The organism is Microbacterium sp. AB, assembly GCF_032878875.1.
Classification (GTDB): Bacteria; Actinomycetota; Actinomycetes; order Actinomycetales; family Microbacteriaceae; genus Microbacterium; species Microbacterium betulae.
Genome location: NZ_CP118157.1, coordinates 2,148,311 through 2,205,529, shown reverse-complemented (window position 1 = coordinate 2,205,529; position 57,219 = coordinate 2,148,311). Strand labels below are relative to the sequence as shown.

General features: G+C 71.9%; 50 protein-coding genes and 1 tRNA gene (2 of these 51 only partly in view). 34 read left to right on the top strand and 17 right to left on the bottom strand.

Annotated elements, in window-relative coordinates:
- Positions 1 to 265: the start of a hypothetical protein gene (locus N8K70_RS10440; RefSeq protein ID WP_317138281.1), read on the bottom strand. The gene continues 305 nt to the left of window position 1, outside the view; 265 of the gene's 570 nt are visible here — the first part of the coding sequence; it begins with the start codon at positions 263 to 265; its stop codon lies off the left edge, out of view.
- On the bottom strand, positions 262 to 1,107 hold the full coding sequence (locus N8K70_RS10435) for an inositol monophosphatase family protein (RefSeq protein WP_317138280.1): 846 nt from the start codon (positions 1,105 to 1,107) through the stop codon (positions 262 to 264). Before N8K70_RS10435 ends, N8K70_RS10440 begins: the two co-directional genes overlap by 4 nt.
- 168 nt (positions 1,108 to 1,275) lie before the next feature.
- Between N8K70_RS10435 and N8K70_RS10430 the strand changes: the two genes are divergently transcribed.
- Positions 1,276 to 1,348, top strand: a tRNA-Lys gene (locus N8K70_RS10430).
- Positions 1,349 to 1,476: 128 nt separating this feature from the next.
- Here the strand turns inward: N8K70_RS10430 and N8K70_RS10425 are convergent.
- Entirely contained in the window at positions 1,477 to 2,628 is a 1,152-nt protein-coding gene (locus tag N8K70_RS10425; RefSeq protein ID WP_317138279.1) for an acyltransferase family protein, read from the bottom strand.
- Positions 2,629 to 2,792: 164 nt separating this feature from the next.
- A complete protein-coding gene (locus tag N8K70_RS10420) occupies positions 2,793 to 4,106 on the bottom strand; it encodes a hemolysin family protein (protein WP_317138278.1) in 1,314 nt (437 codons plus the stop codon).
- Positions 4,107 to 4,439: 333 nt separating this feature from the next.
- Between N8K70_RS10420 and N8K70_RS10415 the strand changes: the two genes are divergently transcribed.
- A complete protein-coding gene (locus N8K70_RS10415) occupies positions 4,440 to 5,477 on the top strand; it encodes a TerC family protein (protein WP_317138277.1) in 1,038 nt (345 codons plus the stop codon).
- Positions 5,478 to 5,508: 31 nt separating this feature from the next.
- Here N8K70_RS10415 and N8K70_RS10410 read toward each other — a convergent pair whose 3' ends face one another.
- From N8K70_RS10410 to N8K70_RS10400, 3 genes are all read right to left on the bottom strand, one after another.
- The gene (locus N8K70_RS10410) at positions 5,509 to 6,855 is read right to left on the bottom strand and encodes a cryptochrome/photolyase family protein (RefSeq protein ID WP_317138276.1); all 1,347 of its coding nucleotides are present in this window, start codon (positions 6,853 to 6,855) and stop codon (positions 5,509 to 5,511) included.
- An 81-nt stretch (positions 6,856 to 6,936) separates the two neighbouring features.
- Positions 6,937 to 7,608 carry an SIMPL domain-containing protein gene (locus N8K70_RS10405; protein ID WP_317138275.1) on the bottom strand — a complete coding sequence of 224 codons (672 nt, stop codon included), beginning with the start codon at positions 7,606 to 7,608 and terminating at the stop codon, positions 6,937 to 6,939.
- A 10-nt stretch (positions 7,609 to 7,618) separates the two neighbouring features.
- Complete coding sequence (locus tag N8K70_RS10400) at positions 7,619 to 8,428, bottom strand: aminotransferase class IV family protein (RefSeq protein ID WP_317138274.1); 810 nt, start codon at positions 8,426 to 8,428, stop codon at positions 7,619 to 7,621.
- A gap of 36 nt (positions 8,429 to 8,464) precedes the next feature.
- Between N8K70_RS10400 and N8K70_RS10395 the strand changes: the two genes are divergently transcribed.
- Both N8K70_RS10395 and N8K70_RS10390 read left to right on the top strand, forming a co-directional pair.
- Positions 8,465 to 9,079 carry an anthranilate synthase component II gene (locus N8K70_RS10395; RefSeq protein WP_317138273.1) on the top strand — a complete coding sequence of 205 codons (615 nt, stop codon included), beginning with the start codon at positions 8,465 to 8,467 and terminating at the stop codon, positions 9,077 to 9,079.
- Positions 9,076 to 10,521 (top strand): anthranilate synthase component I family protein, encoded by a 1,446-nt coding sequence (locus N8K70_RS10390; RefSeq protein ID WP_317138272.1) that lies wholly within the window; start codon positions 9,076 to 9,078, stop codon positions 10,519 to 10,521. The genes N8K70_RS10395 and N8K70_RS10390 overlap by 4 nt, the downstream gene beginning before the upstream one ends.
- Positions 10,522 to 10,630: 109 nt before the next feature.
- Here N8K70_RS10390 and N8K70_RS10385 read toward each other — a convergent pair whose 3' ends face one another.
- The 4 genes from N8K70_RS10385 to N8K70_RS10370 form a co-directional block, all read right to left on the bottom strand.
- On the bottom strand, positions 10,631 to 11,344 hold the full coding sequence (locus N8K70_RS10385; protein ID WP_317138271.1) for a hypothetical protein: 714 nt from the start codon (positions 11,342 to 11,344) through the stop codon (positions 10,631 to 10,633).
- A gap of 63 nt (positions 11,345 to 11,407) precedes the next feature.
- Entirely contained in the window at positions 11,408 to 12,643 is a 1,236-nt protein-coding gene (locus N8K70_RS10380; protein WP_317138270.1) for an MFS transporter, read from the bottom strand.
- A complete protein-coding gene (locus N8K70_RS10375; RefSeq protein WP_317138269.1) occupies positions 12,640 to 13,101 on the bottom strand; it encodes a MarR family winged helix-turn-helix transcriptional regulator in 462 nt (153 codons plus the stop codon). The genes N8K70_RS10380 and N8K70_RS10375 overlap by 4 nt, the downstream gene beginning before the upstream one ends.
- A 76-nt stretch (positions 13,102 to 13,177) precedes the next feature.
- Positions 13,178 to 13,462, bottom strand: coding sequence for a hypothetical protein (locus tag N8K70_RS10370; protein WP_317138268.1), 285 nt, complete (start codon positions 13,460 to 13,462; stop codon positions 13,178 to 13,180).
- Positions 13,463 to 13,658: 196 nt separating this feature from the next.
- On the opposite strand from N8K70_RS10370, the gene otsA reads away from it, so the two are divergent.
- The 6 genes from otsA (at position 13,659) to ilvC (ending at position 21,110) form a co-directional block, all read left to right on the top strand.
- Entirely contained in the window at positions 13,659 to 15,095 is a 1,437-nt protein-coding gene (gene otsA, locus N8K70_RS10365; protein WP_317138267.1) for an alpha,alpha-trehalose-phosphate synthase (UDP-forming), read from the top strand.
- Positions 15,092 to 15,886: a trehalose-phosphatase gene (gene otsB / locus N8K70_RS10360; RefSeq protein ID WP_317138266.1), complete on the top strand. Its 795-nt coding sequence runs from the start codon at positions 15,092 to 15,094 to the stop codon at positions 15,884 to 15,886. The genes otsA and otsB overlap by 4 nt, the downstream gene beginning before the upstream one ends.
- A 75-nt stretch (positions 15,887 to 15,961) precedes the next feature.
- On the top strand, positions 15,962 to 17,671 hold the full coding sequence (ilvD, locus tag N8K70_RS10355) for a dihydroxy-acid dehydratase (protein WP_317138265.1): 1,710 nt from the start codon (positions 15,962 to 15,964) through the stop codon (positions 17,669 to 17,671).
- Positions 17,672 to 17,737: 66 nt separating this feature from the next.
- Positions 17,738 to 19,543 (top strand): acetolactate synthase large subunit, encoded by a 1,806-nt coding sequence (locus tag N8K70_RS10350; protein WP_317138264.1) that lies wholly within the window; start codon positions 17,738 to 17,740, stop codon positions 19,541 to 19,543.
- A gap of 1 nt (position 19,544) precedes the next feature.
- Positions 19,545 to 20,054: an acetolactate synthase small subunit gene (gene ilvN, locus N8K70_RS10345; RefSeq protein WP_317138263.1), complete on the top strand. Its 510-nt coding sequence runs from the start codon at positions 19,545 to 19,547 to the stop codon at positions 20,052 to 20,054.
- A gap of 30 nt (positions 20,055 to 20,084) precedes the next feature.
- A complete protein-coding gene (gene ilvC, locus N8K70_RS10340) occupies positions 20,085 to 21,110 on the top strand; it encodes a ketol-acid reductoisomerase (protein ID WP_317138262.1) in 1,026 nt (341 codons plus the stop codon).
- Positions 21,111 to 21,165: 55 nt separating this feature from the next.
- Here ilvC and N8K70_RS10335 read toward each other — a convergent pair whose 3' ends face one another.
- The 3 genes from N8K70_RS10335 to N8K70_RS10325 form a co-directional block, all read right to left on the bottom strand.
- Positions 21,166 to 22,092 carry a carbohydrate kinase family protein gene (locus N8K70_RS10335; protein ID WP_317138261.1) on the bottom strand — a complete coding sequence of 309 codons (927 nt, stop codon included), beginning with the start codon at positions 22,090 to 22,092 and terminating at the stop codon, positions 21,166 to 21,168.
- Positions 22,089 to 22,475, bottom strand: coding sequence for a DoxX family protein (locus tag N8K70_RS10330; protein ID WP_317138260.1), 387 nt, complete (start codon positions 22,473 to 22,475; stop codon positions 22,089 to 22,091). The genes N8K70_RS10335 and N8K70_RS10330 overlap by 4 nt, the downstream gene beginning before the upstream one ends.
- 103 nt (positions 22,476 to 22,578) lie before the next feature.
- Positions 22,579 to 24,375: a pyruvate kinase gene (locus N8K70_RS10325; RefSeq protein ID WP_317138259.1), complete on the bottom strand. Its 1,797-nt coding sequence runs from the start codon at positions 24,373 to 24,375 to the stop codon at positions 22,579 to 22,581.
- Positions 24,376 to 24,486: 111 nt separating this feature from the next.
- Between N8K70_RS10325 and N8K70_RS10320 the strand changes: the two genes are divergently transcribed.
- The 19 genes from N8K70_RS10320 to N8K70_RS10230 all read left to right on the top strand — a co-directional run bounded on the left by N8K70_RS10320 (position 24,487) and on the right by N8K70_RS10230 (position 45,845).
- On the top strand, positions 24,487 to 24,843 hold the full coding sequence (locus N8K70_RS10320; RefSeq protein ID WP_317138258.1) for a TraR/DksA family transcriptional regulator: 357 nt from the start codon (positions 24,487 to 24,489) through the stop codon (positions 24,841 to 24,843).
- 602 nt (positions 24,844 to 25,445) lie between these two features.
- A complete protein-coding gene (gene rpsA / locus N8K70_RS10315; RefSeq protein ID WP_317138257.1) occupies positions 25,446 to 26,894 on the top strand; it encodes a 30S ribosomal protein S1 in 1,449 nt (482 codons plus the stop codon).
- 225 nt (positions 26,895 to 27,119) lie between these two features.
- Positions 27,120 to 27,965, top strand: a complete 846-nt coding sequence (locus N8K70_RS10310; RefSeq protein ID WP_317138256.1) for an ABC transporter ATP-binding protein — start codon at positions 27,120 to 27,122, stop codon at positions 27,963 to 27,965.
- Entirely contained in the window at positions 27,962 to 29,002 is a 1,041-nt protein-coding gene (locus N8K70_RS10305; protein WP_317138255.1) for an aliphatic sulfonate ABC transporter substrate-binding protein, read from the top strand. Before N8K70_RS10310 ends, N8K70_RS10305 begins: the two co-directional genes overlap by 4 nt.
- Positions 28,999 to 29,859 (top strand): ABC transporter permease, encoded by an 861-nt coding sequence (locus N8K70_RS10300; protein WP_317138254.1) that lies wholly within the window; start codon positions 28,999 to 29,001, stop codon positions 29,857 to 29,859. The genes N8K70_RS10305 and N8K70_RS10300 overlap by 4 nt, the downstream gene beginning before the upstream one ends.
- 2 nt (positions 29,860 to 29,861) lie before the next feature.
- On the top strand, positions 29,862 to 31,874 hold the full coding sequence (gene acs, locus N8K70_RS10295; RefSeq protein WP_317141215.1) for an acetate--CoA ligase: 2,013 nt from the start codon (positions 29,862 to 29,864) through the stop codon (positions 31,872 to 31,874).
- A gap of 51 nt (positions 31,875 to 31,925) precedes the next feature.
- Positions 31,926 to 33,263, top strand: a complete 1,338-nt coding sequence (locus N8K70_RS10290) for an O-acetylhomoserine aminocarboxypropyltransferase/cysteine synthase family protein (RefSeq protein ID WP_317138253.1) — start codon at positions 31,926 to 31,928, stop codon at positions 33,261 to 33,263.
- Positions 33,260 to 33,817: a CoA-binding protein gene (locus N8K70_RS10285; protein WP_317138252.1), complete on the top strand. Its 558-nt coding sequence runs from the start codon at positions 33,260 to 33,262 to the stop codon at positions 33,815 to 33,817. The genes N8K70_RS10290 and N8K70_RS10285 overlap by 4 nt, the downstream gene beginning before the upstream one ends.
- Positions 33,818 to 33,826: 9 nt before the next feature.
- Entirely contained in the window at positions 33,827 to 35,329 is a 1,503-nt protein-coding gene (locus tag N8K70_RS10280; RefSeq protein WP_317138251.1) for a sensor histidine kinase, read from the top strand.
- The gene (locus N8K70_RS10275) at positions 35,329 to 35,988 is read left to right on the top strand and encodes a response regulator transcription factor (protein WP_317138250.1); all 660 of its coding nucleotides are present in this window, start codon (positions 35,329 to 35,331) and stop codon (positions 35,986 to 35,988) included. The genes N8K70_RS10280 and N8K70_RS10275 overlap by 1 nt, the downstream gene beginning before the upstream one ends.
- Before the next feature lie 141 nt (positions 35,989 to 36,129).
- Positions 36,130 to 37,308, top strand: coding sequence for a glycosyltransferase family protein (locus N8K70_RS10270; protein ID WP_317138249.1), 1,179 nt, complete (start codon positions 36,130 to 36,132; stop codon positions 37,306 to 37,308).
- The gene (locus N8K70_RS10265; RefSeq protein WP_317138248.1) at positions 37,289 to 38,560 is read left to right on the top strand and encodes a glycosyltransferase family 4 protein; all 1,272 of its coding nucleotides are present in this window, start codon (positions 37,289 to 37,291) and stop codon (positions 38,558 to 38,560) included. The genes N8K70_RS10270 and N8K70_RS10265 overlap by 20 nt, the downstream gene beginning before the upstream one ends.
- The gene (locus tag N8K70_RS10260; protein WP_317141214.1) at positions 38,560 to 39,696 is read left to right on the top strand and encodes a glycosyltransferase family 4 protein; all 1,137 of its coding nucleotides are present in this window, start codon (positions 38,560 to 38,562) and stop codon (positions 39,694 to 39,696) included. The genes N8K70_RS10265 and N8K70_RS10260 overlap by 1 nt, the downstream gene beginning before the upstream one ends.
- Positions 39,693 to 41,510 carry an ABC transporter ATP-binding protein gene (locus N8K70_RS10255; protein ID WP_317138247.1) on the top strand — a complete coding sequence of 606 codons (1,818 nt, stop codon included), beginning with the start codon at positions 39,693 to 39,695 and terminating at the stop codon, positions 41,508 to 41,510. The genes N8K70_RS10260 and N8K70_RS10255 overlap by 4 nt, the downstream gene beginning before the upstream one ends.
- Positions 41,507 to 42,610 (top strand): phosphotransferase family protein, encoded by a 1,104-nt coding sequence (locus tag N8K70_RS10250; RefSeq protein ID WP_317138246.1) that lies wholly within the window; start codon positions 41,507 to 41,509, stop codon positions 42,608 to 42,610. The genes N8K70_RS10255 and N8K70_RS10250 overlap by 4 nt, the downstream gene beginning before the upstream one ends.
- Positions 42,607 to 43,680 (top strand): phosphotransferase, encoded by a 1,074-nt coding sequence (locus N8K70_RS10245; protein ID WP_317138245.1) that lies wholly within the window; start codon positions 42,607 to 42,609, stop codon positions 43,678 to 43,680. Before N8K70_RS10250 ends, N8K70_RS10245 begins: the two co-directional genes overlap by 4 nt.
- 35 nt (positions 43,681 to 43,715) lie before the next feature.
- Positions 43,716 to 44,108 carry a hypothetical protein gene (locus tag N8K70_RS10240; protein WP_317138244.1) on the top strand — a complete coding sequence of 131 codons (393 nt, stop codon included), beginning with the start codon at positions 43,716 to 43,718 and terminating at the stop codon, positions 44,106 to 44,108.
- 194 nt (positions 44,109 to 44,302) lie between these two features.
- On the top strand, positions 44,303 to 45,034 hold the full coding sequence (locus N8K70_RS10235) for a hypothetical protein (protein ID WP_317138243.1): 732 nt from the start codon (positions 44,303 to 44,305) through the stop codon (positions 45,032 to 45,034).
- Between the two features lie 253 nt (positions 45,035 to 45,287).
- On the top strand, positions 45,288 to 45,845 hold the full coding sequence (locus N8K70_RS10230) for a CGNR zinc finger domain-containing protein (protein WP_317138242.1): 558 nt from the start codon (positions 45,288 to 45,290) through the stop codon (positions 45,843 to 45,845).
- Here the strand turns inward: N8K70_RS10230 and N8K70_RS10225 are convergent.
- Genes N8K70_RS10225 through N8K70_RS10215 form a run of 3 tightly spaced genes read right to left on the bottom strand, consistent with a single transcriptional unit; the run spans position 45,821 to position 49,025 of the window.
- Positions 45,821 to 46,300, bottom strand: coding sequence for a tetratricopeptide repeat protein (locus tag N8K70_RS10225; RefSeq protein ID WP_317138241.1), 480 nt, complete (start codon positions 46,298 to 46,300; stop codon positions 45,821 to 45,823). The genes N8K70_RS10230 and N8K70_RS10225 overlap by 25 nt on opposite strands.
- A gap of 23 nt (positions 46,301 to 46,323) precedes the next feature.
- Positions 46,324 to 47,019, bottom strand: coding sequence for an SDR family oxidoreductase (locus N8K70_RS10220; protein WP_317138240.1), 696 nt, complete (start codon positions 47,017 to 47,019; stop codon positions 46,324 to 46,326).
- Positions 47,016 to 49,025, bottom strand: coding sequence for an FAD/NAD(P)-binding protein (locus N8K70_RS10215; protein WP_317138239.1), 2,010 nt, complete (start codon positions 49,023 to 49,025; stop codon positions 47,016 to 47,018). Before N8K70_RS10215 ends, N8K70_RS10220 begins: the two co-directional genes overlap by 4 nt.
- Positions 49,026 to 49,108: 83 nt before the next feature.
- Between N8K70_RS10215 and coaE the strand changes: the two genes are divergently transcribed.
- The 5 genes from coaE to uvrA form a co-directional block, all read left to right on the top strand.
- Positions 49,109 to 49,711 carry a dephospho-CoA kinase gene (coaE, locus tag N8K70_RS10210; RefSeq protein ID WP_317138238.1) on the top strand — a complete coding sequence of 201 codons (603 nt, stop codon included), beginning with the start codon at positions 49,109 to 49,111 and terminating at the stop codon, positions 49,709 to 49,711.
- Positions 49,712 to 49,735: 24 nt separating this feature from the next.
- Positions 49,736 to 50,488: a LamB/YcsF family protein gene (locus N8K70_RS10205; RefSeq protein WP_317138237.1), complete on the top strand. Its 753-nt coding sequence runs from the start codon at positions 49,736 to 49,738 to the stop codon at positions 50,486 to 50,488.
- A gap of 58 nt (positions 50,489 to 50,546) precedes the next feature.
- Positions 50,547 to 52,226: a 5-oxoprolinase subunit B/C family protein gene (locus N8K70_RS10200; protein ID WP_317138236.1), complete on the top strand. Its 1,680-nt coding sequence runs from the start codon at positions 50,547 to 50,549 to the stop codon at positions 52,224 to 52,226.
- A gap of 9 nt (positions 52,227 to 52,235) precedes the next feature.
- The gene (uvrB, locus tag N8K70_RS10195) at positions 52,236 to 54,323 is read left to right on the top strand and encodes an excinuclease ABC subunit UvrB (RefSeq protein ID WP_317138235.1); all 2,088 of its coding nucleotides are present in this window, start codon (positions 52,236 to 52,238) and stop codon (positions 54,321 to 54,323) included.
- 109 nt (positions 54,324 to 54,432) lie between these two features.
- Positions 54,433 to 57,219, top strand: partial view of an excinuclease ABC subunit UvrA gene (gene uvrA, locus N8K70_RS10190; RefSeq protein WP_317138234.1) — the 5' portion only. It continues 102 nt past the right edge of the window; the window shows 2,787 of its 2,889 coding nt (coding positions 1–2,787); the start codon lies at positions 54,433 to 54,435; its stop codon lies off the right edge, out of view.

Here is a 57,219-nt window from a genome sequence, read left to right as displayed (position 1 = left end):
TCGGCCCGACGTAGAACGGGTCGGCCCGTGACGTCCATCCCAGCTCCTCGAAGTTCTCGAGAAGGGCGGGCGAGATGATCGTCTCGCACGTCGGCGCCGCGCCGGTGCCGGATCCCGTCGTTCCGCCTCCGTCGTCGACCGCGGGATCGGTCGTGCCCGCCTGCGGGAAGACGGAGGTGCACGCGCTGAGCGCGATGACCGTCAGGAGGATGCCGGTGCCGGCGAGGGCCCGGAAGGGGGACGTGCGTCGGAGGCGGTGCCTCACACTCCCGCCTCGGGAGGCGCCGACGCGAGCAGCTCGAGGAACGCGTCGTGCAGGATGCCGTTGGTGGCGAGGGCCGAGCCGTCGGCGATCGTCGGCGCCCCCTCGACCGAGGTCATCCGGCCGCCGGCCTCCGTGACGATGGCCGCTGCCGCGGCGAGGTCGTACTCCTTGACCCCGAACTCCGCGACGAGCTCGAGGCGTCCCTCGGCGAGAAGCATGTACGACCACACGTCGCCGTACGCGCGGTCGCGCCAGACACGACGGCTGAGCGCGATGAGCTGCCCGAGCCGGCCGGCGCCGTCCCACTGAGAGATGCTCTGGAAGCTGACGCTCGCGTCGTCGAGGTCGTCGACTCCCGAGACGCGGATGGCGCGAGCGTTCTCGCCGTCCGCGCTCGTCCAGGCGCCGAGCCCCTCCGCCGCCCACCAGCGTCGGCCGAGGGCGGGCGAGCTCACGACGCCGAGCCGAGGATATCCGTCGAAGTCGAGCGCGATCATCGTGCCCCACACCGGCACCCCTCGGAGGAAGTTGGCCGTGCCGTCGATCGGATCGATGATCCAGCGCCGTTCCGTCGGCTCGGACGACCCGTACTCCTCTCCGAAGACGCCGTCCTCGGGACGCTCCGCCGCGATGAGCTCTCGGATGGCGCGCTCGGCGGCGAGATCGGCGTCGGTGACGTGCGTGCGGTCGGCCTTGCGCGACACGTGCAGATCGGCTGCATCGAAGCGATGCCGCGTCTGCGCGTCGGCAGCATCCGCGAGGCGCAGCGCGAACGCGAGATCGGCGTCGAGCCCCGGGTGGGCGGAGGCGGACGAGGAGGGCGTGGACGCGGGAGAGGTCACCCGCTCAGGATATCGACGCGTCCCGTGCGTTCCCCGACGCGCGACGGAGGCCACCCCTCCGTACAGGAGATGCACAGGCGCGCCCGACCCCGCCCCGATTAGCGTGACCCTCTCGATCCTGGTAGTGTCGTCTCTCGGTTCGCACGGCGTCGTCCGGCGGATCGGAACGCACCTCTAGCTCAATCGGCAGAGCAACTGACTCTTAATCAGTGGGTTCAGGGTTCAAGTCCCTGGGGGTGCACGGATCAGCCTCGGTCACTCTCGCCAGTGACCGGGGCTTTTTCGCGTGCACGGCGAGCCTGGGCGTGACGAGATCGAACGCCGACCGTGTCCGACGCGAAGACATCGCGCTCGCCAGGGCATCGTCGTTCATCGCGTGCCGGATGACGATTCTGCGGGTTCTTGCTTCATGCCGAGCTCTCGTTTCTGATGGCTGGTCGTGAAGTGGCGTTCGACGAGGAGAAAGAAACCGTAGGACGCCACGAGAGCGAGCGGGAGCGCGACGAACACCATCGACAGCCAGTGCGCCAGCGTGGGAAGCGCAAGAGGGATCAGGAGCAGATTCGCGAGCGCGAGCAGCGGCGAGTGGATGAGGTAGATGCTGTACGACCACAGGCCGGTGTTTACGAGCGGACGCCATTCGAACACTCGACGGCCCGGATTCATCCGGGAGCGCATCGAAGCCGTCCCCATCGCGATGAGGGCGAGAGCAACCCCGACGCCAACCATCGTGTCTGCGATCATCCGCTCAGGAAGGGCGTCGGGACGGTTCACGGTCGTCCACGCGAGCGTCGTGACGAGCACGATCACGCTGAGCCACCCCGTGCGCAGCCGTGGAGGGCGGATCGTGAGGGAGGCCGCGAGCATTCCCAGCGCGAACAAGCCGATCAGCCAGTACCTGCCGGATGTCGTCGTGGGCAGGAAGTAGGTGATGGCTGGGCCGAGCATCAGTGCGACAGCGATTGTCCCCCAGACGCCGATCAGCCGGCGCAGAGGGAGCAACGCGAGGGGCAGAAGGAAGTAGATGTGCCACTCGGTGGCGACGGACCAGGCGGGCCCGTTGATCTGGTAGGCCCACTCGGGGTTCCAGATGTGGATGAGCAGGAGATGCGTCAGTACGCCTTCGAGCGTGACGGGGATCTTGTTGTCCCAGGCGGTGCCTTGCCGTGTCTGCAGCACCGGGATCAGCGCGATGAGAACGATGAACAGCACCAGGGAGGCGTAGTAGGGCGGGAGGATCCGCCGAGCACGCCGACGGACGTAATCCCAGAATCCGCCCCGGAGCGTGCGGCCGTCGCCACGGAACACGGGCAGCGTGAGCACGTACCCGGACAGGACGATGAACACGGGAACCGCGTAGTCGCCGATCCTGGCGATGCTCCCGAGAATCGGGAGCTCATCGTCCACCGCTCCGACCCGACCGGTGAATGTCGTCGCGTGCAGGACGGCGACGGCGAGAGCGGCGAGTCCACGCAACCCGTCGGCGAACTCGAACTTCGGGCGCGTGTGCTGCTCGGTCATCAGAGCATCCTATGAGGTCGCTGAGATGCTCCCTGCATATGCTCTCCCGGGCACACGGGGACCCGCGGAGGATCGGCGAGAGACCGCCGGAAACGCATCAGCCATACGCGAGGTCCGGCGAGGATCGATCCTCCTCGGGCCTCGCCAGCGATGGGGCGGATCCGTCAGGGCGCGATGTCGGAGCGGGAGTCGTCGGGAGCGCTCGCGCGACGCACGACCTCCACCTCCGACACCCGGCGGCGGTCCATGCTCGCCACCCGCAGCGTCACGTCTCCGACGGACACCGCGTCGCCCACGGCGGCGATGCGGCCGAGGCGGTCGACGACATAGCCGGCCACGGTGTCGTAGGTGCCGCGCTCGAGCTCCACGCCCGTGGCCTCGGCGAAGTCCTGCAGGTTCAGCCGTCCGTCGACCGTGCCGCCGAGATCGCCGATCTCGGGAACCGACGACTCCGCGTCGTACTCGTCGAAGATCTCGCCCACGACCTCCTCGATGAGGTCCTCGAGGGTCACGATCCCGTCGGTCCCGCCGTACTCGTCGACGATCACGGCGATGTGGTGGCCGTTCGCGCGCATCGTCGTCAGCGTGGGCAGCACCCGTGCGGAGGCGGGGAAGTAGGAGATGTCCCGCATGATCGTCGTGAGAGGACGGGTGTCGTCGGCTCCCGCGGAGTCGAACAGGTCGCGGACGTGCACGAACCCGACGATGTCGTCGATGGAGCTGTCGGTCACGGGGAAGCGGGAGAAGGGCTGTTCGTGCACCCGCGCGATGGCGTCGGCGATGGATCCGGCCCCGTCGAGGGCGACGACCTCCGGTCGCGGTCGCATCACCTCGCTGACCTCCCTGTCCCTGAGGGAGAGCACGTCGTCGAGGATGCGGCGCTCGTCCTCGGGGAGACCCTCGTGCGTGGAGACGATGTCGCGCAGCTCCTCGTCCGTCATCTCCTCCGCCGCCTTGTCGGGGTCGCCGCCGAAGAGCCGCACCAGCGCGTTGGTGGAGACCGACAGGAGCCAGATGACCGGTCGCATGAGCTTCGCGAAGCCGTTCAGGACGGGGGCCACCGCGTACGCGAAGGAGGCGTTGCGCTGGATCGCGAGCCGCTTGGGGGCGAGCTCGCCGAGCACGAGCGAGAGGTAGGCGATCAGCAGCGTGAGGACGATCGTCGCCACGCTGCCGGCGACGGCGGGCGCGAGCCCCGCCGCGACCAGCACGGGGGCCACCGCGGGGGCGATCGAGGATGCGCCGTAGGCCGCGGAGAAGAACCCCGCGACGGTGACCCCAATCTGCACGGCGGACAGGAACGTGTTCGGGTTCCGTGCCAGGCTGGCGACCTTCTCGCCGCGCTTGCCCCGTTGGGAGATCGCGTTGATCTGACTCTCGCGGAGGGTCACGAGCGCCATCTCCGTGGCGGCGAACACGCCGCCGACGAGGACGAACGCGATGACGAGTGCGATGTTGAGGATGAGCTCGCCGCTCATCGGAGGAGCCCCTCACGCAGGGGGCTGTGACGGTGCGCCGCACCGCCGGGACTGTGGCAGTCGGAGTCGGGATCGCTATGTCGGCTCATGGCACAAGGGTACGGGGCATGCGGGGGAGCGGCCAGGCCGCGCACGACACGGGATGGGCGAATCCCCGTCAGCCCGCGTCCGTCTGTCGTATGCTGGTCTCCGCAAAGGGAGTACTTCCGACCGCGGTCGGCTCGTCATTACGGATCCAGCGCCGGGTCCCGGGCCGCCGGTTCCGACTTATGTCGGAGCGAAGGAGACTTTGACGTCCGTCATCCGTTCCTCGCCCCTCTTGGGAGACTCTCCGTGCAGATCACGCCCCTCGTCTGGATCATCACCATCGCGGTGACGATCGCGTTCTTCGTCTACGAGTTCTTCGCGCACGTCCGCAAGCCGCATGAGCCGACGATCGGCGAGTCGGCCCGGTGGTCGGCCTTCTACATCGGCCTCGCGCTGCTGTTCGGCGTCGGCATCGGCGTCGTGTCGGGGTGGACGTACGGCGGCGAGTACTTCGCCGGATACCTGACGGAGAAGGCGCTGTCGATCGACAACCTCTTCGTCTTCCTCATCGTCATGACGGGCTTCGCCGTGCCGAGGATGTATCAGCAGAAGGTGCTGATGATCGGCATCGTGATCGCCCTGATCCTCCGCGGCGGGTTCATCGCCGTCGGCGCGGCGCTCATCGAGAACCTTTCATGGATCTTCTACATCTTCGGCGCTCTGCTGCTCTTCCTGGCCTACAGGCAGGCGTTCTCGGACCACGAGTCCGACCCGGCGAACGGCCGTTTCATGAAGCTCGTCCGCCGTGTCCTCCCGGTCACCGACGAGTATCACGGCGACCGCCTGACGGTGAAGAAGGACGGCACGCGCTTCATCACGCCGATGATGCTCACGATCATCGCCATCGGGTTCATCGACCTCATCTTCGCGGTGGACTCCATCCCGGCCATCTACGGCCTGACGAACGAGGCGTACATCGTCTTCACGGCGAACGCGTTCGCGCTCATGGGGCTGCGTCAGCTGTTCTTCCTCATCGGCGGTCTGCTCTCGCGGCTCGTGTACCTCGCGCAGGGGCTCGCGGTCATCCTCGCGTTCATCGGCGTGAAGCTCGTGTTCCACGCCCTGCACGTGAACGAGCTCCCGTTCATCAACGGCGGCGAGCCCGTCGAGTGGATCCCGGAGATCCCGATCTGGTTCTCCCTGCTGTTCATCGCCGCGACCATCACCGTCGCCACCGTCGCAAGTCTCCTCAAGACGCGCGGCGACCGTGTGCGTGCGGAGCAGGCCGCGGACGCCGGGCAGGACGCGCCGTCCGACGACTCGGCCCGCCCCACGGACCGCTGACCCTCGGTACGGGATCCCGCTCGCGGATCCGTCATCCCCGTCGTCTGACCGCGTCGTAGGCGTCGAGCGCCCGCCGTCGCGACGACAGGAGGTCGACGATCGGGGCGGGCCCCTCGCCGTCGGCGTGGTCCGGAGCCCATCGGCGGACGTACTCGCCGTGCGGGTCGAACTTCTTCGCCTGCAGCTCCGGGTTGAAGACGCGGAAGTACGGTGCGGCGTCGGCGCCCGAGCCGGCCACCCACTGCCAGTTGAAGGGGTTGCTCGCGGCATCGGCGTCCACGAGCGTGTCCCAGAACCACTGCTCGCCCTGCCGCCAGTCGATGAGCAGGTTCTTCACGAGGAACGACGCCACGACCATCCTCACGCGGTTGTGCATGGCGCCCGTGCGCCACAGCTCCCGCATCCCGGCGTCGACGAGCGGGATGCCCGTGCGCCCGCCCTCCCAGGCGTGGAGAGCGTCGGTGTCGAGGGGCGGCCAGGGGAAGGCGTCGTATCGACGGTCGAGGTTCATGGTGTGCAGGTCGGGATGATGGAACAGCGTGTGCCACGCGAACTCGCGCCAGCCGATCTCGGAGAGGAACCCGCCGACGTCCGCGCCCGAGTCGATCGCCGCGTGCCACACAGTGAAAGGGCTCACCTCGCCCCAGCGGAGCCGCGGCGACAGCGCCGAGGTCACGCCTGATGCGGGCTCGTCGCGCGCGCGTCCGTAGTCGGCGACGTCCTCGGAGAGGAACTCCTGCAGCCGCCGCCGGGCGGCGGGCTCGCCGGGCTCCCAGGTCTCCCGCAGGCCATCGGCCCAGTCCGGGCCGGCGGGGAGGAGCCCCCAGTCGTCGAGCGCGTCCGAGGCGGGCCGTCGCGACGGCCCCGGGAGCGAGCGCGGCTCGGGCAGCGGGTCGCGTGGCTCCGGCATGGCGAGGCAGGCGCGCCAGAAGGGCGTGTAGACGCCGTAAGGACGGCCTGCTCCGGTGCGGATGGTCCACGGTTCGAACAGCAGCGAACCCGCGAAGGACCGTGCCTCGACGCCGTCGTCGCGCAGGGCGCTCTTGACGGCCGTGTCGATCTCCCGCTCGGGTCCGCCGTAGCGCCGGCTCCACAGCACCGCCGAGGCGCCGGCCTCCGCGACGAGCCGGGGGACCACCTCCGCCGCGCGTCCGCGGCGCAGCACGAGCGTCGAGCCGCGGTCCGTCATCCGCTCGCCCAGCGAGGCGAGGGAGTGGTGCAGCCACCAGCGGGCCGCCCCGCCGAGCGGGCGCACGCCGTCCGACTCCTCATCGAGCACGTACACGCCCACCACCGGCTCGTCCCGCTCGAGCGCGGCGCGGAGCGCGGGATGATCGGCGAGGCGCAGGTCGTCGCGGAACCAGACGAGCGTGGTCATCCCGCCACGCTACGTCGGATCGTCGCCTGCTTCACCGGCTTGACACGGACGGGGTGCGCTGACGGTGGGCGTCGGGACGGCTCAGCGCGCCGTGAACCGGGCCTCGACGGTCGCGGAGACGACGATGTCGTCCGGCTGGTAGTCCATGGCGGGGGAGGAATCCGAGCCGTTGACGGAGAACGCCGCCGCGCGCGCGGTCTTCGGGACGATGGGGGAGCCGCCGTCTCCGCGCGAGAGGAGCCCGACGTCGGCGATCTCGAGCGGCACGACCGTGCTCAGCCCCAGCGCCTCCGCGTACGCCGTGGCACGCGCCACGGCGACGCCGACGGCGCGCGCCGCGACGTCGCGCTCGACGCTCGCCCGCGTCCCGGGAGTCAGGATCCAGCGGACGTCTCCGATCTCGACGCCGTCCCATGACGAGACCTCCGAGACCCAGACGGAGAGCTCCGCGGCGTCGGCGAAGGTCGCGGTGAAGTCGACGCTCGCGGAGAAGACCGGGGCGGACCGCCTGCCCTCCTTGCCCCAGGAGCGTTGCGCGTGCACGGCGAGCCGCTTGCTCGACCACTCGACCACGGTCCCCGACACCTCGCGGGCGACGATGCCGTCGCGCACGGGCTCGGCGAGGGCGAGCGTCCGTTCGACGACCTCCGCGCGGGCGGGGCCCTCCGTGCGCACGGAGAGATGAAGGGAGGCCTGCTCGGGCGCGATGCGCGCCTCGTCGTCGCCGCGGACCGTGATGATGACGTCGCTCATATGCGCGACTCTACGCGGGGAGGATGCGAGGGGCCTCGATCAGGGGCTCCCCCGCGATCGATGCGTAGGCGTCGCGGAGCAGGCCGATGGCCGGATGCGCGGGATCCCACGTCACGTCGTCGATCGCCGCCACCGCGCGGACGCCGCCACCCGCGTTCGTCGCGAACGCCGCCTCCATCCCCGGCAGATCGGACGCCGACACCGGACGCCTCGTCACGAGCCCGTCGTGCGCCTCCGACAGCAGCGACATCGTCACGCCGGGGAGCGCATCCGCCTCCGGCCACACGAGTCGTCCCCCGTCGACAAAGCCGAGGTTCCACGTGGGGCCCTCGCTCAGCCGGCCCGTCGCGTCGACGAACACGGCGTCGTCGAAGCCGGCCCGCTGCGCCCGGCGTCGTTCGTGCAGCGCGCCGAAAAGCCCCGTGTGCTTCACGGCGGGAAGGTCGCGCTGGTATCTGGTCGTGCGCAGCCGCAAGGGCGCGTCCGCAGAGGGCGCGACCCCACGCGGCGAGACGAGGACGCGAGGCGCCGCGTCGCCGCCCGGTCGCTGGAGCCCGAGCGCCGGGTCGAACACCGTCACGCGCACGACGACGCTCTCGTCCTCGTCGGCGATCGCCGCGCGGACGAACCCGCGCACGGCATCGACGTCGAGCTCGGCGTCGAACACCGTGCGACAGTCGCGCACCAGCCTCTCGAGGTGCCGCGACAGCCCGCGCACCCGGCCGCCGTCGACGCGCATGGTCGTGAAATGGCCGTGGTTCACGAGAGCGAGGGCCTGCAGCCGGTCGATGCCGACCGCGGCGCCGTCGAGCTGCTGCATGCGCCTCAGTCTCCCACGTGCCGCACAATAGTGACGATGACGAAGGGACACGCGAGACGCCGTCGAGTGCTCCTCGTCGACAACTACGACTCGTACACGGGAAACCTGCTGCAGCTGATCTGGGGCGCGACGGGCGACGCCCCCGATCTCGTCGAGAACGACCGCGTCGACCTCGACGCGCTGGGCGACTACACCCACATCGTTCTGAGCCCCGGCCCCGGGACCCCGTATCGCGCCGCGGACGTCGGCCTCGGGATCGAGGTGCTGCGCAGGACGACCGCGCCCGTCCTGGGGGTGTGCTTCGGATTCCAGACGATGGCCGTGGCGCTCGGCGGGCGGATCGTCTCCGCCCCGCACCCCGCCCACGGTCGTGTCGACGAGGTCTCCCACGGGCCCTCCGGCCTCTTCGACGGCGTCCCGGAGAGGTTCGACGCCGTCCGCTACCACTCGCTCGTGCTCGGCGAGCCGGTTCCCGAGGGGCTGCGGGTCACGGCGCGCTCGGGGGACGGCCTCGTCATGGCGGGGGAGATCCCCGAACGAGGCTGGTACGGCGTGCAGTTCCATCCCGAGTCCGTCGCCACGGAGCACGGCGCGCGCCTCGTCGAGAACTTCCTCGCGACGACGGACGGCGACGGGAGGCGGCGGCCGTGATCGCCGACGAGCGACCGGGCACCTGGCTGGTCTGGACCGAGGAGCATCCGCTCGAGGCGGAGCCCGACGCGCTTTTCGCACACCTCTACGGCGCGGACGGGGCGCCGGCCGTCTGGCTCGACAGCGCGTCGCAGGCGTACGGCTCCGGCCGATACTCCCTCATGGGCGCGCCCGAAGGCCCGCGCGACCACGTCCTCGCCTTCTGGGCGGCGGACGGCCGGCTCGCGGTGGACGGGCAGCCCGCGGGAACGGGGCACGACCTCTGGCGGCTCGTCGGCGAGCGTCTCGACCGCAATCCGTCGGAGGCCCCCGCGGGGCTGCCCTTCGCCGGCGGCTACGTGGGAGCCGTCGGCTACGGCGTCAAGAGCGTCGGAGCGCGACCGCGCTCCGACGCTCCCGACGCGCAGCTCGCGCACCTCAGCCGGTTCCTCGTCCTCGACCACCTCGTCTCGCGACTGCACGTCGTGGCGACCGGTCCGGCCTCCGACGAGGCGGAGGCGCGCGCATGGATCGAACGCACCGTGGACCGGATCGCGCACGTCCGTCCGCTGCCGCGTCCGGCCGCCCCGGTGCGGGCGGGCGCGGCGGCGACGAGCGTGACCCGCGATCGATATCTCGACGACCTCGCGGCCGTCCGCGCCTGGCTCCGTGCCGGCGACTCGTACGAGGCCTGCTACACGTACAGCCTGCGGTTCGCGTCCGACGAGGCGCCGTTCGACGTCTATCGCCGCCTGCGTCGCACCAACCCCGCCCCGTATGCGTCGTACCTCCGGCTCGACGGGCGCGACGTCCTCTCGTGCTCGCCGGAGAGGTATCTCGCCGTGACGAGCAGCGGATGGGCCGAGACGAAGCCGATCAAGGGGACGGCGCGACGCGAGGCGGATCCCGCCTCCGATCGCGAGGCCGCTCGCGCGCTCGCGGCGGACCCCAAGACGCGCAGCGAGAACCTCATGATCGTCGATCTCCTCCGCAACGACCTGGGGCGGGTCTGCGCGCCGGGCACCGTCACGGTGCCCCGGCTCATGGCCGTGGAGAGCTACGCGACCGTGCACCAGCTCGTGACGTCGGTGCGCGGCCGCCTGCTGCCGCGGCGGGCCGCCGCCGTGCACGCGGCGGAGGCGCTCTTCCCGCCGGGATCGATGACCGGCGCGCCCAAACGCCGCACGGTGGAGCTGCTCGACGGCCTGGAGGCGGCGGCGCGGGGCCTCTACTCGGGCGTGATCGGGGCGTTCTCCCGCTGCGGCGCCGTCGACCTCGCCGTCGTCATCCGCACCGCCGTGGTCTCCGACGGGCTCGTCGAGATCGGCACCGGCGGCGCGATCACGATCGAGAGCGACCCGGAGTCCGAGGCGGACGAGACGGTCGCGAAGGCGACCCCCCTCCTGCAGGCGTTCGGGCGAACCCACCCGTTCGAGGCCCGCCGCGGGAGAGCGGGAGCATGACGCGCGGCGGCGGAACCCGCGCGGTCCGCCTCGCCGTCGCCCTCCGGCCGACGTCGCGGCTCCGAGGCCTTCTCGCCCGAGTCCGCGCAGCGGAGGAGAGGCGAGGCGCTCATGATCCGGTGCTCCCGTGTCCCCAGACACCCAGCCCGAGGAACACCAGGCCCGCGATCAGGGAGCCGGCCGCGAACGCCGGACGGAGATCGCGAGCCGCCAACCAGGTGTATCCCCGGGTGACTCGTCCGGCCAGCGCCGGGAATCGTCTCCACGCCCACGACGCCGCGAGGTAGGGTCCTGTGAGCGTGACGAGGAAGACCCCGTAGAGCAGGGCGCGGACGAGGAGATCATCACTGGCGCCCGTGACGACCCGGCCCGTGACATACATCGTGGCCACCCCGCTGACGCCGATCACCGTATTGGCGAGTCCCAGCAGGAGCATGCGACGGGGATGTCCGCCCGGGGCCTCCCGGATGCCGGGCGTCGACCGCCGCGGGGTCCGTGCGCGAGAGAAGACGACGACGGCGAGCAGGACGAAGACCGACCCGGCGGCGAGATCGACGCCGCGCCTGATCAGAAGCTCCTCGACATGACCGCGCAACGCCGCGGCGAGGGTGTCGGGATCGAACACCCGGAAGACGAAGAACAGGATCGAGGCCCCCGCCGCGATGCCGGCCGTGAGCCACCGTATCTCCCGTCCCGGGCTGCGGGAGCGGGTGAGGAGATGCAGCGCCACACCGTAGAGCGTCGGACTGAAGCCCATCACCAGTCCGAGGCCGAGCAGGCTGAGACTCGCGCTGACGACCCGCACGAACTCGCCCTCCGCCACGGGCCACAGTCTTTCACAGCCCCGGAGGTCGCCGACCGCGCCGATGCGGGGTGACGGGTGCGATCAGTCGGCGTCGCCGATGGCGACGGCCTCCGCCTGCTCCGCGGCGCTCTCCTGCCGGCCGTCCGCTCGCCGGAGCAGCCGGCGGCCGGAGAAGACGACGAGGGCCGCGACGAGAGCCGCCGCCGTGCCGAACGCGTACGGGGCGGTGTGCCCCCATTCCTCCGCGAGGAGGGCGGCGATCGGCGGGGCGGCGGCGCCGCCCAGGAAGCGCACGCCCGAATAGGCGGACGACGCGATGGGCCGCGGTATCTCGGTCGCCTCCATGACCGTCTCGGTCAGGATGGTGTTCATGAAGCCGTAGAGCAGGCCGCCCACGACGATGCAGGCCACGAGGGCCGGCTTGCTGTCGACGAGCAGTCCCGCGATGAGCAGATCGATCGCGATGAGCGGCAGGACGATGACGATCGCGGTGGTGCGCTTCACGAAGCGCAGCAGCAGGGGCGCTCCCCAGATCGAGGTGATCGCGAGGCCCAGGCCCCAGCCGAAGAAGGTGAAGCCGATGCCGAGCGCGGAGAAGCCCAGGGGGAACGGCGAGTAGGCCAGCAGAACGAAGAACGAGATGTTGTAGAAGACGGCGGCGACGGCGAGGAGCCCCAGCGCCGGATCGCCGAGTGCGCGGAAGGCGGCGGTGAGCCGCACGGGCGCCGGCTGGGGAGAGCCGGCGGGAACCCGGAGGAGCACGGCGATGGCGATGAAGGCGACCGCCATGAGCGTCGTGACGCCGAAGAACGGCGCACGCCAGGTGACCGAGCCGAGCAGGCCGCCCACGAGCGGGCCGATCGCGAGGCCGAGGCCGAGGGCCGCCTCGTAGAGCATGATCGCGTTGGCGCTGCCGCCCGCCGCCGCGCCGACGATCGTCGCGAGCGCGGTCGAGATGAACAGTGCGTTGCCGAGACCCCATCCGGCCCGGAAGCCGATGACGGCGTCGACCGATCCGCTCATCGCGCAGAGGAACGCGAAGACGAGGATGAGCGCCAGCCCGATCAGGAGCGTCCGCTTCGCCCCGATGCGGCTGGAGATGAAGCTCGTGAAGAGCATCATGATGCCCGTGATGACGAGATAGCTCGTGAACAGCAGCTCGCTCTCCGCGGGAGTGGCGTGCAGCTGGTCGGCGATGGCGGGGAGGATGGGATCCACGAGCCCGATGCCCATGAACGCCACCACGCTCGCGAACGCCACGGCCCACACCGGCATCGGCTGATGCCACACGGACCCCGTCTTCTCTCCTGCGCTCATCGTGCCGATGACCCCTCTCGTCGTGTGTCGTGCGTCGTGTCGGGTCCGTTCGTCCGCGCGTCGAGCAGTGCGGCGGTCGTGCGGATGGCGTCCCAGTCGGCCGTCCCGAGGTCGGAGAAGCGGGGGAGGAGGGCGTCGACGAGCTGCACGCGCCACGCCGCGTATGCGTCGTTCCCCCGCGAGGTCGCGAGCACGCGCACGGCGCGCGAGTCGTCCGGGTCCGGCTCGCGGCCGACGAGACCCGCTCGTTCCATCCCGCCGATCAGCCTCGTCATCCCCGGCTGCGTGACGCGGCTGAGGCGGGCGAGCTCGCCGATCCGCAGGGGACCGTGGTCGCGGAGGATGGCGAGCGTGCGCCACTGCGCGGCGGGGGCCTCGTTGCGCGTCTCGAGCGCGGCGACGCGGGTCAGCGCGTGCGCCGCGATGATGATGCTCTCGAGGTCGCGGGCGTGATCCATACGAAGATCATACCTCGGTTATATAACTAAGGCATGCATTGGGGACGACGACAGCTGCGGGAGAAGCGGCTTCCGCCTACTTCCGCTTCTTCTCGTGCGCCTTCTTCGCGTCGGCCTTCGAGGTCCCCGCGGCGTACTTGTACTCCTTGCCCGCGATGGGGGAGTCGTCCGACACGGTCCCGCCGCGGGAGGCGGTCCTGATGTCGCGGATCTCGCCGAGGGCCAGGGCGAAGGTGATGCCCCACCCGATCCACGCGAGCGCCACGCGCCAGGTGAACCGGCGATCATCCGATCCCCTGAGCAGGGAGTACCCGCTCGTGATCGCGCCGACGAGTCCGGTTCCCAGGAGGTACTTGCGCATGATCCCACGGTAGCGCGAGGGCCGTGCGCGCGCACGGAGCCGACGCGTGGCCGAGGTCGCAGGCGGACGCGGGCCTGCCCGACCGGCGTTCATCACGCGCGCGGATAACGGAGACGGCATGAGCCGTCAAGGGCCGTGGCCCCACGATGACAGCGAGAAGCCCCTGGATAGACTGGGCGCGACACGGAGGAGCGTCATGCCCAAAGCGGATCTCGTCGTAGTAGCCAACCGACTGCCCGTCGACCGGATCGAGGACGAGCGCGGAGAGCCCGCCTGGCGCCGTTCTCCCGGCGGTCTCGTCACCGCTCTCGAGCAGGTCATGAAGACCGTCGACGGCGCGTGGGTCGGCTGGGCGGGCAAGGCGGGCCTCACGGTGGAGCCCTTCGAGTTCGACGGAACGCAGCTCGTCCCCGTCTCGCTCGACGAGGAGGAGCTCGAGAGCTACTACGAGGGGTTCTCGAACGGGACGATCTGGCCGCTCTACCACGACGTCATCGCGACGCCGGTGTACAAGCGCTCGTGGTGGGACTCCTACGTCCGGGTGAACAGGCGCTTCGCGGAGGCGGCCGCGGAGGCGGTCGGCGAGGGCGGCGTCGTGTGGGTCCAGGACTACCAGCTTCAGCTCGTCCCGCAGATGCTCCGCGAGCTGCGGCCCGACGTGACGATCGGCTACTTCCACCACATTCCCTTTCCTGCATACGGCCTGTACTCGCAGCTGCCCTGGCGGCGCCAGGTGCTGGAGGGGCTGCTCGGAGCCGACGTCATCGGCTTCCAGCGCGTGGCCGACGCCGGGAACTTCCAGCGTTCGATCCGTCGCGTGCTGAAGTTCACCACCAAGAGCGACAGCATCACGATCCCTCAGCCGGACGGCACCTCGCGCACCGCCGTGGCGAAGGCGTACCCGATCTCCATCGACGCGCATTCCTTCATCGAGCTGGCGAAGGACCCGGCGATCCGTGACAGGGCGCGCGAGATCCGCGAGCAGCTCGGGAGCCCGTCGAAGGTGCTGCTCGGCGTCGACCGGCTCGACTACACGAAGGGGATCCGCCATCGGCTCAAGGCCTTCGGCGAACTGCTCGTGGACGGCAAGGTCAAGGTCGGCGACGTGACGCTCGTGCAGGTCGCGAGCCCGAGTCGACCCGGCGTCGAGGCCTACCAGGATCTGCGCGACGAGATCGAGCTCACGGTGGGGCGCATCAACGGCGACTACGACACCATCAACCACACGGCCATCCGATACCTGCACCAGGGCTTCCCCCGCGAGGAGATGGTCGCGCTCTACCTCGCGGCCGACGTGATGCTCGTCACCGCGCTGCGCGACGGGATGAACCTCGTCGCGAAGGAGTACGTCGCCGTGCACACCGACAATCGCGGCGTGCTCATGCTCAGCGAGTTCGCCGGAGCCGCGGACGAGCTGGGGAGCGCGCTGCTCGTGAACCCCCACGACATCGACGGGATGAAGGACACGATCATGCGGGCCATCGAGATGCCCGAGAGCGAGCAGTCGCGGCGGATGCGGAGCATGCGCAGGCGCGTGCTCGAGAACGACGTCGAGCGCTGGGGACAGAAGTTCCTCGCGGACGTGGAGGCGTTCCGCGCGGCCCGGACGAGACGGGGAGAGGACGCCGGATGACCCGGGCCCACGACGACCGGGGAGCCGACTCGCTGGAACCGATCGCGAAGGCCGATCGCCTCCTCGTCGCCCTCGACTTCGACGGCGTTCTCGCCCCCCTCGTCGACGAGCCGATGAGCGCGCGCGCGACCGCGCGCGGCGGAGCGGCGGTGGATCGCCTCGCCGCCCTGCCCCGCACGACGGTGGCGCTCGTGTCGGGTCGATCGCTCGCGGACCTCCGGATCATCGCCGAGCACGACGACGCCTCGCGCATCTGGCTGGCCGGCTCGCACGGCGCCGAGCACTGGCGGCCCGAGGGCACGCCGGCCCACGTCGACCCGGTCGCCGCCGACACCGCATCGGCGTCGCTCGCGGAGGCCGTGACGGCCGATGCCCGTCGCCTCGTCGCCGACGTGCCCGGCGTGAGGATCGAGCCCAAGGCCTACGGGTTCGCCCTGCACACGCGACTCGCCGGCCCGGACGAGACGGCGTCCGCCCAGGCCGCGATCGAATCCCTCGTCGCGCAGGCCGCCCCCGGATGGCGCCGCCGGACGGGGAAGGACGTCGTGGAGTTCGCCTGGCGGCACGAGGGCAAGGACACGGCCGTCGCCGAGCTGCGGAAGGCGACCGGAGCGTCGGCCGTGCTGTTCGCGGGCGACGACGTGACGGACGAGGACGCACTGCGTTCGCTGTGCCCGGGGGACCTCGGCGTGCACGTGGGCGAGGGGGAGACCGCCGCGTCGCTCCTCGTCCCCGATCCCGACGCGTTCGCCGAGTTGCTCAGCGCACTCGCCGATCTGCGCGCATCGTGACGACAACCGGCCGTCTCCGTTGACCCTCCTGCCATGCGCGCCGGGGCCGCTCCGCGCGAGGAATAGACTTCCCACGTGACAGACGCAGTTTCTCCCGAGATCGACATCAAGCCCCGCAGCCGAGTGGTGACGGACGGCATCGAAGCCACGACGTCGCGTGGGATGCTCCGTGCCGTCGGCATGGGCGACGCCGACTGGGACAAGCCGCAGATCGGCATCGCCTCCAGCTGGAACGAGATCACGCCCTGCAACCTGTCGCTCGACCGTCTCGCGCAGGGGGCGAAGGAGGGCGTGCACTCCGGCGGTGGCTACCCGCTGCAGTTCGGCACGATCTCGGTGTCGGACGGCATCTCGATGGGCCACGAGGGGATGCACTTCTCCCTCGTGAGCCGTGAGGTCATCGCCGACAGCGTCGAGACGGTCATCATGGCCGAGCGTCTCGACGGCACGGTGCTGCTCGCCGGTTGCGACAAGTCGATCCCGGGCATGCTCATGGCCAGCGCCCGGCTCGGCCTCTCCAGCGTGTTCCTCTACGCCGGCTCGATCGCCCCCGGCTGGGTCAAGCTCTCGGACGGCACCGAGAAGGACATCACGATCATCGACTCGTTCGAGGCGGTGGGCGCGTGTCGCGCCGGGCTCATGTCCGAGCAGGATCTCAAGCGCATCGAGTGCGCGTTCGCCCCCGGCGAGGGCGCGTGCGGCGGCATGTACACGGCCAACACGATGGCGTCGGTCGCCGAGGCCCTCGGCCTCAGCCTCCCCGGCTCGGCCGCACCCCCCTCGGCGGACAGGCGCCGCGACTACTTCGCCCACCGCTCGGGGGAGGCCGTCGTCGAGCTGCTGCGCCAGGGGATCACGACGAAGGACATCCTCACGAAGGAGGCGTTCGAGAACGCGATCGCCCTCGCGATGGCGCTCGGCGGCTCGACGAACGTCGTGCTGCACCTCCTCGCGATCGCCCGCGAGGCACAGGTGGACCTGAGCCTGCACGACTTCAACCGCATCGGGGACAGGGTCCCGCACGTCGCGGACATGAAGCCCTTCGGCCAGTACGTCATGAACGACGTCGATCGTCACGGCGGCATCCCCGTCGTGATGAAGGCGCTGCTCGACGAGGGCCTGCTGCACGGCGACGCGCTGACCGTGACGGGCAAGACGGTCGCCGAGAACCTCCGGGAGCTCGACCCCGACCCGGTCGACGGCGAGGTCATCCACACGTTCGACGACCCGATCCACGCCACGGGCGGCCTGACGATCCTGCACGGCTCGCTCGCACCCGAGGGCGCCGTGGTGAAGACCGCGGGCTTCGACGCGTCGGTCTTCGAAGGACCTGCGCGGGTGTTCGAGCGCGAGCGCGCCGCGATGGATGCCCTCGCGGCCGGCGAGGTAGAGGCCGGAGACGTCCTGGTCATCCGGTACGAGGGCCCCAAGGGCGGCCCCGGCATGCGCGAGATGCTCGCCATCACGGCGGCCATCAAGGGCGCTGGCCTCGGCAAGGATGTACTACTCTTGACGGACGGACGATTCTCAGGCGGCACAACCGGGCTGTGCATCGGCCATATCGCACCAGAGGCAGTGGACGCCGGTCCCATCGCCTTCGTGCGCGATGGTGATCTGATCAGGGTCGATATCGCGGCTCGCACTCTCGACCTACTCGTCGACGAGGCAGAGCTCGGCTCCCGCCGTCTCGGCTGGGAGCCCCTGCCCCCGCGCTACACCCGAGGCGTTCTGGCCAAGTACTCCCAGCTCGTGCGCTCCGCGGCCGAAGGCGCGACGACCGGCTGAGCCGGTCCGGCGCGCCGGCCGCATCCGCGGAGCGCACACTCGACCATCTAGCGAGGAATCATCATCATGCCCGCCGAATCTGCAACGGCCGTTCCCCGGCCGCCCGCCCGCACCCCCGCGCAAGCGCCCGTGCTCACGGGCGCCCAGGCGGTCGTCCGCTCGCTCGAGCTGCTCGGCGTGGCAGACGTCTTCGGCCTGCCGGGCGGCGCGGTCCTTCCGCTCTACGACACGCTGACGTCGGCGAACACCCTGCGTCACATCCTCGTCCGGCACGAGCAGGGCGCGGGGCACGCCGCCGAGGGGTACGCCGCCGCGAGCGGCAAGGTCGGCGTCGCGATCGCGACGAGCGGCCCCGGCGCCACGAACCTCGTCACGGCCATCGCCGATGCGTACATGGACTCGGTGCCGCTGCTGGCGATCACCGGCCAGGTCTTCTCGAACCTCATGGGGACCGACGCCTTCCAGGAGGCCGACATCGTGGGCATCACGATGCCGATCACGAAGCACTCCTTCCTCGTGAAGGACGCGGCCGAGATCCCGGGAGCCATCGCCGCGGCGTACGAGATCGCCTCGACGGGCCGCCCCGGCCCGGTGCTCGTGGACATCACGAAGGACGCCCAGCAGGCCGAGGCGCCGTTCGTGTGGCCGCCCCGTTACGACCTGCCCGGCTACCGTCCCGTGACCAAGGCGCACGGCAAGCAGATCCAGGCCGCGGTCTCGATGCTGGCCGAGGCGCGCAGGCCCGTGCTGTACGTCGGCGGCGGGATCATCCGCGCGCGTGCGTCCGAGGAGCTGAAGGCGTTCGCCGAGACGACCGGCGTCCCCGTCGTCACGACCCTCATGGCTCGCGGGGCCTTCCCCGACTCGCACGAGCAGCACCTCGGCATGCCCGGAATGCACGGATCGGTGCCCGCCGTGCTCGCGCTGCAGGAGAGCGACCTCCTCATCGCGCTCGGCGCGCGCTTCGACGACCGGGTGACGGGCAAGGCCGCATTGTTCGCTCCCGAGGCGAAGGTCGTGCACGTCGACATCGATCCGGCCGAGATCTCGAAGATCCGCATCGCCGACGTGCCGATCGTGGGCGACCTCAAGGACGTTCTCGTCGACCTCGAGACCGCGTTCCGTCCGGCGGCGGCGACCGCGTCGCCCGACTACGACGAGTGGTGGGCGTACCTGCGCGGGCTGCAGGACCAGTACCCCCTCGGGTACACCCCGACGACGGACGGTCTGCTCTCTCCGCAGCACGTCATCCAGCGGATCGGCGAGCTGACCGGCCCCGAGGGCGTCTTCGTCGCCGGAGTCGGCCAGCACCAGATGTGGGCCGCCCAGTTCATCAGGTACGAACGCCCCAACGCGTGGCTCAACTCCGGCGGAGCCGGCACCATGGGGTACGCCGTCCCCGCGGCCATGGGAGCGAAGGTCTCGCAGCCCGATCGCCCGGTGTGGGCGATCGACGGAGACGGCTGCTTCCAGATGACCAATCAGGAGCTCGCGACCTGCGCGCTCAACGGCATCCCCATCAAGGTCGCCATCATCAACAACTCCTCGCTCGGCATGGTGAGGCAGTGGCAGACGCTCTTCTACGACGGCCGCTACTCCAACACCGACCTGCAGACGGGGCACGACACCGTGCGCATCCCCGACTTCGTCAAGCTCGCCGACGCCTACGGATGCCTCGCCATCCGCGTGGAGAAGGAGGAGGAGATCGACGCCGCCATCGCGCTCGCGCTCGAGACGAACGACCGCCCCGTGGTGATCGACTTCGTCGTGAGCGCCGACGCCATGGTCTGGCCGATGGTGCCGCAGGGCGTGAGCAACAGCTATGTCCAGTACGCGCGCGATCACTCGCCCGCCTTCTCGGAGGAGGACTGACATGTCGTCGCACGTTCTGAGCCTGCTCGTCGAGGACCGGCCGGGTCTCCTCACCCGCGTCGCGGGCCTCTTCGCCCGCCGCGGCTTCAACATCCACTCCCTCGCGGTGGGCGTGACCGAGATCCCCGGGCTCTCGCGCATCACCGTGGTCGTCGACGTCGACGAGCTGCCGCTCGAGCAGGTCACGAAGCAGCTCAACAAGCTCATCAACGTCGTCAAGATCGTCGAGCTCGAGCAGTCGGCGTCCGTGCAGCGCGAGCACATGCTCGTGAAGGTGCGTGCCGACAACGCGTCGCGATCGAACGTGCTCGAGGTCGTGAACCTCTTCCGCGGCAGCGTCGTCGACTACGCCTCGGACGCCCTCGTGATCGAGATCACGGGCGATCAGGGCAAGGTCGCCGCCTTCCTCAAGGCGATCGAGCCGTTCGGCATCAAGGAGCTCGCCCAGTCGGGCCTGCTCGCCCTGGGCCGCGGCGGCAAGTCCATCACCGAGCGCGTCCTGCGCGGCTGACACTCCCATCCCCATCAGAAGGAGAAACAAGTGACCGAGATCCTCTACGACGCAGACGCCGACCTGTCGCTCATCCAGAACAAGAAGGTCGCGATCGTCGGCTACGGCTCGCAGGGCCACGCCCACGCGCAGAACCTCCGCGACTCGGGCGTCGAGGTCGCCATCGCGCTGAAGGAGGGCTCGAAGTCGACGCAGAAGGCCCAGGACGAGGGCTTCGAGGTGAAGAGCGTCGCCGACGCCACCGCGTGGGCCGACCTCATCATGGTCCTCGCGCCCGACCAGCACCAGCGCTCGATCTACGCCGAGTCGATCGCGCCGAGCCTGTCGGCGGGCAAGACGCTCGCCTTCGCGCACGGCTTCAACATCCGCTTCGGCTACGTCGACGCCCCCGAGGGCGTCGACGTCATCCTCGTCGCCCCGAAGGCCCCCGGCCACACGGTCCGTCGCGAGTTCGTCGCCGGCCGCGGCATCCCCGACATCATCGCCGTCGAGCGCGACGCCTCGGGCCAGGCCTGGGACGTCGCGCTCTCGTACGCCAAGGCCATCGGCGGCACCCGCGCCGGCGTCATCAGGACGACCTTCACGGAGGAGACCGAGACCGATCTCTTCGGCGAGCAGGCGGTCCTCTGCGGTGGCGTGAGCCACCTCGTGCAGACGGGCTTCGAGGTGCTCACCGAGGCGGGCTACCAGCCGCAGATCGCCTACTTCGAGGTGCTGCACGAGCTCAAGCTCATCGTGGACCTCATGTGGGAGGGCGGCATCGCCAAGCAGCGCTGGTCGATCTCCGACACCGCCGAGTTCGGCGACTACGTGTCGGGCCCGCGGGTCGTGGACGCCCAGGTCAAGGAGAACATGAAGGCCGTCCTCGCCGACATCCAGTCGGGCGCGTTCGCGAAGCGCTTCATCGACGACCAGGACGCCGGCGCGCCGGAGTTCCTCGCGCTGCGCGAGAAGGAGCAGCAGCACCCCATCGAGGTCACGGGCAGGGAGCTCCGCTCCCTCTTCGCCTGGAAGCAGCAGGACTCGGACTACGTGGAGGGCTCGGCCGCGCGCTGACCATCCCGAGCGGAACGACCCGGCCGCCGTCCCCGCAAGGGGGCGGCGGCCGTCTTCATCCGACGAGGCGTGCGTCCAGCTCGGCGCGCGTCGGCGGGTCGGCGCCGGGACGCGAGACGGTGATCGCCGCGGCACGGGCGCTTCGCGTGATGAGCGCGGCCAGCTCGTCGTCGCCGAGCGCGCCGACGGCATCGCGTGCACCGGGTCCGACGGCTCCCGCGGAGACGAGCCCGTCGATGAGCGTCCCCATGAACGTGTCTCCGGCGCCGACGGTGTCGACGACGTCGACGGGCTCCGCCTCGACGCGGACGAAGCGCCCGGCGCCGGCGGCGAACGCGCCGTCCGCGCCCTGCGTGACGACGACGAGCACGGGCCCCGACTGCGTCCACTGCGCGGCGACGGCCACCGGGTCCTCGCCGGGATGGAGCCAGGCGATGTCCTCGTCGCTCGCCTTCACGACATCGGCGCGCGCGATGAACGAGCGCACGCGCCGGCGCGCGTCGTCCGGGTCGTCGATGAGCGAGGGACGGATGTTCGGGTCGTACGTCACGAGCGCGCGCGGGCCGACCTCGTCGACGAGTGCGGAGACGGCGTCGGCGCCCGGGGCGAGAAGCGCGGCGATGGAGCCCGTGTGCAGGACGTCGGCGCTCGTCCCGGTGCCGGGGACGACGTCCCATTCGATCGCGAAGTCGTATCGTGCGGCGCCTTCGGCGTCGAGGTGCGCCGTCGCCGTGGACGTCCGTTCCGCCGCCGTGGCGTCGATCGAGACGCCGGAGTCCTCGAGCCACGCGCGCACGGCCCTGCCGCGTTCGTCGTCCGCGAGCCGGGCGATGAAGCCGGGGGAGCGCCCGAGCCGGCCGAGCGTGATCGCCACGTTGGCGGGACTCCCTCCGGGCGACTCGCTGATCGTGCCGTCGGCCCGGTGGACGATGTCGACGAGCGCCTCGCCGACGACGAGGACCGCGGGGCGAGCCCCGCTCACCGCTTCGCGCTCGTCGACCACAGTGCGACGAGCACCAGGACGGGCTGGAAGAACAGCCGGGCGAACCGCTTGCCGTCGGTGTCGAGGCCGAACGCGCTGCGGCGGTGCAGCCACTGGGCGATGTTGCCGGGGAGCACCGCGACGAAGAAGAGCGCAGCGACGACGCCCGCGAGCCGGCGCCGTCGCCGCGCGAGCAGCAGGGCGGAGCCGAGACCGATCTCGACGAGCCCCGAGGCCACGACGGTGGTGTCGGGATCGAGCGGGACGGCGTCGGGGACCTGGGCCTGGAACTCGTCACGGGCGACCGTGAGGTGAGTGGCGCCGGCGAAGACGAGCGCCGATCCGAGGAGGAGTCGGCCGACGGTGCGTGCGCGGGAGGTCATGGTGAGAGTGTAGGGCCGAACAGCCGGTGGCACGCCGCTCGCGAGGCTCCTGCGCGCTCTGGCGGAGAGGGACCGGGCCCGGCGAGGCGAAGGTGGAAGGCGCTCAGGCGTCCGGCAGCCATGCGTGCAGACGCCGCAGGAGCGGGCGCTTCTTGTCCATGTGCCCCTCCATGCGGCGGAGGATGTCGTCCAGCGCCCGGATCGCGTCGTCGATGCGCGGTCCCTTGTTGAGCATGACGCACTCGGCGCGATTGGCCGTCGCCGCGTCGGTGATCTCGGCGCGCGTGGGCACACCGCGCTTCGCGAGGTCGTCGAGCACCTGCGTGGCCCACACCACGGGGAGGCGGGCGGCCTCGCAGAGCCAGAGCATCTCCTCCTGCACCTCGGCGAGCCGCTCGAAGCCGGCCTCGACCGCCAGGTCTCCGCGCGCGATCATGATGCCTGCGCGCGGACGACGCATGAGCTCGAGGATGATCTCCGGCAGCGCGCGGAAGCCCTGCGTCGTCTCGAGCTTCACGACGACGCCGAGATGCTCGGCTCCGCGGGCGTCGAGCTCGTCGAGCAGACGACGCACGTCCTGCGCCGAGCGCGCGAACGAGAGCTCGACGATGTCGGCGACCTCGACGACGACGTCGAGCGCGGCGACGTCGTCGTCCGTGAGGGCCGAGACGGGGAGGTCCGTGTCGGGCAGGTTGATGCCCTTCTCCGCTTTGAGCTTGGTGCCGCCCTCGGGCGCGCCCGTGACCTCGACGATCGCCGCGCCGTCCTCGACCGAGCGGACGACGCCTTCGATCTTGCCGTCGTCGAACGCGATCCGGTGTCCCGGCCGCACGGCGCGGAGGGCCTCCGGCAGCGTGCATCCGATGCGATGGCGTCCGTCCTCGCTCGTCGCCGGATCGAGGGAGGAGGTGAGGACGATCGTGTCGCCCTTCGCCAGACGGAGCGCGCCCTCCACGGCATCGAGGCGGTCGACGACGGTCTCGCGCTCGCCGCAGCGCAGCACGGCGCCCTCCTCGAGGTACGCCGTGCGTCCGCCCTCGAGCAGCACGCCGCGGGCGTCCGCCCGTGCGACGCGCATCTTCCGTCGCCGTCCGCGTGCGTCGGCGAAGCGGACGGTCTCTCCCGTCGTCCGCTCGGCGAGCCAGCCGGCGTCGCGGACGGGTGCGGAGCGCACGTCGCCGGACGCCTCGGCATCCGAGGCGATGAGGAGGAGGCGGGCCGGCGCCGTCACGCCGCCGGCGTCGTCGCGCTTCGGCTTGACCTTGACGACGCGGGGGCCCTCGGCGAGGGGACCCGTGCGCAGCTTGGGGCCGCCGAGGTCCATCGCCACGCGGATGGCGTCGTCCGCGGCGCGGACGTGACCGGCCATCCGCCGCCACGCGTCGTCGTCGTCGTGCGCGCAGTTGACGCGGGCGAGGTCCATGCCCGCCCCGGCGAACCGCTGCACGATGGAGGCGTCGTCCGCCGCCTCGCTCGGAAGGGTCACCATGATGCGCGTGCTGCGGTCCTCCGCCTCGCCGCCGAGGAGCGCCGCGGCGTTGACGTGGAGGTCGTGGGGGTCGGGGGCGCCCGCGGCGGGCGACCCGGGCGGATCGTCGTCCAGTGCCGCCCCGAGGATGTGCAGGACGGCGTCGAGGTTGCGCAGGACGTCGCCCTCCATGCGGCCGAGCGACGAGAGCCCGGCGCCGCTGAGCCGCTCCTGGAGCGGCCGCAGGTCCCGTGAGCGCAGGGCGAGGTAATGGTGCAGGTTGCGGGCGCCGTGTCGGTGGTCCGGATGGACGGCGGCGATCCGCTCACGCGCGAGATCCGCGGCGGAGACGGCATCCGCGCGGAGCTCGCGCAGCTCGTCGCGGAGGGCGGCGAGCTCGCGCCGGTACCCGTCCGGTTCTGTGTCGGTCATCGGCTCACCTCGCAGCAACCATAGCGAGGGAAGGTGAACGTCTCGCGCGAGCCAGGAGACGAGGCGCCGGAGCCCTGGCGTTGAGACGTACCCTGGATCCGAGGAGGCAGGATGCCCGTCGAGGGAGGGTTCGCCGAGGCGCTGCGCGCGGAGCGCCTCGCGGTCGAGGAGCGCGTACGGCGCCGGGAGAGCGAGCTGGGCGAGCTGGCGGGAGCGCGCGGCGATGCGAACTCGGACGACGAGCACGACCCCGAGGGCGCGACGCTGTCCGACGAGTGGTCGCGGCTCACGGGGCTGCGAGCCCAGGAGCGACGCGAGCTCGAGCGGATCGACGCGGCGGCGGCCCGTCTCCGCGACGGAACGTTCGGTGTGTGCGAGGGGTGCGGCTCGAAGATCCCGCGAGAGCGTCTGCGCGTGAGGCCGACGGCGACCCGCTGCGTCTCGTGCGCCTCGTCGTCGAGGCGGTAGAAGGAGACGATCGTCCGTGAGGACGTGGAGAGCGGCTCCCGCTTCCCGCTCCCACGGCGTCGCCATCTCGTGTCGGCCGCATCGCGGAATCGGATAAGGGCGATCCTCCGCTTCTTCGATTTGGTCACGGGCCGCATCTCGCCGTCGAATTCGGAGACGGAAGCGGCGAAATCCCCTCCGTGCGGCTCTGGGCGACTCTGCCGCGTTCGGACTCGAGGGAGAAGAGCCGTTCCGCCTGCCATGCGGAGATCACGGCCGCGACCAGGGCGCCGACGGACGCAACTGCGGCGACGACCTCCGCGATCGAACCCCACTCTGCGCGCAGGGAGGAGACCTTGCAAAGAGGGGGGTCGGCGCTCGGGTCTCGTGTTTCCGATCACGAACGCCGGCGTGGAATTCCAGGCCTCGTGGGGCGTTTCACCTGCTATTCTTGACTGTCACTCGTGTGCGAGAGGCTTGGCGTGTCGCCGAGACTCCGACAGGGTGACGCCAACACAATCCAATCAACCGCCTCGGCTCATCCGGGGTGACGCGCGCTGGCTCGCAGGCGCGCGGCATCCGAGCCGCAGGCCCGACCATCCCCAACAAGGACAACCCACTACATGACTAACGCAACGACCGCCCCGGCCACCAAGCAGGTCGCGATCAACGACATCGGCTCTGCTGAGGACTTCCTGGCCGCGGTCGAGAAGACGCTCAAGTTCTTCAACGACGGCGACATCATCGACGGCACGATCGTCAAGATCGACCGCGACGAGGTCCTCCTCGATGTCGGCTACAAGACCGAGGGCGTCATCCCCTCGCGTGAGCTTTCCATCAAGCACGACGTCGACCCGAACGAGGTCGTCACGGTCGGCGATCACGTCGAGGCCCTCGTCCTCCAGAAGGAGGACAAGGAAGGCCGTCTCATCCTGTCGAAGAAGCGTGCTCAGTACGAGCGCGCCTGGGGCGACGTGGAGAAGATCAAGGAGAACGACGGCGTCGTCACCGGTACCGTCATCGAGGTCGTCAAGGGCGGCCTCATCGTCGACATCGGACTCCGCGGCTTCCTCCCCGCCTCGCTCATCGAGCTCCGCCGCGTGCGCGACCTGACGCCGTACCTCGGCCAGGAGATCGAGGCGAAGATCCTCGAGCTCGACAAGAACCGCAACAACGTCGTGCTCTCGCGCCGCGCCCTCCTCGAGGAGACGCAGTCGGCCACCCGCACGCAGTTCCTCAACAACCTGCACAAGGGCCAGGTCCGCAAGGGCGTCGTGTCCTCGATCGTCAACTTCGGCGCGTTCGTCGACCTCGGCGGCGTGGACGGCCTCGTGCACGTCTCGGAGCTGTCCTGGAAGCACATCGAGCACGCCTCCGAGGTCGTCGAGGTGGGCCAGGAGGTCACCGTCGAGATCCTCGAGGTCGACCTCGACCGCGAGCGCGTCTCGCTGTCGCTCAAGGCGACGCAGGAGGACCCGTGGCAGGTCTTCGCCCGCACCCACGCGATCGGCCAGATCACGCCGGGCAAGGTCACGAAGCTCGTCCCGTTCGGTGCGTTCGTCCGCGTCGCGGACGGCATCGAGGGTCTCGTCCACATCTCGGAGCTCTCGAACAAGCACGTCGAGCTCGCCGAGCAGGTCGTGTCCGTCGGCGAAGAGGTGTTCGTCCGCGTCATCGACATCGATCTCGACCGTCGTCGCATCTCGCTGTCGCTCAAGCAGGCCAACGACCTCGTCGACCCCAACGGCACCGAGTTCGACCCGGCGCTGTACGGCATGGCGACCGAGTACGACGAGAACGGCGAGTACAAGTACCCCGAGGGCTTCGACCCCGAGAGCGGTCAGTGGCTCGAGGGCTTCGACACGGCCCGCGAGGAGTGGGAGCAGGACTACGCCGCGGCCCAGGCCCGCTGGGAGTCGCACAAGGCCCAGGTCGCCAAGGCCCTCGAGGCCGAGGCGGAGGCCGGCGAGGAGTTCGCCGCGCCGACCTTCGCGAGCGATGCGAACGGCGCCGGCACGCTCGCCGACGACGAGGCGCTCGCCGCTCTGCGCGAGAAGCTCGCGGGTCGCTGAGACCCGTCACGGCCGGCGGATCCGATCCGCCGACACCGTGATCACACGACCTCGGGGTCGGCTCCTTCGGGAGCCGACCCCGAGGTCGTTCTGCGGGCGGAGCAGCCGGCACGGAAAAACGAGCAGCCTTCCTGTCAACCACAGATCGCCGTGCTCCCCGTGTCATGTGACGGCCCGTTACGGGCGATTTCGATCCGGACAGCGCCCTCCGGAACGATGGTGGGCATGCCCTCCTCGCTCGCTCCGTCTCGCCGTGCCGGCGTACCCGAGCGCGCCGCGAACGCCGTGCGGCTCGAGGGCATCGCCCGCACGTTCGCGATGGCCGGAGGGGACCGAGAGGTGCTCCGCGGCGTCGACGTGGAGCTCGCCTCGGGCGAGATCGTGGCCATCGTCGGGCCGTCCGGATGCGGCAAGTCGACCCTGCTCCGACTCGTCGGCGGCCTCGACGCGCCGACGAGCGGCGCCATCAGCCTCGGCGACGCCGGCATCGCCGACACCGACGAGCGCACCGCGATCGCCTTCCAGGAGCCGCGGCTCCTTCCCTGGCGGACGCTCGCGCAGAACGTCGAGCTCGGGCTGCCGCGGCAGGCGGACAGGCGCGAGGGCCGGGAGCGCGTCCGCGAGCTGCTCCACCTCGTCGGCCTCGACCACGCCGCCGACCAGCGTCCGCGCGAGGTCTCGGGCGGGATGGCGCAGCGCGCCTCCCTGGCGCGGGCCCTCGCACGCGATCCCCGCGTCCTGCTGCTCGATGAGCCGTTCGGCGCCCTCGACGCGCTGACGCGTCTCCGGATGCAGGACCTCCTGCTCGACATCCACGCGGCGCAGCCCACGACCGTCCTCTTCGTCACCCACGACGTCGAAGAGGCCCTCTATCTCGCCGACCGGGTGCTGCTGCTGCGGTCTCTCGCCGACGCCGGCACGGATCACGATGCGCCGTCCGTCGCGCGCACGATCGCCGTGCCGGGCATCCGTCCCCGCGACCGCGCCGACCGCGCGCTCGCGGACCTCCGCGCCGAGCTGCTGAAAGGCCTCGGCGTCGAAACCCACCACACTCTCCAGGAGAACCGATGAGCACCGCCATCCGTCGTACAGCCCCCGCGATCGCGATCGCCGGAGCGATGCTGCTCACCGCCACGGGCTGCGTCGCGGGCGAGAACGCCGACGCCTCGTCGGACAGCGCGAGCGCCGACTCCGGCGAGTGGTCGGCCGACACCCTGACGATCGACTACGCCACCTACAACCCGCTGAGCCTCGTCGTCCGCGACCAGGGTCTCATCGAGGACGCCGTCGGCGACGACGTCGCCGTCGAATGGGTGCAGTCGGCGGGGTCGAACAAGGCCAACGAGCTGCTGCGCTCGGGCTCGATCGACGTCGGCTCGACCGCGGGCTCCGCGGCGCTCCTCGCCCGCGCGAACGGATCTCCCATCCAGGTCATCGACATCTACTCGCAGCCGGAGTGGGCGGCGCTGGTCGTCACCCCCGACAGCGACATCACGTCCGTCGAGGACCTCGCGGGCGCGTCGATCGCGGCGACGAAGGGCACCGACCCCTACTTCTTCCTCCTGCAGGCGCTCGAGGAGGTCGGCCTGTCGGCCGACGACGTCGAGGTGCAGAACCTGCAGCACGCCGACGGCCGCGCCGCTCTCGACGGCGGCTCCGTCGACGCGTGGGCGGGTCTCGACCCGATCATGGCGGCCGCCGAGGTCGAGTCGGGCGACGAGCTCCTCTACCGCAACGTCGACTTCAACACCTACGGCTTCCTCAACGCCACCGAGGACTTCGTCGAGAACCACCCCGACCTCGCGCAGGTCGTCGTCGACGCCTACGAGGAGGCGCGGGTCTGGGCGCTCGACAACCCCGAGGAGACGGCCCAGCTGCTCGCCGACGTCGCCGGCATCGACATCGCGGTGGCGACGACCGTCATCGACGAGCGCTCCAACCTCGACGTGAGCGGCGTCCCCGGCGACGACCAGATCGCCGTGCTCGAGAAGATCGCCCCCGTCCTCGCCGAGTCGGGCGACGTGTCGGGCGGCCAGGAGGCCGTCGACGCCGCCCTCGACACGATCGTCAACGCGGAGTTCGCGGAGCGGGCGGTGAACGGCGAGTGACCGTCCCCGACCAGCGCGTCGTCGTTCCGGCCGACACGCGGGAGACGCTCGACGTCGCGAAGGGCGCGCGTCGGCGGACGGACGTCCCCACGCGCTCGCTCTGGGATCGCACCGCCGTGCGCGTGGCCGGCGGGCTCGTCCTCCCCGTCGTCCTCCTCGTCGCCTGGCAGCTCGTCACGACGTCCGGCCTCGTCCCGCCGTACCGGCTGCCGGCTCCGTCCGCGGTCGTCACGGCGGGGATCGAGCTCGCCGAGACCGGCCAGCTGTGGACGCACATCGCGATCTCGGTGCAGCGTGTGCTCATCGGCTTCGCGATCGGCGCCGTCCTCGGGCTCGCGGTCGCGGCCGTCGTGGGCCTCTCGAAGCTCGGCGACGTGCTTCTGAGCCCGACTCTGTCGGCCGTGCGCGCCGTGCCGTCCCTCGCGTGGGTGCCGCTCCTCATCCTCTGGATGCAGATCGGCGAGGAGTCGAAGATCACCCTCATCGCGATCGGCGCGTTCTTCCCCGTCTTCACGACCGTGGCCGCGGCCCTGCGCCACGTCGACCCGCAGCTCATCGAGGCGGGACGCTCGTTCAGCCTGCGCGGATGGTCGCTCTTCCGCACCGTGCAGCTGCCCGCGGTCGTGCCGTCGGTCGTCTCGGGCCTGCGCCTCGCCCTCGCGCAGTCGTGGCTCTTCCTCGTCGCAGCCGAGCTCATCGCCTCGTCGATGGGCCTCGGGTTCCTGCTGACGGACTCGCAAAGCACCGGGCGCGTCGACCGCATCCTCCTCGCCATCGTGCTCCTCGCCCTGCTCGGCACGATCACGAACGCGCTCCTCGGACTCGTCGAGAAGCACCTCCTCAAGAAGTGGGCGTGAGCATGACCACCGTCGACGCCGAGGCGCGTCTCGTCGAGAGCCGCGTCTACCCGCCGTCCGAGGCTTTCGCGGCGCAGGCCAACGTCACGGCAGAGGTCTACGCCCGCGCCGCCGCCGATCCCGTCGCGTTCTGGGAGGACGCGGCCCGGCGTCTCGCCTGGGCCGAGCCCTGGCACACCGCGCACGAGTGGGAGCCGCCCGTGCGCCGCGCCGACGGCGAGCTGACGGTCCCCGCCGCACGGTGGTTCGTCGGCGGGCGGCTCAACGTCGCCTACAACTGCGTCGACCGGCATGTGGACGCCGGACGCGGCGAGAAGGTCGCGCTGCACTTCGAGGGCGAGCCGGGCGACCGGGACACCGTCACCTACGCCGATCTCCGGCGCCGCGTGTCGCAGGCGGCGAACGGCCTGCTCTCCCTCGGCATCGGCCCCGGCGACCGGGTCGTCGTGTACCTGCCGGTTCTCGTCGAGACGGTCGTCATCGCGCTGGCCTGCGCCCGCATCGGCGCCGTGCACTCCCTCGTCTTCGGGGGATTCTCGGCGGAGGCCGTGCGCTTCCGCCTCGAGGACACGGGCGCCAAGCTGCTCGTCACGACCGACGGCCAGTTCCGCCGGGGCAAGGCCGTCGAGGTCAAGTCGGCCGCCGATCGGGCCGCAGCCGGCCTGCCGCACGTCGAGCACGTCCTCGTGCTGCGCCGCACGGGACAGGACGTGCCGTGGACGGAGGGCCGTGACGTGTGGTGGCACGACGTCGTCGACACGGCCTCCGACGTGCACGAGCCGCAGCCGTTCGACGCCGAGCATCCGCTCTTCGTCATCTACACCTCGGGCACGACGGGGAAGCCGAAGGGCCTCGTCCACACCTCCGGCGGATACCTCGCGCACGCGAGCTGGGCGCACTGGGCGCACTTCGACGCCAAGCCCGACGACGTCCACTGGTGCACGGCCGACCTCGCGTGGGTGACGGCGCACACGTACGAGATCTACGGGCCGCTCTCCAACGGCCTCACGCAGGTCATCTACGAGGGCACGCCCGACACCCCGCATCGCGAGCGCCACCTCGAGATCATCGAGCGCTACGGCGTGACCGTCTACTACACGGCGCCCACGCTCATCCGCACGTTCATGACGTGGTTCGGGGACGATCTCCCTTCCGGGCACGACCTGTCGACCCTCCGCCTGCTCGGAACGGTCGGCGAGGCCATCAACCCCGAGGCGTGGGTGTGGTTCCGGCGCAACTACGGCCGCGACGAGACCCCGGTCGTCGACACGTGGTGGCAGTCGGAGACGGGCGCGGCGATGATCGTGCCGCTCCCGGGCGTCACGCCGCTCAAGCCAGGATCGGCCACCGTCGCCCTGCCGGGGATCGATGCGGCCGTCGTCGACGAGAACGGCGACGAGGTCGCCCCCGGTCGTTCCGGGACGCTCGTCGTGCGTCGTCCGTGGCCCGGGATGGCGCGGACGGTGTGGGGCGACCCCGAGCGCTACCGCGACTCGTACTGGGCCGCCTACGCGGGGCGCGGCGCGCACGGCGGCTTCTACGTCGCGGGCGACGGCGCCACGCGCGACGTCGACGGCTACGTCTGGATCCTCGGCCGGCTCGACGACGTCGTCAACGTGTCGGGCCACCGCCTCTCCACGATCGAGATCGAGTCGGCGCTCGTCGCCCACCCGTCGGTCGGCGAGGCCGGGTCGGCCGGTGTGCCGGACGCCCTCACGGGACAGGCGGTGGCGGCCTTCGTCGTGCCGTCGGGCGCCGCGGAGGCGACGGCGGACGACCTGCGCGCCCAGGTGGCACGCGAGATCGGACCCGTCGCGAAGCCGCGGCACGTCTACGTCGTCCCCGAGCTCCCCAAGACCCGCTCGGGCAAGATCCTGCGCCGGCTGCTCGCCCAGCTGTGGGAGGCTGAGCAGGACAGACGAGCGGGACGCGAGCCTCGGCCCCTCGGCGACACGACGTCGCTGCAGAACCCCTGGGCCGTCGACGGCATCGCGCAGGTCCTCGCCTCGGCGTGAGCCCGGTGCCTCGCGCCGGCCCGGGAGCGCCGACACAGCAGTAAGGAAGACATGACGGAAGAACACCGCTTCGGGTTCCGCACCCGCGCCCTGCACGCCGGAGGGACCCCCGACGCCGCCACGGGAGCGCGGGCGGTGCCCATCTACCAGACCACGTCGTTCGTCTTCGACGACGCGGCGGATGCGGCCAACCTGTTCGCGCTGCAGAAGTACGGCAACATCTACTCGCGCATCGGCAACCCGACCGTGGCCGCACTCGAGGAGCGCCTCGCCTCGCTCGAGGGCGGCATCGGCGCCGTCGCGACGGCGTCGGGAATGAGCGCCGAGTTCATCACCTTCGCCGCTCTCGTCGGATCGGGCGACCACGTCGTCGCATCGGCGCAGCTCTACGGCGGCACCGTCACCCAGCTCGACGTGACGCTGCGGCGCTTCGGCGTCGAGACGACGTTCGTGCCGTCGACCGACCCCGCCGACTACGCCGCGGCGATCCGGCCCGAGACGAAGGTCGTCTACGTCGAGATGATCGGCAACCCCTCCGGCGAGATCGCCGACATCGAGGGCCTCGCCGCCGTCGCCCACGACGCCGGCGTGCCCCTCGTCGTCGACGCGACGCTCGCGACGCCGTATCTCGCCCGTCCGCTCGAGCACGGGGCCGACATCGTCATCCACTCCGTGACCAAGTTCCTGGGCGGACACGGCACGACCCTCGGCGGCGTCGTCGTCGAGAAGGGCGCGTTCGACTGGGGGAACGGCAAGTTCCCGCAGATGACCGAGCCCGTGCCGTCGTACGGCGGCATCCGCTGGTGGGACAACTTCGGCGAGTACGGCTTCCTCACCAAGCTCCGCTCCGAGCAGCTGCGCGACATCGGCCCGGCGCTCAGCCCGCAGGCGGCGTTCGCCCTCCTGCAGGGCGTCGAGACGCTGCCGCAGCGGATCGACGCGCACCTCGCCAACGCGCGCGTCGTCGCGGAATGGCTCGACGGCGACCCGAGGGTCTCCTTCGTCACGTGGGCGGGCCTCGACGGTCACCCGCACCGCGAGCGCGCCGCGAAGTACCTGCCGCTCGGACCGGGATCGGTCTTCGCGTTCGGCGTGAGGCCGTCCGGCGAGTTCGCGACCGAGGGCGAGCGCCTCATCGCCGCTCGCCGCACGGGCGAGTCCGTCATCGAGAGCCTGCAGCTCGCCTCGCACCTCGCGAACATCGGCGACGCGCGGACGCTCGTCATCCATCCCGCCTCCACGACGCACCAGCAGCTCGCACCCGCGCAGCTCGTGGCTGCGGGCGTGCCGGCGGACCTCATCCGCATCTCCGTGGGCATCGAGGACGCCGAGGACATCATCTGGGATCTCGACCAGGCCCTCACGCAGGCGACGGGAGCGACACGATGAGCGACGCCTGCGAGATCCCCGCGGCGCCGGCGGACGCCTGCGCCGTGCCGGGGACGCCCGTCGCGCCCGGCAGGACGTGGACCGGCCCGGACCAGCAGGAGAGGTTCGCCATCCTGCGCCGCACGAGGTCGATCGCCATCGTCGGCGCCTCGAGCAATCCCGCGCGCGCGAGCTACTTCGTCGCCACGTACCTCCTGTCGAGCTCGCCCTACGACGTCTACTTCGTGAACCCCCGTGCCGACGAGATCCTCGGGCGACCGGTGTACGCGTCGTTGGCCGACCTGCCCGTCGTGCCCGACCTCGTCGACGTCTTCCGCAAGCACGACGACCTGCCCGGCGTCGCGCAGGAGGCCGTGGACGCGGGCGCGAAGACGCTGTGGCTCCAGCTCGGCTCGTGGAACGAGGAGGCAGCGCGGCTCGCCGAGGGCGCCGGCCTGTCGGTCGTCATGGACCGCTGCGTCAAGATCGAGCACGCCCGGTTCCACGGCGGCCTGCACCTCGCGGGCTTCGACACGGGCGTCATCAGCTCGAAGCGCCAGCTGCTCAGCCGCTAGGGTCGTCGGATGGCCCTGGTCCGACGGCGACGCACCCCGGTCCGGGTCCGGATCCTCGCCGCGATCCTCCTGGTCACCGCGCTCGGGCTCATCGTCGCGGGCGGGAGCGCGTTCCTCCTCCAGCGCACCAGGGTGATCGTCGCGATCGACGACGAGCTCCGGCAGGAGTACACGAGCGTGCAGGCGCTCATCACGGGGACGGGCCCGGATGCCTCGCAGGAGGGGGCGGGCGAGAGCGAGCAGGCTCCGGTTGCCACCCCCAGCTTCGCGGACACGGAGCAGCTCGTCTACGAGGTCGTGCGGGTCATCCCTCCGCCCCTGGACGGGGGGACCCTCGGGATCGTCGACGGGGAGGCGCGCTACCGGCCCGGCGTCGCGACGTACCTCGACCTCGACGAGGTGGCCTTCACGGCGGACGTGATGGCCACCGGCGGCGGCACGGAGATCGGCACGGCGACGCTCGGCGGGGAGACGGTCCGCTACCTCGCCATCACGCTCTCGACGGAGGAGTCCGCGTCGGCGGGTCTCTTCGTCTCGGCGATCGCGGTGGACGCGCGACTGGCCGATCTCGAATCCGTCATGGCCCTCTACGCGTGGGTCGCGAGCGGCGTCGTCGTCGTCGTCGCGCTCGTCGGCTGGTTCGTCGCCGGCCGGCTCCTGCAGCCCGTCCGCGAGCTGAGGACCACCGCGGCGCGTATCACGGCGGGAGCGCTCGACGAGCGCATCCCCGTCACGGGCAACGACGACCTGTCCGAGCTCACCGAGACGATCAACGCGATGATCGCGCGCCTGGAGGAGGCGTTCCGCAGCCAGCGGCGCATCGTCAACGACGTGCGCCATGAGCTCGCCACTCCCGTGACGATCGTGCGGGGTCACCTCGAGCTCGTGGACGCGGACGATCCGGCGGACGTGGAGCAGACGCGCGCCCTCGTCATCGACGAGCTGGACCGGATGTCGGATCTCATCGCCCAGATCGCGCACCTCGCCGAGGCGGAGCGCGCGGCCGCGCACCGGCCGCAGCGTGTCGACGTCGGAGGCCTCACGCGGCACGTGTTCGAGAAGGTGCGCGTCATCCCCGGCCGCGAGTGGGCGCTCGGCTCGGTCGCCGCGGGCGAGGCCGTGCTGGATCCCACCCGTGTCACCCAGGCCTGGCTCCAGCTGGCGGACAACGCCGCCAAGCACTCCGCGCCCGGCGACCGGATCGAGATCGGCAGCGCCGTGCGCAGCGACGAGGTGAGCCTCTGGGTCGCCGACGAGGGGCCCGGCATCCCCGAGGCGGCGCGAGCGAGGATCTTCGAGCGCTTCGGTCGTGCCGAGGCGAGCCGGGGGGTCGCGGGCTCCGGCCTGGGACTGGCGATCGTGCAGGCGCTCGTTCGCGCGCACGGAGGGCATGTGGACCTCGACACCGAGGTGGGACGCGGATCGACGTTCACGATGGTCCTCCCGCGCGACGGCGTGCCCGCGGGCGACGAGCGCGCGCATGACGGAGCCACGGAGGAGAGGGGAAGCTGATGGGCAGGATTCTCATCGTCGAGGACGAGGAGCGGATCGCGACGTTCGTCGACAAGGGGCTGCGGGCCGCGGGCTACACGACCGATCGCTCCGAGCGCGGCGACGAGGCGCTGGAGCTCGTGCGCACCGTGGACTTCGACCTCGTGCTGCTGGACGTCGGGCTCCCCGGGATGGACGGCTTCGAGGTGCTGCGCACGATGCGGGGGAGCGGGATCGCCGTCCCCGTCATCATGCTCACGGCGCACAGCTCGCTCGACGACACGATCCGGGGGCTCGACGGGGGAGCGGACGACTACGTCGTGAAGCCGTTCCGGTTCGACGAGCTCCTCGCGCGCGTCCGGGCGCGGATGCGCGAGCGCACGTCGGACGAGCCGAACACGCTGGCCTTCGGCGGGGTGAGCCTCGACCTGCGCGCGCGGCGGGCGGCCGTGGACGGCGTCACGGTGGAGCTCTCCGCCCGCGAGTTCGCCCTCGCGGAGAGCTTCCTCCGTCATCCCGACCAGGTGCTCAGCCGCGAGCAGCTCCTCAGCCGCGTCTGGGGCTACGACTTCGACCCCGGCTCGAACGTCGTGGACGTCTACGTCCGCTACCTGCGCGCGAAGCTCGGCGCCGAGCGCATCCAGACCGTGCGCGGCATGGGGTACCGGCTCGTCGGCTGAGTCGCGGCGCCCGCTCCGTCCTCCCGGGCGAAGATGAGAGTCCTCTCATCCTGGCCTCACCTGCCTCTCCTCCCCGCTCGCGAGCGTGGGACACGAGCATCCGCCGGCAACGGGCCGCGGACGCGGAGAGGAACGCGCATCGTGACCATCCGGATCGTCCTGTACTCGCACGACTCGGCGGGGCTCGGGCACATCCGTCGCAACCTCGCCCTCGCCCACGCCCTGTCGGCGGGGCTGAACGGCGAGGCGGTCACCGGGCTGCTCGTGGCGGGGCGTCCGGAGGCCACGCGCTTCCGTCCTCCTCACGGATGGGACTGGCTCATCCTCCCGGGCGTCACGCACGGGGAGGACGGCTACCGCTCGCGCGAGCTCCGCGTCGACGTGAGCACCGCGACGCGCCTGCGCGGCGCGGCCTTCCGCTCGGCGGTGCGCGCGTTCCGCCCCGACATGGTCGTCATCGACCGTCATCCGCTGGGGGTGGGACGCGAGCTCGAGGGCGCGCTGCGGACGCTGCGCGTCGAGCAGCCGGACTGCCGCATCGTGCTCGGCCTGCGCGACGTGCTCGACGCCCCGGCTCCTGCGGGAGCCGAATGGCATGCGCTGGGCGGGGCGAGGACGCTGCGCCCGCTCCTCGACGCCGTCTGGGTGTACGGCGATCCGCGCATCCACGACCTCACCGCTACGGGAGAGCTCCCGGAGGACCTGAACGACCTCGTCACGCACACGGGATACCTCGCCGAGGGCCGCATCGACGGCGTCGCCCACGAGGTCGGCGAGCCGTACGTGCTCACCACGGTCGGCGGCGGCGCCGACGGCACGGAGCTCGCGATCGCCGCCGCCGCGGCCCCCGTGCCGGACGGCCACGAGCATCTCGTGGTCACGGGCCCGCAGATGTCGGCGGGGGACCGTCGTCGCGTGCGCGCCGCGGCGACCCCGCGCACGCAGGTCGTCCGGCGCGTCCCGGATGCGCTGCCCCTCATGCGCCGCGCCTCGGCCGTCGTCTGCATGGGCGGCTACAACACGATCTGCGAGCTGATGACCACCCGTACGCCCGCGCTCGTCGCACCGCGGACGCAGCGCCGCGACGAGCAGCGCATCCGGGCCTCCGCCCTCGCCCGAGCGGGCGCCGTGGACACGCTCGCGCCCTGGCAGATCGACGCCGGCGCGATCGGCGAGTGGTTCGCGTCGAACATCGGCCGTGCCGTCGCCCGCGACGCGATCGCGCGCGACGGGCTCGAGCGGGTGCCCCTCCTGGCGGAGACGCTGCTGGCGGGCGATGCGCGGATGTCGGAGGAGGGAGGTGAGCGCGTTGCGAGCTGAGCGCAGCCGGACGCCGCGGATCGGCTACGTCGTCAAGGTGTACCCCCGGTTCTCCGAGACCTTCGTCGTGACCGAGCTGCTCGCGCGAGAGGCGGCGGGGGAGACCATCACGGTGTTCGCGCTGCGACCGAGCGACGACCCCCGGTTCCACCCCGAGCTGGCCCGCGTCGCCGCGCCGGTGCGCTACCTCCCGCGCCCGACGCGTCCGCACGGGCTGTGGGAGCTGCTGCGGTCGTCGGCGGGCGACCCGTTCCTCGCCGACGCGATCGCCCGCCACCTGCCGGAGCTCCTCGACGCCGAGGCCGACGACGCCGCGCAGGCCGTCGCCCTCGCCCAGCAGGCCCGTGCCGAGGGCATCACGCACCTGCACGCGCACTTCGCGAGCGCGGCGACCACCGTCGCACGGCTCGCGAGCCTGCTCACGGGCGTCCCGTACTCGTTCACGGCGCACGCGAAGGACCTCTTCCACGAATCCGTCGATCCGGTCCAGCTGCAGCGCAAGATCGCCGGAGCCGCGTACATCGCGACCGTGAGCGCCTACAACGTCGGCTTCCTGCAGCGCATCGCCCCCGAGCACGCCGACCGCATCCATCTCGTGCCCAATGCGATCGAGATCGAGCGGTTCCCGTTCCGCGACCCGGTGCGGCGCGACGGCGCCCTGCACGTCGTCGCCATCGGGCGCCTCGTCGAGAAGAAGGGGTTCGGCGTGCTGCTCGACGCGGTCGCGGCCGTCCACGCAGCCGGCACCGACGTCCGGGTGACGCTCGCGGGCGCCGGGGAGCTCCACGACGAGCTCGCCGGGCGCGCGAGCTCTCTCGGCCTCGACGACGTCGTGAGGATGCCCGGACCGGTGTCGCAGGACGAGGTCTCCGCGCTGCTCGAGGAGGCGGACGTCTTCGCCGCTCCCTGCGTCGTCGGCGCGGACGGCAACGCCGACGGGCTGCCGACGGTCCTGCTCGAGGCGATGGCCGTCGGCGTCCCCTGCGTCTCGACGTCCGTGACGGGCATCCCCGAGGTCGTCGTCGACGGACGCACCGGCATCCTGTGCCCGCCGGGCGATGCCGGCGCGCTCGCCGCCGCCCTCCGCCGGATGGCCGAGGGCGAGGTCGACGCGGCGCCGCTCGCACGCGCTGCCAGGGCGCTCGTCGAGAGCCGGCACGACTCCCGTTCCCTCGCCGCGCGGCACGCCGTCCTCACGGCGAGCGCCACGGGGGCCACGACACGCACCACGACCCGAGAGGAGGCCGCGTGATGCGCGTCGCCTACATCTGCGCCGACCCCGGGATCCCCGTCCTCGGGACCAAGGGGGCGTCCATCCACGTGCAGCAGATCGTCGCCGCGTTCCGCCGCCGCGGCGACGACGTGACGGTCTACTGCACGCGCGTCGGCGACGCGGCCCCGACCGCGCTCGGCGATGCGCCGATCGTCTCCCTCCCCGTGGCCCGGGGCGAGGCGCGCCGGCGCGAGGAGGCCGTGCGCGCGGCCGCCGCGGGCCTGGCGGCCCGGGCATCGGACGACGGCTGCGATCTCGTCTACGAGCGGTACTCGCTCTTCTCCGAGGCCGCGGTGTCGGCGGACGCACCCTCCGTCGTCGAGGTGAACGCCCCGCTCATCGACGAGCAGCGCACGTATCGCACCCTCGTCGACGACCGCGCCGCCACGGCCGCGACCCGGTGCCTCCTGACGGGCGCCGACGTCGTCGCCTGCGTGTCGGAGCCCGTGGCCGCCTGGGCGCGCGGTCACGGCGCAGGCGTCTCGTCGCGCGTCGTCGTCGCGCCCAACGGCGTGAACACGCGCAGCTTCTCACCCGCGCGCATCGCGGACGGCCCGCTGCGGGCGGTCTTCGTCGGGTCGCTCAAGCCGTGGCACGGCGTCGATGCCGCGATCGACGCGGTCGCCGGCCTCGACGGCGTGGAGCTCGCCGTCGTCGGCGACGGCCCCGAGCGCGACGCGCTCGAGCAGCGCGCACGACGGCAGGGCGTCCGGGTCCGCTGGCACGGTGCCGTCCCTCATGACGACATCCCGCGGATCCTCCGGCGCATGCACGTGGGACTGGCGCCCTATCCCGCCGAGGCGGGCGACTACTTCTCCCCGCTGAAGGCCTACGAGTACCTCGCCGCGGGACTGCCCGTCGTGGGATCGGCGACGGGGCAGCTGCCGTCCGTCGTCGGCCACGGCCGCACGGGGCTGCTCGTGCCGCCCGGGGACATCACGGCGCTGGTCCGGGCGCTCGTCGAGCTGCGCGACGACCGGGAGCTCGCCCGGACGCTCGGAGCGGCAGCCCGCGAGCAGGCCGTGGCGCGACACGACTGGGACGGCACGCTCGACGCCATCCTGTCGGCCGTCCCCGACCGGGTGCGGGCCGAGCGGGCGGAGGCGCGCGCATGAGCCGCCGGCGGACGGACCGCCCGCGCAGCGGCGTGCGGCGGACCCTCGCGATCGCCAGACCGTACCTGCGCGGTCAGTACGGGCTGCTCGCCGTCGGTCTGCTGACGATGTTCGTCGAGGTCGGGCTGCGCATCCTCGAGCCGTGGCCGATCAAGTTCGTCATCGACGCGGTGAGCGTCAGCCTCGGCGCCACGGGAGGCGCCGCCGCGGGGCAGGCGGGGGCGAGCATGACGCTGCTCCTCTCGTGCGGGGCCATGCTGCTCGGCATCGTCGGCCTCCGCGCCGTCGCCCAGTACTTCTCCACCGTGGCCTTCGCCCTCGCGGGGTCGCGCATCGCGACGCGGCTGCGGTCGCGGGTGTTCCAGCACATGCAGTCGCTCACGCTGCGCTACCACTCGCAGGCGAAGCAGGGCGACAACGTGCAGCGCCTCGTCGGCGACGTCGGGCGCCTCCAGGAGGTCGCGGTCTCCGCGGGGCTCCCGCTGGTGGGCAACATCGTCACGCTCGTCGTGCTCGCCGTCGTGATGTCGATCATGGACCCGCTGCTCGCCCTCGTGGTGCTGCTGGCCGCGGTGGCGTACGCCGTCATCTCCCGTTTCGGGGCTCGCCGCATCGTCGTGGTCGCGCGGCACTCGAGACGGAGCGAAGGCGCCATCGCCCACTCCGCGGCGGAGACGTTCGGAGCCATCCGCGTCGTGCAGGCGTACGGCCTCGAGGAGCAGCGCGGACGCATCTTCGAGAAGGGCAACGAGCAGGCGCTCGGCCAGGGCGTCGCCGCACGTCGTCTGGCGGCGGGGCTCGAACGCGGCACCGACGTGATCGTCGGCGTCGCGCTCGCCGTGGTGCTCGTCATCGGAGGATGGCGTGTCGTCGAGGGGGCTCTCACCCCGGGCGATCTCGTGATCTTCACGACCTACCTCAAGCTGGCGCTCCGCCCCCTGAAGGATCTCGCGAAGCACACCGGCCGCATCGCGCGGGCGACGGCGTCGGGCGAGCGCGTCGCCGACCTCCTCGACGAGCCGGTCGACATCGCCGATCGCCCCGGTGCGCGGGCGCTGGGGGCCGTGGACGGCGAGATCCGCTTCGACGCGGTCGACGTCGACGACGGCCACGGCAGACCGCTCTTCCGCGATCTCTCGCTCCACATCCCCGCGGGCAGCTCGGTGTGCGTCCTGGGGCCCTCCGGGGCGGGCAAGTCGACGTTGACGGGGCTCATCACGCGCACCGCGGACCCCGTTCGCGGCACGATCTCCATCGACGGCGTCGACATCCGCGACGCGACGATCGCGAGCGTACGGGGCAGCGTCGCCGTCGTGCTGCAGGAGGCGGTGCTCTTCGCGGCCACCGTGAGGGAGAACATCCGTCTCGGCCGCGTCGACGCGACGGACGACGAGGTGGAGGAGGCGGCGCGTCGGGCCCTCGCCGACGAGTTCATCCGGGCGCTGCCGGACGGCTACGACACGGAGCTCGGCGAGCGGGGCGCGACGCTCTCGGGCGGGCAGCGGCAGCGGATCGCGATCGCCCGGGCGCTGCTGCGCGACGCGCCGATCGTCCTCCTCGACGAGGCCACGACGGGGCTGGACCCGGAGTCCAAGGCGCGTGTGGCCGACTCGATCGCCACCCTCACCGCGGGACGGACGACGATCGCCGTCACGCACGACCCCTCCGCCATCCGGTCGGCCGACCGGATCCTGTGGGTCGAGGACGGCAGGATCGTCGAGGACGGCGCCACCGACGCGCTGCTGGCCGAGGAGGACTCGCGTGTGTCGCGATGGATGAGGTCGGCCGCGCCCGTCGAGGGGAGCATCGCATGAACGTGCCGGCGGATGTGCGATCCGCGCGGGAGCTCTCCCGCGCCGTCGCCGAGCGCGACCCCGCGCTGCCCGACCTCGGGGTCGTGCTCGACGCGGGGAGGCGCGACGAGGCGTTCGGCGGGACGACGACGCTCGAGCGGCTGCGGTACAAGCGCGGCGCCGCGATCGTCGCGGCGGTGCGCGATGCTCGGGGCGACCCCCATTGGATCGTCTCCTACGCGGACGCCGAGAAGCTCTCGAAGAGCATCCGGCGCGCGGCGGGGGTCGGCGCGGCGACACGGCGGGTGACCCCCCGCGTCCTCGCGGGTCCCGCCTACGCCGACCGCCTGCTCGCGTCCGCCGTGAGGCGGGTGTTCGGGGCGGAGGCAGCGTCGTTCGACGGCGCGGACGTCCTCCGCTACAACCCGCAGCGCAGGCTCGTCGTGCGGCGCGACGGCGCCGCGATCAAGATCGCCGCGGGCCCGTCCCACGTGGCCGCGGCGTCCCTGCTGGCGGCACGCGGCCTGCCGGTGCTCGCGCCGGAGACGCTCGGCGAGTCGGCGACGCGCACGCCGTGGTGGGGCACGACGGACCTCGCGCACGCGGGAGGCCGCGCGCTGTCGCACCGGGCGGGCGAGGTCCTCGCGCGCATCCACGCGACCCCGCCGGAGGGGCTCGCGCTGGAGACGCTCGACGCGAGCGCGGTCGCACGCGAGTCGGCGGAGGCGATCGCCGTCCTCCTCCCCGAGGCGGGGGAGCGCGCCGGGCGTCTCGCGACGGCGCTGTCCGGTCTGCGCGTGACAGGCGGGGTGCTCTCCCACGGGGACTGGTCTCCCGACCAGGTGCTCGTCGGCGGCGGCGACGTGCGGGTCATCGACCTGGATCGCGTCGTGGTCGCGCCGCCCGAGCGCGACCTCGCGACCTTCCTCGTGTGCGGTGGCGACGCCGCGATGCTCGACGGGTATCGCGCCGCCGGAGGCTCCTTCGACGCGGATGCGATCGCCGGATGGCAGGCCCTCGCGCAGCTGCAGCGCGCCGTCGAGCCCTTCCGGCGAGGAAGCGACGCCTGGCCCGAGGAGCTCGAGCACGCCGTCGCACGTGCCGAGGAGCTGATCCGATGAGCGCCGGCATCCCTCGCTCCGTGCACGTCGACGGCGTGGAATGGGTCGTCGAACGCGTGTGGCCTGCGGGCGAGGACGGCAGGACGCCGCTGGAGGCGCATGCCGACGGCGCGGTGCGAGGCGGCTACGCGGAAGGCGACGGCGTCGCGCTCCTCGCACCCGAGGACGACGGGGCGCTGCCCGCGCTCGCCGGGCTCGCCGCGGAGGGCGAGGTCGTCTCGCATCGCCCGGGCAAGCGCGCCGTGGTCCGTCTGCCGATGGGCCGCGGATACGCCAAGGTCGTCCCGCCCGGACGCGCGTCGCGCGTGATCGACGCGCACGCGCGCGGCGCGTCGTTCGCGGGCGCCTTCCGCATCCCCGCGATCGTCCCGGACGATCGCGAGCAGCGCGGGGTCGTGCGCTTCACGGCTGTCGGGGGGCGCACCCTGTACGACCTGGGAGCCGATCCCGTGCGGGAGGAGTCGCAGTGGCGGGCCGCGTGGGAGGCGTGGGAGACGTCGTGGACCGCCGTCGTCGACGACGCGCGCGTCGATCACCTGCCCGCCCACGAGGCGGAGGACGAGGCGCGCGTGATGACCGAGTGGGCGTCGCGCGCCTCGGAGCGTCTCCCTGCCGGGGCGGATGCGCGCGACGAGCTGGCGGCCCTCGCCGGGCACCTCGCGGCGCAGGTCGAGAAGCACTCGACGGATGCCGATGCCCTGGCTCATCGCGACCTCCACGACAAGCAGCTGCTCTGGGACGGAGACGAGGGCATCGCCCTGCTCGACCTCGACACCTGCGTGCGCGCGGACCCGGGACTCGACCTCGGCAATCTCGCGGCGCACGTCGACCTCGCCCTGCGGCACGGCCGGTGGCCGCGCCGACGCGGGCGCATCGCGTTCGCGTCGATCGGACGGGCTGCGGACGCGCTCGGCGTCGAGCCCGGGCGCCTCTCGGCATGGCGGGCGGCCGCCCAGTTCCGCGTCGCGTGCGTGAACCTCCTGCGCCCGCGATGGCGCGATCGCTCGGAGCGCGCGCTGGAGGGCATGATCCGCGACTTCCGGACGGAGGCGGGCCCATGGGAAGCTTGAAGGACGAGGACGGCACGCGCCGAGGAGGTCGCGGGATGATGAGACGGGGAACGATCGCGCTCGCCCTGGGGGTCGTCGCGAGCGCCGCGGCGCTCGCGACGGGCGCGATCGGGGTCGCCGCGGCGGTGGGCTCCGATCCGACCCCCACGGTGATCGACGAGTCGCCGCTCATCGCTCCCGCCTCGACGCCCGAGCCGACGCCGTCGTCCGAGCCGACGCCGACCCCCGAGACCTCCCCGACGCCGTCCCCCGAGCCTCCGACCCCGTCGGAACCCGCCGCGCCGCCGGCGGAGGAGCAGTCCGGCGGCACGGCGCCGCAGCCCGTGGAGCCGCCGCCGCCCGTCGACGTCGACGACGACGATGACGATGACGATGTCGATGTCGATGATGACGACGACGATGACGACGACGAGTGGGATGACGACTGACTGGCTCCCGCGCGGTGCGTCCAGCAGACCCATAGTGAAGGGGCGGCGGGGTCCGAGGCGCGGCGCCTATCGTCGGAGAGTGCGGGCTCCTCGGGAGAGGAACCCGCGGGAGAGATGAGGAGCGCCCCGGCGGGACACCCCCGCCCGCCGGGGCGCTCGTCCGTCGAACCGTCCCTCACCGTCAGGAGGCCGATATGGGATTTCTCGACCGCATGAAGCAGGCCGCGCGCGACCTCGTCGGCGACGGCGACGATCCGCGTCGGGCCTCCGATCGGACCGGACACGGGCAGCAGGCGATGCGGAGCTACGCGCAGACGCCGCCTCCCCAGACCACGGCCTTCGGGACCATCGACGCGGACGGGCGTCCGACCTCGCGTTCGTACACGACGGCGACCACGCCTCCTGCGCCGGGCGCGGACACGGGCGGGCGCGGCGAGGACGAGATCGCGATCGAGCGTTACCGCTATCTGCTGCGCACGGCGCCGCCGGAGACGATCGAGCAGGTGCACGCCGAGGCGTTCTCCCGGCTGACCGACGCGCAGCGCCAGCAGGTGCTCTCCGACCTGTCCTCGACCCTCCCGCCGCAGGAGCGCCCGGCCTCCGCAGATCCGGGCGACATGGCCCGTGCGGCCACGCGCGCGGAGTACCTGAGCCCCGGAACGATGGAGCGCACGTTCGGTCCGGGTCGCCGTGGTCCGGGCCTCGGCTCGATGATCGGCGGGTCGCTTCTCGGCACGATCGCCGGCTACGTGGTCGGCTCGGCTCTCGTGAGCGCCTTCATGGCTCCCGCCTTCGCGGGAGACGGCGGGGCGGGAGACGGCGGGTCGGAGGCATCCGGGACACCGGCGGACGACGCCGGAACGGAGGCCGCGGGCGATCTCGGCCTCGGCGACGTCGGAGGGGACTTCGGCGGCTTCGACTTCTGAGCGGGGCTCCTATGCGCCCCGCGCCGAGGCCACCTCGACGCTCAGGGCGAGGGGGACGGGCGATGACGGAGTGAGAAGGTCCACGCGGAAGGCGCCGCAGCGCGCGCAGCGCTGATAGACCACCGTGCCGGACGACGTCCTGTGACGCGACTGCGCCTCCCAGCCATGGTCCGGGCAGCCCTCGCGCTGCGTTCGCGGGGGCGTCCGGCGATCATCGAGTGTCTCCATGGATCCACCGTGCTGTAATGGCCTTATGCATCTCAACCCTTACGGCGAGTACGCGGTCCTGCTCGCCGCCTCCCTCGCGGACGACTGGCCGGACGACAGGGAGGGGATCGTCGATCGGACGAGGGAGTTCGGGATGACGATGGAGTTCCCGACGGGGACGGACGACCACGCGCGCACGCGGGACGTGATCGACCGCTGGCTCGCCGTCGTGGACGCGCGGGAGGAGCGCGTGCGCGCGCAGCTCCTGAACGCGCTGATGGCGAAGGCGACGGCGTACCCGCGGCTGACCGATCACGACGGCGAGGGCTGGCACCTGCACTACCGGGACGACGGGCGATCGCTGCCGGACGTGCTGCTCGCGGTGATGAGCGTCGGGACCGCCCTCCACCTCACCACGCGCGGAATGCACCGGCTCGCCCGCTGCGAGGCGGGGCTGTCGTCCGGCGACCCGTGCCGTCGCGTCGTCGTCGACACGACGCGCAACGGGAGGCAGCGCTACTGCTCCGTCCGTTGTGCGAACCGGGCGGCCGTGAGGCGCCACCGCGCCCGCCGCTCCGGTCAGTCCGTGAGCGCCCGGGCGTAGGCGGCGACCGACCGCCGATACCGCGGCAGCGTCGGGACGAGGGCCTCGATCGCGGTGCGGAGCGCCTCGGCGTCGCGCCCGGCGCTGTGCAGCGCGAGCGCGAGGAACACCTCTCGGGCGGCACCGGTCGACGGGTGCGGGGGCGCGGAGGACAGCAGGGCGATCGCGTCGTCGACGCGGCCGACGTTGCGTAGCGTCGACGCGTGCTGGACGACCAGCTGCGCTGCGCGCTCGGGGTCGACGTCGGCGATCCCGCCGGCGACGGCGGCCTCGTACCGGACGAGCGCCTCGGCCTCGCGACCCGTGCTGTCGTACGCGCCGCCGAGCTCGAACGCGCCCAGCGACGGATGGGGAGCGTCCGCCGCCACGGCGGCCATCCGCTCGACGAGGGTCGCGTCGTCGTCGGCGTTCCAGACGGCCGCGACGCGCTGCTCCCACTCCGCTCTCGAAGTCACCTCGTCAGCATAGGGTCCGCGGGCTACAGCCGTGCGATCTCCTGCCGCGGCCGCAGCGCGATGTCGGTGATGTGCGCATCGGCGGGCAGATCGACGACGTACCGCACCGACTCCGCGACGGACGAGGGGCGGATGTAGCGCTCGGCCGCGTAGCTCTCGGCGGGGACGCCGGCCCGCAGCATCGCGGTGTCCGTCTGCCCCGGGGCGATCGTCACGACGCGCACCCGGTGCTTCTCCTCGTCGATGCGCAGCACGTCCGCGACGGCTCGCAGCGCGTGCTTCGACGCCGTGTACACGGCGCTTCCGGGAGCCGGGCGGGTGCTCGCGCCCGAGCCGATGAAGACGACCGTGGCCTCCGCCTCGCGCAGCCGCGGCAGCAGCGCCCGGGTGAGGAGCGACGGGCCGACGACGTTCGTCGTGAGGGCCAGCAGCCAGTCCGCCTCCGTCGCGTCCTCGACCGAGACGGCGCCGCCGACGGCGGCCGCGTGCACGAGGACGTCGACGCGGTCGAGCTCCTCCGCGAAAGCCGTGAGCGCGTCCCGATCGGTCACGTCGACGCGGCGCGCCTCCGCTCCCGTCTCGACGGCGAGCTCGGAGAGGACGTCGTCGCGACGTCCCAACGCGTACACCCTGTGGGTCCGCACGAGATCGCGCACGATCTCGGATCCCATGCCTCCTGTGGCGCCGGTGACGATCGCGACGGGTCGGTCCTCGGTCATGCGGGCCTCCTTCTTCCGGCGACGGGCGAGGTCGCGGCGGTGATGAGGGAACGGGCGACGCGATCGGTCTCGCGCAGCATGGTCGGGTCGGTGCGCGGCATCGGGCTGATGACCGCGTCGTGCATGGCCTGCTCGATCGGGATGCCCGACACGTGGAAGGCCGCGTCCACGGAGCCATCCGCCCGGATGAGGCGCCCCGTGGCGGGGTCGACGTCGAATGCGCCGGTCCCCACCCCGCCGCCTGCGCGCGCGGGGGCATCGAACGGCCGCAGACGGGCGGCCGCGGCGAGGGAGCGCACGAGCGGATCGGCGCTCTCCGCCACGTCGTGCACGTGCATCCATGCGTCGATCAGCACGGAGGCGGTCGCCCCGGAGCCCGCGACCGCCGACGAGGACGCGTGGAACGCTCCCTCCGCGATCGTCACGTGAGCCGCGGGCCCGAGGAAGCGCACGATCCCGGCGTCCCTGAGCGCGAGCAGCTGGCGGTTGCGGAACGCGGGCGGCCCCGATCCCGCCATCGCCCCGACGGACATGAGCGTGCGGAAGCCCGATGCGCGCGACTCGGCGTCGAAGCCGCCGAACGCGCCGATGCGTCCGACGAGACCGCGCGCCGAGGCGATCGACCACAGCGCCGCCTTGACGGGGCTGTCGCTCCCCTGGGCGGATGCCGCGAGATCGCCGGCGACGAAGCGCGCGACCCACGCGTCGAAGGCGCCGGGGGACGGCCACGTCCGGCCCTCGCCGGGGAACATCGCCGATGCGAGGTCGAGCCGGTCGGCGGGGTCGGGGACGAAGGGCGAGACCGCGTCGGCGAGACGCTCGACGCGCTCGCGGGTCGCGGCGCCGACCGCTTCGAGGTCGGCGTGCGAGATCGCGCGGAGGGCGCCGTCGAGGTCGACGGAGCCCGGCCTCGCGTGCGCGAGCGTCTCGTGGTAGTCGGCGAACGCGTCCTTGAGGACGAGCGGCCAGACGAGATCGTCGAAGTCGATGGGGCGAGGCACGCCCGCCCAGTCGACGCTCCGCAGATGGCGCATCGGCGCGCGGGGCGGCAGCGATCCGTACAGCGTCTTCGCGCGGAACGGCACACCGCGACGCGAGGTCACGTGCAGGACCGGCTCGCGTCCCGAGGCCTCGTAGCGCAGGCCGGACGAGGCGGCCGGCTCCGCGACGAACCGGCCTCCCCGCTCCCGGGTGAGGAGCGCCACGGCGTCGAAGAAGCCCATGCCGAGTCCGCGGACGATCGCGTGCGCGCCGTCGGGCACCGCGCCGAGCGGCTGGTCGACGGGGGAGCCGGGCCTCACCCACACGAGTGCCGGGTCCGCGTCGACGGCTGCGCGGATCTCGCGCTCCTCCGGCGTCGGGGACCGCTCGAGCCATCCGGTCGCCGCGACCACGGCGTCCGCCTCGAGCTCTTCCGTCCCGGCCGTCGTCCGCACCTCGAGAACCTGCATCCCGTCGCGCTCGGACACGGCCGTGACCCGACCGAGATGCTCGGTCGCGCGCGCGCCGGGCGGCAGCGTCGCCTCGGCGTATGCGAGGCACCAGCGCGCATACTCGCCGTAGAGCGAGCGCGACGGGTGCGACTCGGGCCGCTGCGCGCGCAGCTCGGAGCCGTACTCCCGCGCGAGTCCCTCGCGGACGGGGACCCGGTCGAACGCCGCGACGTGCGTCGCGGGGATGTGCGCGACGACGTCATCGGCGTCGCCGAACGCGCGCTGGCGGACGAGCTGGCACCACTCGTGGAGCGTCGGCCCCACGCGCACGGGGCCGGCGACGGTCGCCGCGTCGTCGGTGAAGAGGGTGACGGCGTCGGCGAGCGTGTTCATGCACAGCTCTCGCGTCTGGTCGGTGCGCCAGATGCGCCCGGCGCCGACCTCGGTGTCGTCGACGATGCGGATGTCGATCGCGGCGTCGGCGGGCAGGTTCGCGCCGAGGCGCTCGAGCAGCGAGACGCCGCGCGGACCGCCTCCGACGATCGCGATCACGGGGCGGCGAGGAGCGGACATCCCTCCCATTGTGCCCCTTCGGCGGCGGCCCGTCGCCCGCGAGCGGTCGCGCTGCCGCAGGGGCGCTCGCCTAGACTGACGCCATGCCACTCGTTGCGCTCACCGGCGGGATCGCGTCGGGCAAGTCGACGATCGCACGGAGGCTCGCCGAGCACGGCGCGGCCGTCGTCGACGCCGACGTCGTCGTCCGGGAGCTCCAGGCCCCCGGACGCCCCGTGCTCGCCGCGATCGCGGCGGAGTTCGGCCCGGCGGTGCTCCACGAGGACGGCGCGCTCGACCGCGCCGCGCTCGGCGCCGTCGTGTTCGGCGACGCCGAGAGGCTCGCGCGCCTCAACGGCATCGTGCACCCGGCGGTCAAGGCGGAGTCGCAGCGCCGGTTCCGTCTCGCGCTCGACGCCGACCCGCGTGCCGTCGTCGTCTACGACGTGCCGCTGCTCGCCGAGGCCCGCGGAACGGGGGAGTGGGATGTCGTGGTCGTCGCGCACGCTCCGGCGGATGTCCGCCGGGACAGGCTCGTGCGGGAACGGGGGATGTCCGAGGAGGCGGCCGCCGCGCGCATCGCGAGCCAGGCGTCCGACGACGAACGGCTGGCGCTCGCCGACGTCGTGATCGACACGTCGGGCACTCTCGACGAGACGCTCGCCCGGGCGGACGCGCTCTGGCAGACGCTCGCCGGGCGCGCCTGACGCGGACGGCACGAGGAGGAGACGGTGGTCGACCTCAATTCCGATCTCGGCGAGAACGAGCCCGGCCGGGTCGTGAGCGACGACGACGCCATGCTGCGCGTCGTCACGAGCGCGAACGTCTCGTGCGGCGTCCACGCCGGGACGGCCGACGGGATCCGCGCGACGCTCGCCGCGGCCGTAGCGCGCGGCGTCGCGATCGGCGCCCATCCGAGCTATCGCGATCGCGAGGGATTCGGACGGCGGATGCTCGACGTCGACTCCCCGACGCTGCAGGCGGATGTCGAGGAGCAGATCGGCCTCCTGCGGGACCTCGCGGCGGCGGCCGGCGCGCGGCTCGCGTACGTCAAGCCGCATGGCGCGCTCTACAACGCGATCGTGCACGACGAACGCCAGGCGCGCGACGTCGTGGCGGCGGTCCGGGCCGTCGACCCCTCGCTCGCGCTGCTCGCGCTGCCGGGCGGCGTCGTCCAGGGCGTCGCGGCGCACGCCGGTCTGAGGATCGTGACCGAGGCGTTCGCGGACCGGGCGTATCTCCCCTCGGGCGGGCTCGTGCCGCGAGCGGAGACGGGCGCGGTCCTCCACGACCCGGACGTCGTCTCGCGACGGATGGCGCGGCTCGCGCAGGAGGGCGTCGTGGACGCGATCGACGGCTCGGACGTCGCGGTGCGTGCCGACTCGATCTGCGTGCACGGCGACAGCCCGGGAGCCGTCGCGATGGCCGCCGCCGTCCGCCGGCGGCTCGAGGCGGAGGGGATCCCGCTCACCGCGTTCGCGTGATGCGCCGGCGCCGCGCGCGAACGGGCAGAATGGGAGGCCCGACGGAACGGAGGCCCGCGTGCGGCGTGTGCTCACGGCTTCCGATCGCGCCCTGCTCGTCGAGGAGAAGGACCTCGACGCGACGATGCGCCTTCATGCGGCGCTGGCGGCGGCGGGTCTCGCCGGCGTGACGGAGCTCGTGCCGGCCGCCCGGACGGTGCTCGTGCGCTTCGATCCGCTGCGCACGACCGCATCGGCGCTCCGTCGGGCGCTCGAGGCGATCCCGCTCGCGGAACGGGACCCTGCCGCGGCGTCCGACGTCGTGATCGGCGTCCGCTACGGCGGCGAGGACCTGGCCGACGTCGCGGCCGATCTCGGCGTCACGGCGGAGGAGCTCGTCGCGCGCCACGCCGCCGCCACCTGGCGTGTGGCGTTCACCGGCTTCGCCCCGGGGTTCGGCTACCTCGTCGGCGACGACCCGCTCTTCGACGTGCCCCGCCGGGCCTCCCCGCGCACGAGCGTCCCGCCCGGGTCCGTGGCGCTCGCGGGTCCGTACTCCGGCGTCTATCCGCGTGCGAGCCCGGGCGGGTGGCGGCTGATCGGCCGCACCGACGCGGTCCTCTGGGATCTCGAGCGCGACCCTCCGGCGCTTCTCGTGCCCGGCGCCGTCGTGCGGTTCGCGGACGTCGCACGCCCGGCGGGATCGCAGGGCGACCGGCTCCGACGCGGAGCGGGCCTGCCCGCGACGCCGTCCCGAGCGTCGCAGAGCGTCCGGCCGCCGGCTGCGCGGGAGCCGCTCGACATGCCCGGCGACCGCGGCACGCGGTACGCGGTCGAGGTCGTCAGCCCGGGCCTGCGGCTCCTCGTGCAGGATCTCGGTCGGCCCGGCGCCGCGCACCTCGGCGTGTCCGCGTCGGGCGCCGCCGACCGCGCCGCGCTGCGGGCGGCGAACCGCGCGGTCGGCAACGGCCCGGGGGCGCCGGCGTTCGAACTGCTCGGCGGGGGCGCGGTGCTGCGCTTCCGCGGCGGCGGCGTCGCGGCGATCCGCGGGGCGGCGGCGGATGCGACGGTGCGCCATCGCGACGGCGCCGAGACGCCCGTGGCGAACGGCGGTCCGATCGCCGTCGACGACGGGGACGAGCTGACGATCGGGTACGCGTCCCGGGGCGTGCGCGCGGTCGTCGCGATCCGCGGCGGCCTCGCGCTCACTCCCGCGCTCGGCAGCCTCGCCACGGACACGCTCGGCGACATCGGCTCGCGCGAGATCGGAGGCCGTGCGCTCCGGCCCGGCGACGTCGTGCCGCTGCACGGCCCGTCCTCCGTCTCGGGCGCCGTCGTCCCGTTCGAGCCGCCGGCCCTCCCGCTGCCCGCGCCGGGCGGCCTCGTGACGCTCCGCATCACGCTCGGGCCGCGCGACGACTGGTTCGCCGACGAGGCCGTCCGCCTCCTGCTCGTCCAGGAATGGGAGGTCACGCCGCGCTCCGACCGCGTCGGGATCCGCCTTCGGGGCGCGGCTCCGCTGGAACGCGCCGTCGGAGGCGAGCTGCCGAGCGAGGGGACGGTGACCGGCTCGCTGCAGGTGCCGCCCCGGGGCCAGCCGGTGCTCTTCCTGCCCGATCGGCCGGTGACGGGCGGGTATCCCGTCATCGGAGCCGTCGTGGACGCCGACCTCGATCTCGCCGGCCAGCTCGCTCCGGGGATGCGCGTCCGCTTCCGGACGGACGGGGACGCCGGCCCCGATGTCGGCGCCCCCTCCTAGGGTGGAAGCATGCAGACGACACGGAGCGTGCGCCCCTTCGAGGTGGTCAGCGAGTACATGCCCAGCGGCGACCAGCCCAAGGCCATCGCCGAGCTCGCCGGCCGCATCAACGCGGGCGAGACGGACGTCGTGCTGCTCGGCGCGACGGGCACGGGCAAGTCCGCGACGACGGCGTGGCTCGTGGAGCAGGTCCAGCGCCCCACGCTCGTGCTCGCGCACAACAAGACGCTCGCCGCCCAGCTCGCGAACGAGTTCCGCGACCTCATGCCCCACAACGCCGTGGAGTACTTCGTCTCGTACTACGACTACTACCAGCCCGAGGCGTACGTCCCCCAGACCGACACCTTCATCGAGAAGGACTCGTCGATCAACTCCGAGGTCGAGCGGCTGCGGCACTCGACGACGAACTCGCTCCTCAGCCGCCGCGACGTCGTCGTGGTGAGCACCGTGTCGTGCATCTACGGCCTCGGGTCGCCCGAGGAGTACCTGCGGGCCCTCGTCGCGCTGCAGGTGGGGGAGCGCTACGACCGCGACGCGATCATCCGCCAGTTCGTGGCGATGCAGTACAACCGGAACGACGTCGACTTCTCGCGCGGCAACTTCCGCGTGCGCGGCGACACGATCGAGATCATCCCCGTCTACGAGGAGTTCGCCATCCGCATCGAGCTCTTCGGAGACGAGATCGAGGCGCTGTACAAGCTGCATTCGCTCACGGGCGAGGTCATCGAGCGGATGGACGCGGTCGCGATCTTCCCCGCGACGCACTACGCGGCCGGCACCGACACGGTGCAGCGGGCGATCAAGACCATCGAGGAGGAGCTCGCCGAGCGCCTGCAGGAGTTCGAGCGCCAGGGCAAGCTCCTCGAGGCGCAGCGGCTGAGGATGCGCACGACCTTCGACCTCGAGATGCTGCAGCAGCTCGGCTTCTGCTCGGGCATCGAGAACTACTCGCGTCATCTCGACGGACGCGAGGCGGGCGAGCCGCCGCACACGCTGCTCGACTTCTTCCCCGACGACTTCCTCCTCGTGATCGACGAGTCGCACGTGACCGTTCCGCAGATCGGGGCCATGTACGAGGGCGACGCGTCGCGCAAGCGCACCCTCGTCGAGCACGGCTTCCGGCTCCCGAGCGCCATGGACAACAGGCCCCTGCGATGGGACGAGTTCAAGCAGCGCATCGGCCAGACGGTGTACCTCTCGGCGACCCCCGGGAAGTACGAGATGGGCATCGCCGACGGCGTCGTCGAGCAGATCATCCGGCCGACCGGCCTCGTCGATCCCGAGATCGTCGTCAAGCCCTCGAAGGGCCAGATCGACGACCTGCTCGAGCAGATCCGCCTGCGGGTGGAGCGCGACGAGCGCGTGCTCGTCACGACGCTGACGAAGAAGATGTCGGAGGAGCTCACCGACTTCCTCGGCGAGCACGGAGTGCGCGTGCGCTACCTCCACTCCGACGTCGACACGCTGCGTCGCGTCGAGCTGCTCACGGAGCTGCGCCAGGGGGTCTACGACGTGCTCGTCGGCATCAACCTGCTGCGCGAGGGGCTCGATCTGCCGGAGGTGTCGCTCGTGGCGATCCTCGACGCCGACAAGGAGGGCTTCCTGCGCTCGGGGACCTCGCTCATCCAGACGATCGGACGCGCGGCGCGCAACGTCGCCGGCCAGGTGCACATGTACGCCGACAACATGACCGACTCGATGCGAGGCGCGATCGAGGAGACCGAGCGTCGTCGTGAGATCCAGATCGCCTACAACCGCGAGCACGGCGTCGACCCCCAGCCGCTGCGCAAGAGGATCGCCGACATCACGGACTCCCTGGTGCGCGAGGAGGCCGACACGGCGAGCCTGCTCTCACAGCGCGATGCCGCCCGCAACAAGTCCGGCAAGGGCAAGGGGAAGGCGCCGACGCCCCTGCGCAGGCACGAGGGCATCGCCGCGGAGGGCGCGAACCAGCTGGAGGGGACGATCGCCGATCTCACCCAGCAGATGCTCGTGGCCGCCGAGGAGCTGAAGTTCGAGCTCGCCGCGCGCCTCCGCGACGAGGTGCAGGATCTGAAGCGCGAGCTCCGGCAGATGGAGAAGGCCGGCCACGCGTAGGGCCGTCGCCCGTCGCCTCCGCGGTCTCCCGCGCGCGGATCTTCGAATCCGCTGGGCGAAATGGTCGAACAAACGTCCAGATGTCCGCGACCCTCCCTAGGATTGATCCGTGCCCATCATCCCTGTCGCCTCGCCCGGAAAGATCAGTGTCCGCGGTGCCCGCGTGCACAATCTCAAGAACGTCGACCTCGACATCCCCCGCGACTCCCTCGTCGTGTTCACCGGCCTGTCCGGCTCGGGGAAGTCGAGCCTCGCTTTCGACACGATCTTCGCGGAGGGCCAGCGCCGCTACGTCGAGTCCCTCAGCGCGTACGCGCGCCAGTTCCTGGGCCAGGTCGACCGTCCCGACGTCGACCTCATCGAGGGGCTGAGCCCGGCGGTCTCCATCGACCAGAAGTCGACGAACCGCAACCCGCGCTCGACGGTCGGCACGATCACCGAGATCTACGACTACCTGCGTCTGTTGTGGGCGCGCATCGGCGTGCCGCACTGCCCCGAGTGCGGCGCGAGGATCCAGCGTCAGACGGTCCAGCAGATCGCCGACCGGCTCATGACGTTGGAGGACGGAACGCGCTACCAGATCGTCGCGCCCGTCGTCTCGCAGAAGAAGGGCGAGTTCGTCGACCTCTTCCAGGAGCTCGCGGCGAAGGGCTACTCCCGTGCGATCGTGGACGGCGACCTCGTGCAGCTCGCCGAGCCGCCGACGCTCAAGAAGTCGTACAAGCACGACATCGCGGTCGTCGTCGACCGGCTCGTCGCGCGCGGCGACATCCTCGGGCGCGTGACCGATTCCGTCGAGACGGCTCTGGGCCTGGCGGGCGGCGTGCTCCAGGTGAACTTCGTCGACGAGGAGGGCGACGACGCCTGGCAGTCGTTCTCCGAGCGGCTCGCGTGCCCCAACGGGCACCCGATCCAGCTGACCGAGATCGAGCCTCGCACCTTCTCGTTCAACGCGCCGTTCGGCGCGTGCCCCGCGTGCTCCGGCCTCGGGACGCGGATGTCCGTCGACGTCGAGCTCATGCTCGGAGACGAGGACCTCTCGATCCGCGAGGGCGTCATCGTGCCGTGGACGACGCAGGGCAAGGGCCTCTTCCAGTACTACGAGCGCCTGCTCGAGGGACTCGCGGACGAGATGGCCTTCTCGCTCGACACGCCGTGGCGGGCGCTGCCGCAGATCGTGCGCGAGTCGATCCTCCACGGACAGGACTACAAGGTCAACGTGCGCTTCAAGAACCGCTGGGGGCGCGAGGTGCGCTATGCGAGCGGATTCGAGGGCGTCGTGCCCTACATCGAGCGCCAGTACGCGCAGGCCGAGACGGACACGACGCGCGCGCGATGGGCCGAGTACCTGCGCGAGGTGCCGTGCCCCGTGTGCGACGGCGCCCGGCTGAAGCCCGAGGTGCTCGCGGTCAAGGTCGACGGCCGCTCCATCGCCGAGACCGCGGAGCTCAGCCTCGAGGACACCTTCTCGATGATGAACGACGTCGTGCTGAGCGACCGCGAGCAGCAGATCGCCGCGCAGATCCTGCGCGAGATCCGCGTCCGCCTCGAGTTCCTCATCCGGGTCGGCCTCAACTACCTCACGCTGAGCCGCGCCGCCGGCTCGCTCTCGGGCGGCGAGGCCCAGCGCATCCGCCTCGCGACGCAGATCGGCACGGGCCTCACGGGCGTCCTCTACGTGCTCGACGAGCCGTCGATCGGCCTGCACCAGCGCGACAACCGCCGGCTCATCGAGACGCTCGTCGCCCTGCGCGACCTCGGCAACACGCTCGTCGTCGTCGAGCACGACGAGGAGACGATCGAGGCCTCCGACTGGGTCGTCGACATCGGGCCGCGCGCGGGCGTCGAGGGCGGCGAGGTCATCCACTCGGGCCCGTTCGAGGCGCTCGTGGGAGACGAGCGCTCGCTCACGGGCGACTTCCTGTCCGGACGCCGCACGATCGAGACGCCGAGGAAGCGCCGCAGGATCGACAAAAAGCGCATGCTCTCCGTCGTGGGCGCTCGCGCCAACAACCTCCGCAACGTCACGGCGGACTTCCCGCTGGGCGTGTTCACGGCGGTCACCGGCGTGAGCGGGTCCGGCAAGTCGACGCTCGTGAACGACATCCTCTACGAGGTGCTCGCGCAGCGCCTCAACGGCGCCCGGACCGTGCCGGGGAAGCACACGCGCGTGACGGGGCTCGAGCACCTCGACAAGGTCGTGCACGTCGACCAGGCGCCCATCGGCCGCACGCCGCGGTCGAACCCCGCCACCTATACGGGCGTGTTCGACCGCATCCGCAATCTCTTCGCCGACACGCCCGAGGCCAAGGTGCGCGGCTACAAGGCCGGGCGCTTCAGCTTCAACGTCAAGGGGGGCCGCTGCGAGGCGTGCTCGGGCGACGGCACGCTGAAGATCGAGATGAACTTCCTCCCCGACGTGTACGTGGACTGCGAGGTGTGCCACGGCAAGCGGTACAACCGCGACACGCTGCAGGTGCACTACAAGGGCAAGAACATCGCCGAGGTCCTCGAGATGTCCATCGCCGAGGCCGAGGAGTTCTTCGAGCCCATCCAGGCCATCCACCGCTACATGAAGACCCTCGTCGACGTCGGTCTCGGCTACGTGCGGCTCGGCCAGGCGGCGACGACGCTCTCCGGCGGCGAGGCGCAGCGCGTCAAGCTCGCGACGGAGCTTCAGAAGCGCAGCAACGGCCGCTCCGTCTACGTGCTGGACGAGCCGACGACCGGCCTGCACTTCGAGGACGTCCGCAAGCTGCTGGAGGTGCTGGGAGGGCTCGTCGAGAAGGGCAACAGCGTCATCGTCATCGAGCACAACCTCGACGTCATCAAGTCGGCCGACTGGGTCGTCGACCTGGGCCCGGAGGGCGGGTCGGGCGGCGGCACGATCGTCGCA

What these genes read in the sequence shown, in the direction of transcription:
- coaE (WP_317138238.1), top strand. Translation starts at nt 49,109, where the DNA reads ATGCCACTCGTTGCGCTCACCGGCGGGATCGCGTCGGGCAAGTCGACG.
- otsB (WP_317138266.1), top strand. Translation starts at nt 15,092, where the DNA reads ATGACCCGGGCCCACGACGACCGGGGAGCCGACTCGCTGGAACCGATC.
- acs (WP_317141215.1), top strand. Translation starts at nt 29,862, where the DNA reads ATGACCACCGTCGACGCCGAGGCGCGTCTCGTCGAGAGCCGCGTCTAC.
- N8K70_RS10305 (WP_317138255.1), top strand. Translation starts at nt 27,962, where the DNA reads ATGAGCACCGCCATCCGTCGTACAGCCCCCGCGATCGCGATCGCCGGA.
- uvrB (WP_317138235.1), top strand. Translation starts at nt 52,236, where the DNA reads ATGCAGACGACACGGAGCGTGCGCCCCTTCGAGGTGGTCAGCGAGTAC.
- N8K70_RS10280 (WP_317138251.1), top strand. Translation starts at nt 33,827, where the DNA reads ATGGCCCTGGTCCGACGGCGACGCACCCCGGTCCGGGTCCGGATCCTC.
- N8K70_RS10250 (WP_317138246.1), top strand. Translation starts at nt 41,507, where the DNA reads ATGAACGTGCCGGCGGATGTGCGATCCGCGCGGGAGCTCTCCCGCGCC.
- N8K70_RS10325 (WP_317138259.1), bottom strand. Translation starts at nt 24,375, where the DNA reads ATGACCGACACAGAACCGGACGGGTACCGGCGCGAGCTCGCCGCCCTC.
- N8K70_RS10320 (WP_317138258.1), top strand. Translation starts at nt 24,487, where the DNA reads ATGCCCGTCGAGGGAGGGTTCGCCGAGGCGCTGCGCGCGGAGCGCCTC.
- N8K70_RS10245 (WP_317138245.1), top strand. Translation starts at nt 42,607, where the DNA reads ATGAGCGCCGGCATCCCTCGCTCCGTGCACGTCGACGGCGTGGAATGG.
- N8K70_RS10275 (WP_317138250.1), top strand. Translation starts at nt 35,329, where the DNA reads ATGGGCAGGATTCTCATCGTCGAGGACGAGGAGCGGATCGCGACGTTC.
- rpsA (WP_317138257.1), top strand. Translation starts at nt 25,446, where the DNA reads ATGACTAACGCAACGACCGCCCCGGCCACCAAGCAGGTCGCGATCAAC.
- N8K70_RS10235 (WP_317138243.1), top strand. Translation starts at nt 44,303, where the DNA reads ATGGGATTTCTCGACCGCATGAAGCAGGCCGCGCGCGACCTCGTCGGC.
- N8K70_RS10255 (WP_317138247.1), top strand. Translation starts at nt 39,693, where the DNA reads ATGAGCCGCCGGCGGACGGACCGCCCGCGCAGCGGCGTGCGGCGGACC.
- N8K70_RS10380 (WP_317138270.1), bottom strand. Translation starts at nt 12,643, where the DNA reads ATGAGCGCAGGAGAGAAGACGGGGTCCGTGTGGCATCAGCCGATGCCG.
- N8K70_RS10310 (WP_317138256.1), top strand. Translation starts at nt 27,120, where the DNA reads ATGCCCTCCTCGCTCGCTCCGTCTCGCCGTGCCGGCGTACCCGAGCGC.
- N8K70_RS10405 (WP_317138275.1), bottom strand. Translation starts at nt 7,608, where the DNA reads ATGAGCGACGTCATCATCACGGTCCGCGGCGACGACGAGGCGCGCATC.
- N8K70_RS10425 (WP_317138279.1), bottom strand. Translation starts at nt 2,628, where the DNA reads ATGACCGAGCAGCACACGCGCCCGAAGTTCGAGTTCGCCGACGGGTTG.
- otsA (WP_317138267.1), top strand. Translation starts at nt 13,659, where the DNA reads ATGCCCAAAGCGGATCTCGTCGTAGTAGCCAACCGACTGCCCGTCGAC.
- N8K70_RS10410 (WP_317138276.1), bottom strand. Translation starts at nt 6,855, where the DNA reads ATGACCACGCTCGTCTGGTTCCGCGACGACCTGCGCCTCGCCGATCAT.
- N8K70_RS10290 (WP_317138253.1), top strand. Translation starts at nt 31,926, where the DNA reads ATGACGGAAGAACACCGCTTCGGGTTCCGCACCCGCGCCCTGCACGCC.
- N8K70_RS10220 (WP_317138240.1), bottom strand. Translation starts at nt 47,019, where the DNA reads ATGACCGAGGACCGACCCGTCGCGATCGTCACCGGCGCCACAGGAGGC.
- N8K70_RS10285 (WP_317138252.1), top strand. Translation starts at nt 33,260, where the DNA reads ATGAGCGACGCCTGCGAGATCCCCGCGGCGCCGGCGGACGCCTGCGCC.
- N8K70_RS10420 (WP_317138278.1), bottom strand. Translation starts at nt 4,106, where the DNA reads ATGAGCGGCGAGCTCATCCTCAACATCGCACTCGTCATCGCGTTCGTC.
- ilvN (WP_317138263.1), top strand. Translation starts at nt 19,545, where the DNA reads ATGTCGTCGCACGTTCTGAGCCTGCTCGTCGAGGACCGGCCGGGTCTC.
- N8K70_RS10215 (WP_317138239.1), bottom strand. Translation starts at nt 49,025, where the DNA reads ATGTCCGCTCCTCGCCGCCCCGTGATCGCGATCGTCGGAGGCGGTCCG.
- N8K70_RS10375 (WP_317138269.1), bottom strand. Translation starts at nt 13,101, where the DNA reads ATGGATCACGCCCGCGACCTCGAGAGCATCATCATCGCGGCGCACGCG.
- N8K70_RS10260 (WP_317141214.1), top strand. Translation starts at nt 38,560, where the DNA reads ATGCGCGTCGCCTACATCTGCGCCGACCCCGGGATCCCCGTCCTCGGG.
- N8K70_RS10230 (WP_317138242.1), top strand. Translation starts at nt 45,288, where the DNA reads ATGCATCTCAACCCTTACGGCGAGTACGCGGTCCTGCTCGCCGCCTCC.
- N8K70_RS10330 (WP_317138260.1), bottom strand. Translation starts at nt 22,475, where the DNA reads ATGACCTCCCGCGCACGCACCGTCGGCCGACTCCTCCTCGGATCGGCG.
- N8K70_RS10350 (WP_317138264.1), top strand. Translation starts at nt 17,738, where the DNA reads ATGCCCGCCGAATCTGCAACGGCCGTTCCCCGGCCGCCCGCCCGCACC.
- N8K70_RS10240 (WP_317138244.1), top strand. Translation starts at nt 43,716, where the DNA reads ATGATGAGACGGGGAACGATCGCGCTCGCCCTGGGGGTCGTCGCGAGC.
- N8K70_RS10395 (WP_317138273.1), top strand. Translation starts at nt 8,465, where the DNA reads ATGACGAAGGGACACGCGAGACGCCGTCGAGTGCTCCTCGTCGACAAC.
- N8K70_RS10370 (WP_317138268.1), bottom strand. Translation starts at nt 13,462, where the DNA reads ATGCGCAAGTACCTCCTGGGAACCGGACTCGTCGGCGCGATCACGAGC.
- N8K70_RS10400 (WP_317138274.1), bottom strand. Translation starts at nt 8,428, where the DNA reads ATGCAGCAGCTCGACGGCGCCGCGGTCGGCATCGACCGGCTGCAGGCC.